This is a genomic window from Paenibacillus sp. RU5M, assembly GCF_900221055.1.
Taxonomy (GTDB): Bacteria; Bacillota; Bacilli; order Paenibacillales; family Paenibacillaceae; genus Paenibacillus; species Paenibacillus marchantiae.
In genome coordinates, this window is sequence record NZ_OBQM01000005.1 from 115,344 (window position 1) to 173,014 (window position 57,671).

At 48.3% G+C, this 57,671-nt stretch carries 57 protein-coding genes and 1 riboswitch (2 of these 58 cut by a window edge); of the genes, 18 read left to right on the plus strand and 39 right to left on the minus strand.

Annotated elements, in window-relative coordinates; genetic code table 11:
- Positions 1–236 carry the 3' portion of a metalloregulator ArsR/SmtB family transcription factor gene (locus CRO25_RS16620; RefSeq protein WP_072734867.1) on the plus strand. Its footprint begins 136 nt before the window's first position, so only the last 236 of its 372 coding nucleotides appear in the window; its start codon lies beyond the left edge, outside the window; the stop codon is at positions 234–236.
- A 139-nt stretch (positions 237–375) separates the two neighbouring features.
- Here the strand turns inward: CRO25_RS16620 and CRO25_RS16625 are convergent, their stop codons facing one another.
- The 8 genes from CRO25_RS16625 to CRO25_RS16660 form a co-directional block, all read right to left on the minus strand.
- Positions 376–1,536 carry an AI-2E family transporter gene (locus CRO25_RS16625; RefSeq protein ID WP_063567801.1) on the minus strand — a complete coding sequence of 387 codons (1,161 nt, stop codon included), beginning with the start codon at positions 1,534–1,536 and terminating at the stop codon, positions 376–378.
- A 316-nt stretch (positions 1,537–1,852) separates the two neighbouring features.
- Positions 1,853–2,887 (minus strand): LLM class flavin-dependent oxidoreductase, encoded by a 1,035-nt coding sequence (locus CRO25_RS16630; protein ID WP_063567800.1) that lies wholly within the window; start codon positions 2,885–2,887, stop codon positions 1,853–1,855.
- 164 nt (positions 2,888–3,051) lie between these two features.
- Complete coding sequence (locus CRO25_RS16635) at positions 3,052–3,363, minus strand: helix-turn-helix transcriptional regulator (protein ID WP_063567799.1); 312 nt, start codon at positions 3,361–3,363, stop codon at positions 3,052–3,054.
- A gap of 147 nt (positions 3,364–3,510) precedes the next feature.
- Positions 3,511–4,188 (minus strand): NAD(P)H-dependent oxidoreductase, encoded by a 678-nt coding sequence (locus CRO25_RS16640; RefSeq protein WP_072734868.1) that lies wholly within the window; start codon positions 4,186–4,188, stop codon positions 3,511–3,513.
- A 267-nt stretch (positions 4,189–4,455) separates the two neighbouring features.
- Positions 4,456–4,914: a DUF523 domain-containing protein gene (locus CRO25_RS16645; RefSeq protein WP_063567797.1), complete on the minus strand. Its 459-nt coding sequence runs from the start codon at positions 4,912–4,914 to the stop codon at positions 4,456–4,458.
- 58 nt (positions 4,915–4,972) lie between these two features.
- Entirely contained in the window at positions 4,973–6,232 is a 1,260-nt protein-coding gene (locus CRO25_RS16650; protein WP_079695756.1) for a hypothetical protein, read from the minus strand.
- Positions 6,229–6,807, minus strand: coding sequence for an RNA polymerase sigma factor (locus CRO25_RS16655; protein ID WP_079695757.1), 579 nt, complete (start codon positions 6,805–6,807; stop codon positions 6,229–6,231). Before CRO25_RS16655 ends, CRO25_RS16650 begins: the two co-directional genes overlap by 4 nt.
- Before the next feature lie 174 nt (positions 6,808–6,981).
- Positions 6,982–7,716 (minus strand): bifunctional 2-polyprenyl-6-hydroxyphenol methylase/3-demethylubiquinol 3-O-methyltransferase UbiG, encoded by a 735-nt coding sequence (locus CRO25_RS16660; protein ID WP_063567795.1) that lies wholly within the window; start codon positions 7,714–7,716, stop codon positions 6,982–6,984.
- A gap of 167 nt (positions 7,717–7,883) precedes the next feature.
- Here CRO25_RS16660 and CRO25_RS16665 point away from each other — a divergent pair, with 167 nt between their 5' ends.
- On the plus strand, positions 7,884–9,239 hold the full coding sequence (locus CRO25_RS16665; protein WP_079695758.1) for an MATE family efflux transporter: 1,356 nt from the start codon (positions 7,884–7,886) through the stop codon (positions 9,237–9,239).
- A gap of 149 nt (positions 9,240–9,388) precedes the next feature.
- On the opposite strand, the gene CRO25_RS16670 is transcribed toward CRO25_RS16665, so the two are convergent.
- Positions 9,389–9,745, minus strand: coding sequence for a FlxA-like family protein (locus CRO25_RS16670; protein WP_079695759.1), 357 nt, complete (start codon positions 9,743–9,745; stop codon positions 9,389–9,391).
- Positions 9,746–10,234: 489 nt separating this feature from the next.
- Here CRO25_RS16670 and CRO25_RS16675 point away from each other — a divergent pair, with 489 nt between their 5' ends.
- From CRO25_RS16675 to CRO25_RS16700, 6 genes are all read left to right on the plus strand, one after another.
- A complete protein-coding gene (locus tag CRO25_RS16675; protein WP_063567788.1) occupies positions 10,235–11,092 on the plus strand; it encodes a carbohydrate ABC transporter permease in 858 nt (285 codons plus the stop codon).
- Entirely contained in the window at positions 11,089–11,973 is an 885-nt protein-coding gene (locus CRO25_RS16680; RefSeq protein ID WP_079695760.1) for a carbohydrate ABC transporter permease, read from the plus strand. The genes CRO25_RS16675 and CRO25_RS16680 overlap by 4 nt, the downstream gene beginning before the upstream one ends.
- Before the next feature lie 53 nt (positions 11,974–12,026).
- Entirely contained in the window at positions 12,027–13,409 is a 1,383-nt protein-coding gene (locus tag CRO25_RS16685) for a sugar ABC transporter substrate-binding protein (protein ID WP_079695761.1), read from the plus strand.
- A gap of 131 nt (positions 13,410–13,540) precedes the next feature.
- Positions 13,541–14,548 (plus strand): LacI family DNA-binding transcriptional regulator, encoded by a 1,008-nt coding sequence (locus tag CRO25_RS16690; protein ID WP_079695762.1) that lies wholly within the window; start codon positions 13,541–13,543, stop codon positions 14,546–14,548.
- Positions 14,549–14,581: 33 nt separating this feature from the next.
- Positions 14,582–15,574 carry an N-acetylglucosamine kinase gene (locus tag CRO25_RS16695; RefSeq protein WP_079695763.1) on the plus strand — a complete coding sequence of 331 codons (993 nt, stop codon included), beginning with the start codon at positions 14,582–14,584 and terminating at the stop codon, positions 15,572–15,574.
- 54 nt (positions 15,575–15,628) lie between these two features.
- Positions 15,629–16,954: a 6-phospho-beta-glucosidase gene (locus CRO25_RS16700; RefSeq protein WP_079695764.1), complete on the plus strand. Its 1,326-nt coding sequence runs from the start codon at positions 15,629–15,631 to the stop codon at positions 16,952–16,954.
- Between the two features lie 254 nt (positions 16,955–17,208).
- Here the strand turns inward: CRO25_RS16700 and CRO25_RS16705 are convergent, their stop codons facing one another.
- From CRO25_RS16705 to CRO25_RS16735, 7 genes are all read right to left on the minus strand, one after another.
- Positions 17,209–18,438: a glycosyl hydrolase family 8 gene (locus tag CRO25_RS16705; RefSeq protein WP_079695765.1), complete on the minus strand. Its 1,230-nt coding sequence runs from the start codon at positions 18,436–18,438 to the stop codon at positions 17,209–17,211.
- Positions 18,439–18,881: 443 nt separating this feature from the next.
- Complete coding sequence (locus tag CRO25_RS16710) at positions 18,882–20,102, minus strand: TraB/GumN family protein (protein WP_079695766.1); 1,221 nt, start codon at positions 20,100–20,102, stop codon at positions 18,882–18,884.
- A gap of 197 nt (positions 20,103–20,299) precedes the next feature.
- A complete protein-coding gene (locus CRO25_RS16715) occupies positions 20,300–21,595 on the minus strand; it encodes an ABC transporter permease (protein WP_079695767.1) in 1,296 nt (431 codons plus the stop codon).
- Positions 21,588–22,490 (minus strand): ABC transporter ATP-binding protein, encoded by a 903-nt coding sequence (locus CRO25_RS16720; protein WP_079695915.1) that lies wholly within the window; start codon positions 22,488–22,490, stop codon positions 21,588–21,590. The genes CRO25_RS16715 and CRO25_RS16720 overlap by 8 nt, the downstream gene beginning before the upstream one ends.
- Before the next feature lie 20 nt (positions 22,491–22,510).
- A complete protein-coding gene (locus CRO25_RS16725) occupies positions 22,511–23,407 on the minus strand; it encodes an ABC transporter ATP-binding protein (protein ID WP_079695768.1) in 897 nt (298 codons plus the stop codon).
- Positions 23,408–23,422: 15 nt separating this feature from the next.
- Entirely contained in the window at positions 23,423–23,812 is a 390-nt protein-coding gene (locus CRO25_RS16730; RefSeq protein ID WP_079695916.1) for a GntR family transcriptional regulator, read from the minus strand.
- A gap of 92 nt (positions 23,813–23,904) precedes the next feature.
- The gene (locus CRO25_RS16735; protein ID WP_143813192.1) at positions 23,905–24,618 is read right to left on the minus strand and encodes a hypothetical protein; all 714 of its coding nucleotides are present in this window, start codon (positions 24,616–24,618) and stop codon (positions 23,905–23,907) included.
- Positions 24,619–24,752: 134 nt separating this feature from the next.
- Between CRO25_RS16735 and CRO25_RS16740 the strand changes: the two genes are divergently transcribed.
- Positions 24,753–25,043, plus strand: coding sequence for a hypothetical protein (locus CRO25_RS16740; protein ID WP_139295707.1), 291 nt, complete (start codon positions 24,753–24,755; stop codon positions 25,041–25,043).
- Positions 25,044–25,150: 107 nt separating this feature from the next.
- Here CRO25_RS16740 and CRO25_RS16745 read toward each other — a convergent pair whose 3' ends face one another.
- The 9 genes from CRO25_RS16745 to CRO25_RS16785 all read right to left on the minus strand — a co-directional run bounded on the left by CRO25_RS16745 (position 25,151) and on the right by CRO25_RS16785 (position 32,849).
- Positions 25,151–25,522 (minus strand): hypothetical protein, encoded by a 372-nt coding sequence (locus CRO25_RS16745; protein WP_079695771.1) that lies wholly within the window; start codon positions 25,520–25,522, stop codon positions 25,151–25,153.
- Between the two features lie 111 nt (positions 25,523–25,633).
- Positions 25,634–26,098: a DUF420 domain-containing protein gene (locus CRO25_RS16750; RefSeq protein WP_024632131.1), complete on the minus strand. Its 465-nt coding sequence runs from the start codon at positions 26,096–26,098 to the stop codon at positions 25,634–25,636.
- A 36-nt stretch (positions 26,099–26,134) separates the two neighbouring features.
- Entirely contained in the window at positions 26,135–27,058 is a 924-nt protein-coding gene (ctaG, locus tag CRO25_RS16755; RefSeq protein ID WP_063567900.1) for a cytochrome c oxidase assembly factor CtaG, read from the minus strand.
- 106 nt (positions 27,059–27,164) lie between these two features.
- On the minus strand, positions 27,165–27,485 hold the full coding sequence (locus tag CRO25_RS16760) for a cytochrome C oxidase subunit IV family protein (protein WP_063567899.1): 321 nt from the start codon (positions 27,483–27,485) through the stop codon (positions 27,165–27,167).
- Positions 27,486–27,488: 3 nt separating this feature from the next.
- The gene (locus CRO25_RS16765; RefSeq protein WP_063567898.1) at positions 27,489–28,115 is read right to left on the minus strand and encodes a cytochrome (ubi)quinol oxidase subunit III; all 627 of its coding nucleotides are present in this window, start codon (positions 28,113–28,115) and stop codon (positions 27,489–27,491) included.
- On the minus strand, positions 28,112–29,962 hold the full coding sequence (gene ctaD, locus CRO25_RS16770; protein ID WP_371121660.1) for a cytochrome c oxidase subunit I: 1,851 nt from the start codon (positions 29,960–29,962) through the stop codon (positions 28,112–28,114). The genes CRO25_RS16765 and ctaD overlap by 4 nt, the downstream gene beginning before the upstream one ends.
- A gap of 71 nt (positions 29,963–30,033) precedes the next feature.
- The gene (coxB, locus tag CRO25_RS16775) at positions 30,034–31,086 is read right to left on the minus strand and encodes a cytochrome c oxidase subunit II (protein WP_063567896.1); all 1,053 of its coding nucleotides are present in this window, start codon (positions 31,084–31,086) and stop codon (positions 30,034–30,036) included.
- A gap of 580 nt (positions 31,087–31,666) precedes the next feature.
- Positions 31,667–32,428 carry a type I methionyl aminopeptidase gene (gene map, locus CRO25_RS16780; protein WP_063567895.1) on the minus strand — a complete coding sequence of 254 codons (762 nt, stop codon included), beginning with the start codon at positions 32,426–32,428 and terminating at the stop codon, positions 31,667–31,669.
- A gap of 232 nt (positions 32,429–32,660) precedes the next feature.
- Positions 32,661–32,849: a hypothetical protein gene (locus CRO25_RS16785; RefSeq protein ID WP_017690840.1), complete on the minus strand. Its 189-nt coding sequence runs from the start codon at positions 32,847–32,849 to the stop codon at positions 32,661–32,663.
- A 397-nt stretch (positions 32,850–33,246) separates the two neighbouring features.
- Here CRO25_RS16785 and CRO25_RS16790 point away from each other — a divergent pair, with 397 nt between their 5' ends.
- Both CRO25_RS16790 and CRO25_RS16795 read left to right on the plus strand, forming a co-directional pair.
- On the plus strand, positions 33,247–33,528 hold the full coding sequence (locus CRO25_RS16790; RefSeq protein ID WP_053779714.1) for a hypothetical protein: 282 nt from the start codon (positions 33,247–33,249) through the stop codon (positions 33,526–33,528).
- Positions 33,529–33,681: 153 nt separating this feature from the next.
- Positions 33,682–34,020, plus strand: a complete 339-nt coding sequence (locus CRO25_RS16795; protein ID WP_063567894.1) for a DUF4870 domain-containing protein — start codon at positions 33,682–33,684, stop codon at positions 34,018–34,020.
- A gap of 315 nt (positions 34,021–34,335) precedes the next feature.
- On the opposite strand, the gene CRO25_RS16800 is transcribed toward CRO25_RS16795, so the two are convergent.
- Positions 34,336–35,697, minus strand: a complete 1,362-nt coding sequence (locus tag CRO25_RS16800) for a nucleobase:cation symporter-2 family protein (protein ID WP_076290553.1) — start codon at positions 35,695–35,697, stop codon at positions 34,336–34,338.
- Position 35,698: 1 nt separating this feature from the next.
- Positions 35,699–36,286, minus strand: coding sequence for a xanthine phosphoribosyltransferase (locus CRO25_RS16805; RefSeq protein ID WP_063567892.1), 588 nt, complete (start codon positions 36,284–36,286; stop codon positions 35,699–35,701).
- 299 nt (positions 36,287–36,585) lie between these two features.
- Positions 36,586–36,685: riboswitch (purine riboswitch) on the minus strand.
- Between the two features lie 270 nt (positions 36,686–36,955).
- On the opposite strand from CRO25_RS16805, the gene mscL reads away from it, so the two are divergent.
- Complete coding sequence (mscL, locus tag CRO25_RS16810; protein ID WP_072734882.1) at positions 36,956–37,450, plus strand: large conductance mechanosensitive channel protein MscL; 495 nt, start codon at positions 36,956–36,958, stop codon at positions 37,448–37,450.
- Between the two features lie 285 nt (positions 37,451–37,735).
- Here the strand turns inward: mscL and CRO25_RS16815 are convergent, their stop codons facing one another.
- A complete protein-coding gene (locus CRO25_RS16815) occupies positions 37,736–38,038 on the minus strand; it encodes a hypothetical protein (protein WP_063567890.1) in 303 nt (100 codons plus the stop codon).
- 79 nt (positions 38,039–38,117) lie between these two features.
- Between CRO25_RS16815 and CRO25_RS16820 the strand changes: the two genes are divergently transcribed.
- Positions 38,118–38,801 (plus strand): NUDIX domain-containing protein, encoded by a 684-nt coding sequence (locus CRO25_RS16820; RefSeq protein ID WP_079695772.1) that lies wholly within the window; start codon positions 38,118–38,120, stop codon positions 38,799–38,801.
- 188 nt (positions 38,802–38,989) lie between these two features.
- Here CRO25_RS16820 and CRO25_RS16825 read toward each other — a convergent pair whose 3' ends face one another.
- Together CRO25_RS16825 and CRO25_RS16830 are read right to left on the minus strand one after the other, a co-directional pair.
- Positions 38,990–39,787, minus strand: a complete 798-nt coding sequence (locus CRO25_RS16825; protein ID WP_079695773.1) for a TrmB family transcriptional regulator — start codon at positions 39,785–39,787, stop codon at positions 38,990–38,992.
- A 68-nt stretch (positions 39,788–39,855) separates the two neighbouring features.
- Positions 39,856–40,647, minus strand: coding sequence for a zinc ribbon domain-containing protein (locus tag CRO25_RS16830; protein WP_064642520.1), 792 nt, complete (start codon positions 40,645–40,647; stop codon positions 39,856–39,858).
- Between the two features lie 133 nt (positions 40,648–40,780).
- On the opposite strand from CRO25_RS16830, the gene CRO25_RS33685 reads away from it, so the two are divergent.
- From CRO25_RS33685 to CRO25_RS16845, 4 genes are all read left to right on the plus strand, one after another.
- Positions 40,781–40,918: a hypothetical protein gene (locus tag CRO25_RS33685; protein WP_179132198.1), complete on the plus strand. Its 138-nt coding sequence runs from the start codon at positions 40,781–40,783 to the stop codon at positions 40,916–40,918.
- 75 nt (positions 40,919–40,993) lie between these two features.
- Complete coding sequence (locus CRO25_RS16835; RefSeq protein ID WP_079695774.1) at positions 40,994–43,657, plus strand: UvrD-helicase domain-containing protein; 2,664 nt, start codon at positions 40,994–40,996, stop codon at positions 43,655–43,657.
- Positions 43,658–43,742: 85 nt separating this feature from the next.
- A complete protein-coding gene (locus CRO25_RS16840) occupies positions 43,743–44,111 on the plus strand; it encodes a hypothetical protein (protein WP_063568360.1) in 369 nt (122 codons plus the stop codon).
- 204 nt (positions 44,112–44,315) lie between these two features.
- Positions 44,316–45,356: a zinc-binding alcohol dehydrogenase family protein gene (locus CRO25_RS16845; RefSeq protein WP_097115785.1), complete on the plus strand. Its 1,041-nt coding sequence runs from the start codon at positions 44,316–44,318 to the stop codon at positions 45,354–45,356.
- 115 nt (positions 45,357–45,471) lie between these two features.
- Here the strand turns inward: CRO25_RS16845 and CRO25_RS16850 are convergent, their stop codons facing one another.
- A complete protein-coding gene (locus tag CRO25_RS16850) occupies positions 45,472–46,542 on the minus strand; it encodes a Gfo/Idh/MocA family protein (protein WP_079695775.1) in 1,071 nt (356 codons plus the stop codon).
- 38 nt (positions 46,543–46,580) lie between these two features.
- Complete coding sequence (locus tag CRO25_RS16855) at positions 46,581–47,057, minus strand: GNAT family N-acetyltransferase (protein ID WP_079695776.1); 477 nt, start codon at positions 47,055–47,057, stop codon at positions 46,581–46,583.
- Between the two features lie 294 nt (positions 47,058–47,351).
- Between CRO25_RS16855 and CRO25_RS16860 the strand changes: the two genes are divergently transcribed.
- Entirely contained in the window at positions 47,352–48,413 is a 1,062-nt protein-coding gene (locus CRO25_RS16860) for a copper amine oxidase N-terminal domain-containing protein (protein WP_179800941.1), read from the plus strand.
- A 164-nt stretch (positions 48,414–48,577) separates the two neighbouring features.
- Here CRO25_RS16860 and CRO25_RS16865 read toward each other — a convergent pair whose 3' ends face one another.
- The 7 genes from CRO25_RS16865 to CRO25_RS16895 form a co-directional block, all read right to left on the minus strand.
- Positions 48,578–49,000, minus strand: a complete 423-nt coding sequence (locus CRO25_RS16865) for a RidA family protein (RefSeq protein WP_063568364.1) — start codon at positions 48,998–49,000, stop codon at positions 48,578–48,580.
- A gap of 222 nt (positions 49,001–49,222) precedes the next feature.
- Positions 49,223–50,194: a D-alanyl-D-alanine carboxypeptidase family protein gene (locus CRO25_RS16870; protein ID WP_072734887.1), complete on the minus strand. Its 972-nt coding sequence runs from the start codon at positions 50,192–50,194 to the stop codon at positions 49,223–49,225.
- A 320-nt stretch (positions 50,195–50,514) separates the two neighbouring features.
- Positions 50,515–51,330, minus strand: a complete 816-nt coding sequence (locus tag CRO25_RS16875; RefSeq protein ID WP_079695778.1) for a hypothetical protein — start codon at positions 51,328–51,330, stop codon at positions 50,515–50,517.
- 284 nt (positions 51,331–51,614) lie between these two features.
- A complete protein-coding gene (locus CRO25_RS16880) occupies positions 51,615–54,818 on the minus strand; it encodes a DEAD/DEAH box helicase (RefSeq protein ID WP_079695779.1) in 3,204 nt (1,067 codons plus the stop codon).
- Positions 54,819–55,102: 284 nt separating this feature from the next.
- Positions 55,103–55,543 (minus strand): chemotaxis protein CheW, encoded by a 441-nt coding sequence (locus tag CRO25_RS16885; RefSeq protein WP_176854689.1) that lies wholly within the window; start codon positions 55,541–55,543, stop codon positions 55,103–55,105.
- A gap of 267 nt (positions 55,544–55,810) precedes the next feature.
- Positions 55,811–56,773, minus strand: a complete 963-nt coding sequence (locus CRO25_RS16890) for an ABC transporter ATP-binding protein (RefSeq protein ID WP_079695780.1) — start codon at positions 56,771–56,773, stop codon at positions 55,811–55,813.
- Positions 56,770–57,671: the 3' portion of an ABC transporter ATP-binding protein gene (locus tag CRO25_RS16895; RefSeq protein WP_072734891.1), read on the minus strand. It continues 76 nt past the right edge of the window; only the last 902 of its 978 coding nucleotides appear in the window; the start codon falls outside the window, past its right edge — the gene reads right to left on this strand; it ends in the stop codon at positions 56,770–56,772. Before CRO25_RS16895 ends, CRO25_RS16890 begins: the two co-directional genes overlap by 4 nt.

Sequence of the window (57,671 nt, forward strand, 5' to 3'; positions counted from 1 at the left end):
GTGACCCGACACGGCTTCGTATTATTGATGCACTGTTGCAGAAGGAATTATGTGTTCATGATCTGACGGTGCTGCTCGATATGGGACAGTCGGCCATTTCGCACCAGCTGCGATCACTCCGCAACATGCGGATTGTCAAGCGGCGCAAAGAAGGCAAGACCGTGTATTATTCTCTGGATGATACACACATTGAGCAGATTTTCCTGCAGACGCTTCAGCATATTAAACATGGCTAGGCATCAGCCAGCCTGTTCACACAACAGAACCCCCGCCTCTCGGCTGTTAGCCGATGGACGGGGGTTCTGTTGAATTAGGGCACCGTTTTGCCAGAAAAAGAAGTTTATCATGCTCTAGCTACGGGCTTGCCCACTTCGGTTACAGTAGATTGTTATTCTTCGGATCATACAGGCCGGATCGTTCCTTGAACCAGTTGAAGATATGCGACACACATACTTTCAGCACTGCGTATCCCGGAACAGCCAGCAGAATGCCCACTACACCGAACAGATTACCTGAAGTCAGAATGACAAAGATAATCGTGATGGGGTGAATTTTGAGCGTTTTGCCCATAATCTGAGGTGAGATGAATTTACCCTCAATTAATTGCACGATCGTCCACACCGCTACCATCTTCAGCAGCATCACGGGAGAAGTGACCAGAGCCACGATCAGCGCAGGCGTAATCGCAATTGCAGGTCCCAGGTACGGTACAACACTCGTAAACGATGCGATAATCGCAAGAATCAGCGCATAGTCCAGACCAATAATCATATAACCGATGTATAGCAGAATACCAATGCAGAAGCTAACGATAATCTGTCCACGAATGAACGAACTGATCTGGTGATTGATATCTTCCAGCACATGCATTGCACCTGTACGACTCTTGATTGGCAGGAAAGACAGAATTTTCGATGGAAGCTTCTTGCCGTCTTTCAGCAGATAGAACAGGATAAACGGAACCGTTACAATGGACAGCACCGTCTCGGTGAACGCTCCGAGGAATCCGCCCAATTTGTTCCAGGTTGAGTTCAGAATGTCAGTGGCTTTCTGGGAAATCGTGCCCCACCAGTCCTGAGAATTCAAATTGACTGTCTCCTGGAACTGACCGAACAGCTTGCTGCCCGTAAGCTGCTCAAACTGCTGTTTGACCGTCTCACTGTACGTTGGAAAATTTTCAATCAGACTCGTAATCTGGTTACGTACGACCGGAATGACAGCCAGTACCACGACTGTCAGGATGCCCCCGATAGCCAGATATAAGATCAGAATGGACCAGCCACGTTTGATTTTCCACTTTTCCATAACATCCACAATCGGATTCAGCAGGTAATAGAGAATACCCGACAGAATAATCGGCAGCACAATCGTCTTGATCAGCACCGCGAGCGGGTGCAAAACAAAGGATACTTTGGTAAGAACCATCACGTTCAGTCCTACCAGCAGCAGAATTAACAGAAAAAGGACAAACTTATTATTCAAAAAAAATCGCTTAAACCGATCCGGCCAAATGCGGGGTTGCTCGGGTTGCTCCATAGGCGTGTCTTCCTCTCTTATGTATCCTTTATCAAAAGCATAAGCTGTAAACCTGCATGTTTCTTGACTGCGCATAAAGTTGCTTGTACAAGCCAACATATGTATAACACATTGAGTTTATACGTATGGCGCTGTTTAACCGTTTCAAATTAGACCGGTAAGTTCATTTTACCCTAAAAAGAACCTTCTGCCCCATACAACTCCTTTGAATAATTTCCCTACCAAAAAACGGCTCGCCTCCGAAGAGACAAACCGTTAATATGTCAGCGGCATGCGAGCCTTTTGTTCACGTCCGCTGTTGAGTTTATGCTTTTGTTTATGCTTTTCCCGCCAGTTGAGCGATCAGCTCATACGAGTGCAGGCGTGCCTGATGATCATAGATCATCGACGTAATAATCAGCTCATCCGCCTGGGTCTGAGCAATAAATGATTCCAGTTGACCACGCACGGTCTCTGGAGAACCGTTCACAGCTGCTTTTAGCGTCTGCTCTACACCAGCTTTCTCACGATCTGTCCATTTGCCTTCCATATCGGCTGGTGGCTGCACCAATCCGGTTGTGCCACGAATAATATTCAAGAACTGCTGCTGCATCGTTGTGCCAAGCCATGCTGCTTCTTCGTCGGTATCCGCCACGACAGCATTTACACCCACAATAACATGGGGTTCCTTCAAGTAATCGGATGGTTGGAAGCTGCTCCGATACGTTTCAAGTGCAATCCGGGTGTAATCCGGTGAGAAGTGGCTGGCAAAAGCAAACGGCAATCCCAGCTGTCCGGCGAGACGAGCACTGAAATCACTGGAGCCGAGCAGGTAAATCGGGATATTCAACCCTTCACCGGGTACAGCGCGAACAGGCGCGTGATACGATGTAGCAGAAGCATCGAAGTATGCTCTAAGTTCAGCCAGCAATTCGGGGAAATCTTCACCACTGTTCAGGTCTTTACGCAAAGCAAGAGACGTACGTCGGTCACTTCCCGGTGCACGGCCCAGCCCAAGGTCAATACGGCCTGGATACAGTGACTCTAACGTGCCAAACTGTTCGGCAATGACGAGCGGCGCATGGTTAGGCAGCATGATTCCGCCTGATCCGAGACGAATGGTCTTCGTTCCACCTGCAAGGTAACCAATGACAACCGAGGTCGCGGAAGAAGCGATGCCCGGCATGTTGTGGTGTTCCGCTACCCAGTAACGGTGATATCCCCAACGCTCGGCGTGCTGAGCAAGATCCAGACTGTTGCGAAGCGCATCCGCAGGTGTGGCACCTACTACGACAGGAGCCAAATCCAGTATGGACAATTTAACGTCGTTAATAAGTTTTTTATGGGATGAAGCTGTGTTTTCGGTAGACATAATAGAAAGTTCTCCTCTTTGTTCATATTTTTATTTTTGTATATCCAGATATATAGATGTAAAAGCGCAAAAAAATGATGTCACAGAGCTGCTCCTCTAGCCGTTTACATCCGGACGGAATACCCGCCTGCACCTGCATTCTTGCTTCCGTCTCGGCGTCCGGCTTATAGCTCGTGCTGTACGTACTCGGCAAATTGACGAATGGTTTCTTCGTTGCGGCGATAATACGTCCACTGTCCCCTACGCTCGGAGATCAGCAACCCGGCTTTGAGCATGGTCAGCAGATAGCTGGATATGACGGATTGAGCCAGTCCGGCCTTCACCTGAATCGTTCCAACACATATGCCGCTCTTTCCTGCATCCGGATGCTGGGATAACTCCAGCGGTGGAAAGTGTTGCTCCGGGTTTTTGAGCCACAACAGAATCTGTCGACGTGTCTCGTTGGATAATGCTTTGAATATGAGTATAGGTTCCATGGGTAAGATTATACCGCCTTTCTTTCATTTTGCAAACCAAACAGACCGATTCAACGAACGAACCGGCCTGCCAATAAATACATGTGTATACGTTTAGAACTTGGTGCTGACCGTTTCTTTTACTTGTTCCAGCATGGACTGATAAGCTTAATCAATCCACTGCGTGATTTTATCCAAAGGCTGACGGGATTTCTCGCGTGGCGGATCTTCCGCCCGATAACCGAAGGCTGCCATGACGGAAACATCCCATTGTCCATCCTCAAGCAAACCTTCCTCTTCCAGAATACGATGTACGTCTTCATATCTAAACCCTTCTATTGGGCAGGAATCGATACCAATCAGCGCTGCCGCAGTCATCATATTACCGAGAGCGATGTAGGTCTGTTTGGACGCCCAGTCAAATAAAGTACGCGGGTTCTCAAGCATTCGTTGGTTCTTTTGAAATTTGCCATAAGCTTCACGGGTCAGCTCAAATACGTCATCCGGCATGCCCTTGATTTCTTTCAGCATATATTCCGCGTAAGGCGAGTTATAACTCGCCTCAGACCGCGCCAGAATGACAATAAAATGGCTTGCCTTCGCTAATTGTTTCTGAGCCCCGGAAGAAACTTCGGACAGACGCTTACGGAAGTCCGGGTTCTGCACAATCAGAAATTTCCATGGTTCCAAACCAATCGAGCTTGGCGACAACCGTCCCGTTTCTAGAATAAACTCAAAATCTTCAGCCGAAATGATACGTGAAGCATCAAACTGTTTGGTTGCATGCCGAAAATAGTAAGCGTTCAAGATGTTTTCTTTCGAAATGGCTTTTGCCGAGGCTTCCATATGATCTGCACATCCTTTTCTTGTTTATGTTCCTGTTTATGGTCTGAACTTGAATACCTGAGTATTATTTTAGAGTTTATAATCAAAATATAAAAGTACGCACAATAATGTTTCTTAGTATATAAAAGTAACTATTATTTCTAACAAGGTTTTTTCGATAATCAAGTGCATGCCCTGTTGTAACAAAAAAACAAGTCGCCATGGATCTGCTGCTCCCCAAGGCGACTTACCTGTAATTCGTATCAGAGATTATTGTGATTACGACAATTACAACTGTTCCATGAACTCATTTTCCGAGATAACCGTAAATCCCTCTTGCCGCAGCAAAGCAGAAGTAACCCCTTCGCCCACGACTTTGTGGTTGGCAAAGTTGCCATCGTAGATCATCTGTGTACCGCAGGAAGGACTGAATTCTTTAAGCACCACACAGGTGACATCCAGTTTTTGCGCCCATTCAAGTGTCTGATAGGCTCCTTTAATGTACAGATCCGTGACGTCATTGCCACTCTTCTCAATCACCTTGGCTGTACCTGCCAGCACATCCTTACCCGTACCGCCGATAATTTCAGCTGGCTCCCGCGGGGTAGAAAACCCTCCAAGCAGCTCCGGGCAGACCATCTTTGCCTGTTCCTGCTCCACAAGCTCCTGAATCTTTGCATCCAGACTCGCTGTTCCGTTGTAACGGCAGGCTACGCCAGCAAGACATGAACTCACCAAATATTTCATCGTTATGCTCCTTATGCTCCATCCATATATTAATTTAATTGTACCATATGTGTCAGGCCTAGAGGTCAATTCTTGTAATCATTGTGATCCGTGCATCGTCTTCATATCGAACCTTAAAAGTATTGTAGATCTTTGTCTCTGCTGAACTGAATGTGACCATTCCAAGCGTGTTAGGGTCTCTTTTTAGTTTATATTTATCAAGATCGATATTGAACATCTGTTTGATTATTGGTGCTGCATTCTGCCTGATTACACTTTCCTTCATGTTACGTAACTTCTCAAAGTAAAGCCCATACTCTTCCTCAGTTTCAAACTCTGGAATCCCCCTCTGGAAATCCATTACAGTGTATTCATTACTAAATCTCCCACCAATTTCTCTTACTAAGTACCGATCTCCAAAATATAGGTCCGTTGTATCTTCAAGCTTCTTGTCATTTTGTTTAAATATTATATCTTTCAAATCAGGTACGGGCTTACCAGACAAGGCTTCAATCGACATTCTGGCTTCTGTTATTAAATCTTGTGATACAGTATCTGAACTCACACTACCAGAAACGGATACTGCTTCATCCCTTGTCCATTCGATACTACCACTGCCCCTACTATTCTCCAAAAACAATGTAGTGAACCATACCGGTTTTTCCTGACCCTGCTTCATTTTCACATAACGTCTGGCTGAGATCGGTTTTAGCGTAGGGTCACTGTTTATGCCTTCAAGCAGTGACGGTACTTGACGCAAATAACGATGCTCCAGCTCATTAGCTGCCATCTCCCGTCTCATCTGTACCTCACGTAGATTGCCTGTTGCCGCATCAAGCCAGATCAACGCATATTCTGCATCGCCTTCTTTTCCAGCCTCGACGGAGACTCTTCCAGAGACAGGCAGGTCCTGCACTTTGGTTATACGTAATTGTTTGCCAAGATAGTCTCGCATCGTGACGGCTACATTCTTTTTCATCTTGTCAGTGAGCAGGCTCATGCCGGCATCATCGGTATATTGCAGCGCTGCTGTGGGATATACTTTTTCAATTACAGGCTCCACAATCTGTCCGTTCCAGAGAATGACCGCCGCTGCCACGGCTGCAATCGTCGTGCACGCCATAACAGCTCTGCGGGAGCGAAGACGGCGTCTGTGTTGATTGGGCAGGGTGTTTTGCTCGGCGGACTTATCCCCAACATCACTCATTTTCTGTGCAGATCCCGATTTGAGCCAGGCTACCTGACGAAGTACGTTCTGTTTATGCTCCTCGGTAAAAGGAGACGCCGCAAACGGCTCCTGTTTGACTACTTTTTCCCATTCGTCATCCATATGTTTCATTCACTTCGCTCCTCCCACTGTTTCCGTACTTTGGCCTTCGCTCTGGACAGTCGCGATTTGACCGTTCCCGCGCTGATGCCCAGCATTTCCGCAATTTCACTCGTCTTAAGCTCATACTTCAGATGCAGCAAAAGCAATTCCCGGAATTTGTCCGGCAGAGCCATGATGATGTCCCAGATTTCGTGAATGTGCTCCCTGCTGATCGCCTCGGCTTCGGCAGAGGGGTGAACCCATTTTTCAGGCTTCATCTCACCCATGCTCGTATTCACCTGTTCCGTGGGGATTGGCAGTGTCTCTCCCCATAAACTGCTGCGAAAAAATCTGGATTTCCGGTATGTAAATGTCGTGTTCCTAGTGATGGTCAGCAGCCATGTCTTCAATGAGCATTCTCCTCGAAAATGGGCGATCCCGGAATATGCCCGGATAAACACTTCCTGTGACAATTCATCCGCCTGCTCGGTACTTTTGGTCAGAAAGTACGCGTAGTTCCATACGTCGTTCCCGTACTCATCCATCATGCTGCTAAGTGTGTAATTGTCGATCGTCTGAGCGTGTGCCAGATATTGATAGTCCAACTGATATTCACCTCACTTAATAAGACTACGTCCATTCGGATTTGGTTCCCAAACGGTTTACTTCTTCTCCCTCTCCTACAAAATAAAATAAACCAGCAAAGTCCAGATGTACTGAACGCGCTGGTCTATCGAGTATAAAACCCATAAACTTCATTTTGATGCCGAAGCTGCTGCTCAAGCCTTAACCGCGGCAATCATCAGAAACATCGGCCGACGATTCTCGTCTCGCATACCGGGAACCTGCTCCATCATCTCAGGAGATGGCTTGGACTCGGCTACCTGTTGAATGACAAAACCAGCCTGAATCAATTCATTCAGATGAGTCGCCATCGTCCGATGATATTTCACCACGTCCTGATTCAGAAAGTTCGCTACCCGCTGCCCTTCCTCTTGATAATGATCCACAGGCCAATGCAGTATTTCACCCTGAGCTCCATAATGCCAGTCCTGCTCCGCCCGCGCCGTGAAGATGGGATGTTCCGCAGATAAGACAAATGTACCTCCTTGAACCAGACATGCATTGATTTTGGCGTATACCTGATCCAGACGCTCGATATAATGCAAAGCCAGTGAGCTGATCACCACATCAAATTGTCCGGGTGCAAAATCAATATCCTCAATCGCCATACGCTGGTACTCGATCTGAGGATCATCCGTCATCTCGCGTGCACGTTGCAACATATTTTCAGACAAATCCACGCCAACCACAGAACTAGCGTGTTGCTCACGTGCATATCGACAGTGCCAACCAAAGCCGCACCCCAGATCCAATACGTTCTTGCCCTTTAATTCAGGCAGCATCGTTTGCAGTTCATGCCATTCGCCAGCAGCCTCCAACCCTTGGGTAGATCGAGCCATCTGACTGTAATTGCCGAAAAACTCAGCTTCATCATATTTGTTTTGCTTCATAAAGAGATTCCCTCCCGTGTCATAAAAGATGCTCTATTAACTCTACCATATAAACGATCATCTTTTGGAAAAGTTGCCAACCAAATTCTCGGCATGTTATTATACAGAACGAACGTTCAGTATAATATAATATAGAACGAACATTCAGTATACTAACGGAGGTCATCATGAACACAAATTGGACGCATCCATTAGAAAGGCAATCTGTAGGTAAGGCATTTGTAAGCTACCTCGTGCCTTCCATATTAGGGATGCTCGTTATCGCTTTTAATTTTATTATCGACGGCATTATGGTTGGACACAAACTGGGTTCTACAGCGTTGGCGGGAATCGGGATTGCATCTCCTGTCTATACGCTTTTTGTAGCTATGTCGCTATGGATCGGAATGGGCGGGGCAACCTTGTATTCCACCTATATGGGTAAGAAGGACCCCACGACAGCGAAACAAATCTTCACCAAATCCATTACGATTATTTTGCTGATTACAATGGTTATCGGATATACGGCATATACTTTCAGAGATAAGCTTGTTTTGGCCCTTGGTGCCAATACTGAAACATTCCCGTTTGCTGCGGACTATATGAATATTATGCTGTTGTTCGGTTTTGTCTTCACCATTGAGAATGCACTTACTATTTTTGTTCGTAACGACGGCAATCCCAATACATCCATGTATGCTCAGATTACATTTGCGGTAGCTAATATTGTGCTTAACTATATAACGTTATACGTACTGGAATGGGGCGTTCGCGGCGTCGCGATTGGTACAATTGTATCGGCATCTCTGGCGCTTCTTGTGTTGCTGACTCACTTTTTCAGGAAAAATAATAATCTCAAATTCACTCGCTTCAAATGGAATACCAAACTGCTGGCTTCTATTGTACTCATTGGGTTTCCAAGCTTCCTTGCTGAACTAGGCATGTCCGTCTTCTCCATCTCTCACAACATCTCACTGGATCGGATTGCGGGCACGGATGGCGTGGCATCTTTTACAGTCTTGAACTATATTCATGGTGTTGTACTGCTCGCATTTCTCGGTCTAGCCTCCGCTGCCCAACCTTTGGTCAGTTATTATCACGGAGCCAAACAGATGGATCGGGAAAAACAGACCATTCGTTTAGCCTCCAGAACGGCTCTGGCATGTGGGGTCCTGCTGTTACTCGTTGTACAACTGGGCGCACCTTATTTTGTGCAAATCTTCGGGAACTTCAGTGCCAGCGTGACGGATAACGCCGTGTACGGTTTGCGAATATTTACTTTTGCATACTTGTTCATGGGTATTAACTTTGTCATGAGCACGTACTTTCAATCTGTCGGAAATGCCAAAATGGCCATCTGGATTACAGCTGCACGCGAGATGATTATTATGGTTGCATTGATTGTGATCCTCCCTTCATTCTTCGGTGTCACTGGCGTATGGCTTGCCGTTCCACTATCCGAGATGGTGGTTCTGGTGACTATCGGCATGTACTATAAAAAAAGAACCATCTCTGAACGGATAAACGGTTTAACGATTGAATAAAACATGTACATGTGAACAACCAAAAGACCTGCTTGATCTATAGAGATCAGGCAGGTCTTTTGGTTGAGCCAATCAGCTCCAACTTATCGATTAGCTCGTTGGTTTAAATTATTTTATATTCGGTTTTAAATTAAGTTCTGTATTCCTTCTTATACCCGAATATCAAATCGGCCATTGCTGTCCGTCGTTGCATTTGCAATTTGTTGCGGGGATGCTGCTTGCATGCCATTGGTTGGTGGTTTGGCCGGCGGCGATTCTTTGGTTCCGGTTGTCCCGCTGCTCTGGGAGCTTTGCTGCGAGATTTGAGCTTCGATTTGCTTGATTTGCTGCTGCAGCTGCTTCGTTTTGGTCTCCTTGGTTTTATCATCGTCCTTGCTGGATTGCACTTTCTCCAATTCGGCCTCAAGCTTCGTCTTTTGTTTTTCCAACTCACTTGTGCTGTTCGAACTGGATGAAGACGTGGATATGTAGGATGTCGTGGAACTTGGTGCTGAAGAAATATTCATTGTTGATCTCCTCCTCTTTCTTGGTTCCACTATATCCCATACAGACGATAGGAACGTTAAATTCAACTGAAAGGTTGCTGAATGATTGGCGCCGGCCATTTCTAGTTTTTCGAACAAAGTTACCCGATCCTTTCGCAAAAATTCCTTCCAAGAAGTTTCGTGAATTTTCGAGGGCTTGATTCCCCCCAAAAAGCCTTTCTAAATCAGCCTTTATCAGGCGTTTTGAAAGAACTTCCGAAGCACCAATGAAGGTAGCGCTTTCAACTATCCAAAAAAAGGGTTGATAATTGAGAAACCATCCACTATGATAATCTCATCAGTCCGGATAATAAAGTTAAAGCACTTTAACTTTCAATTACATAACATCACATGAAGCCTTTTTATTTCGGGGAAACTCAACTACGAAAGTTAAAGCGTTATAACTTTATATCAAATAGAAAGGTTGGTGTTTATGTGACCCATCGCGAAAGCCGGCGGCAGACACTTTACATGTACCTCTTCATCTCTCCATGGCTTATCGGTTTCTTCGTGTTTGCCTTGTATCCGATTCTGTCATCCCTTTATTACAGCTTCACGGACTATGACATTATCCACCCCCCGAAATATGTCGGACTCGCGAATTACAAAGAAATGTTTCAAAATGACCTGTTTTGGAAATCTGTTGTCGTAACGGTACGCTATACATTTATCAGTGTACCGATCCAGCTGCTGCTGGCACTGGGATTTGCTCTCCTGCTCAATGCGAAAATACCGTTTCGCGGATTTTTCCGCACGGCCATGTATTTTCCGAGCATGGTATCCGGCGTCGCCATGTCCTTGCTATGGTACTGGATTTTCAATCCATCGATCGGTCTGTTCAATTACGTGCTGTCCTGGTTCGGCATTAGCGGCCCAGCCTGGCTCATGAGCCCCGATTATGCGCTTTACGCTCTGATGATTATGTCCTTCTGGACGGTGGGCTCAGGCATGATTTTGTTCCTTGCGGGACTTCAGGGCGTTCCTTCAAGCCTCGTGGAAGCCGCCAAGCTTGACGGTGCGGGACGCTTCCGGATTTTCCTGAACGTAACGCTGCCCATGATTTCACCGGTACTTTTGTTCCAACTGATTATGGGCGTCATTGATTCCTTCCAAGTATTTACGCAGGCGTATGTAATGACCCAAGGGGGTCCAAACTACTCGACCTGGTTCTACGTTTACAACCTGTACACCAGCGCCTTCAAGGAATACAGAGCGGGCTACTCCTCGGCACTCGCTTGGGTACTGCTGATCGTCGTCATGGCGTTTACAGCGCTTATTATCAAACTCTCGAACCGTTATGTTCACTATGAAGGAGGCGGACGCAAATGAGTACGATTCCGACTGCCGGCCCAGGGGCTTCACCTTCTGTGAATAAACGCCGGCGCAAAATCGATGCGGTTAGCATTGCCAGCTTCATTGCCCTAGTGGTCACCACCTTTCTCATGCTCCTCCCTTTGTTTTTCATGGTCTCTACCTCATTGAAATCGAAGAAGGAACTGCTGACGTTTCCTCCGACCTTTCTGCCGGAGTCCTGGCAGTGGAGTAACTACAGAGAAATTTTCGACACGCTGAACTTCGGTCAAATGTATATGAACAGTCTCATTATCGGCATTTTGACTGTTGTCGGCACCCTGTTTTCGTCGGCGCTTGCAGGCTATGGCTTCGCCAGATATCGGGGCAAGGGCAGCAACTTGTGGTTCATGCTCATGCTCAGCACCATGATGCTTCCATATCCAGCGATTATGATCCCACAGTTCATTCTCTTTTCCAAGCTGAACTGGATCGATACCTTCCTGCCGCTGATTGTCCCTGCGTTTTTCGGTTCAGCATACAACATCTTTTTGCTGCGACAGTTCTTTACCACGCTGCCGGATGAGCTGTTTGACGCCGGACGTATCGATGGCTGCAGCGAGTTCCGGATGTGGCGACAGATTGCTTTGCCTCTGTCTGGTCCAGCACTTGCAACCGTTGCGATCTTTGCCTTCATCTACAGCTGGAATGACCTTTTGACACCTGTGCTCTATTTAAGCTCATCGGATAAGTTTACGCTTCCGGTCGGTATGTCTTCCTTCACATCTTCGCGTTTCCGAATTCCGCCGTGGCATCTGCTCATGGTCGCCTCTGTACTCGCCATGCTGCCGATCGTGACCCTGTTTGCGCTAGCCCAGAAGCGGTTTGTGGAAGGAATTGTACTTACAGGCATCAAGTAAAGACTCCGCCGCAGGGGCGGCAAAAAACTTGAATATATGGGGGACTGTAATTCATGAAAACGATAAGGATCAAAAAGTCTTTTACACTTTTGCTTGCGACCAGCATGCTCGTCGTATTGGCTTTGTCCGGCTGTAGCGGCGGCAAATCAGCGGGAGATGTCGTACCTGGTAACGATGGCGATAGCGCTAACTCAGGTGGGCAAGTAACCATAACGCACTACACCATCGATTCCGAGGATCGCACCTTTATCGAAAAGCTCGTTCCGGATTTTGAAGCCCAACATCCAAATATTAAGGTAAAAATCGAGAAAGCTCCTTACGAGCAGTTCGACAGTAAACTCCAAACACTGATTGCCGGGGGCAAATCGCCTGACGTCACAAGCCATTATGGATACGGCGGTTTTGCAGAGTATTACAACAAAGACATGCTGCTTGATATGAACGACATTATTAAGGAAGACGGATTTAAGGCGTCCGACTACAACATCCCGGATGATCTTATGAAAATCTACACCGTCAAAGACCAAGTCTACGGTATTCCGGTCAACATGTACGTCTCTCTGATGCTCTACAACAAAGACATGTTCGATGCTGCCAACGTTGCTTATCCTCCAAGCGATTACGAGGACAAGAGCTGGACGTTTGACAAAATGGTCGAAGACGCGAAGAAAATGACGCATGTATCCAATGATATTGCTAAAACTCAATATGGCGTTGACTTCACATGGTCCGAGCGCGATATGCGCCCGCTCTATTTCGGAGCTGAACCCTACTCCCAGGATACCTGGACGAACGGCGGCGTACCATCCGAGACTCATTTTGATTCGCCTGAAGTCATCGCAGCTTATAACAAGCTGTTCAACCTGATCTTAAAAGATAAAGTGTCTCCGACAACGGAATGGAGCAAAAGCGTAGCGGGGCAAAACGGCGATGCGTTCGTAACCGGCAAGGTGGGTATGACCGTCAGCGGCTCATGGAGCCTTGCGGGCTCCAATGACTTTCCTTTCAAGGTTGGCGTGGCTGCAGTGCCTGCCGGCGGCAATGACAAGGTCCGCAGCGTGCTGTTCGTCGATCCGCTCTTGATTCTGAAGGGCTCCAAACATCCGAAGGAAGCTTTTGAATGGATCAAATATCTCGTCAGCGACGAAATTCAGGAAAAATCCATCGACCTGAGCGGTGGTAACCCTCCAGTGAATACGAAGGCAGCCGAAACCTATTACAAGCATTTTGATGGCATCGATGCGGCAGATGTGAAGAAGGTTTACGAAGGCGCTGTGAAATACGGCTTTGAATCCTATAACCACCTGATCACCCACTATTCTCAGATCAACGACATGTTCATTAATGAGATGCAGCCGATCGATACCGGACACAACACCGTTGAAGAAGTGATGCCGACGATTCAGAAAAAGGTCATGGAAATTATCAAACGTTAACGCTAGACATTGTGCCGTCCTGCAAGGGGCGGTGCATCTATCAAATTAGCTTCGCGGCTAAGCCTCCGTACATGTATACTATTGTTAAGTCAATATAAAGTACGGAAAATCTGCCGCAAGGAGAATAAACAATGAAGGTTAGTATATTTGATGTTGCAAAGAAATCAGGGCTGTCCGTCGTAACGGTCTCACGCGTCTTAAACGGTGCCGAATCCGTGCGAGAGAAAAATAGGCAAAAGGTTCTGGAAGCCATCAAGGAGCTCGATTACCATCCCAACGCTGCTGCGCGGAGTTTAGCTCGCGGTAAGACAGGAATCGTCGGTTTGATCATGACCACTCTTCAGGATTCCTTCTTCGACACCGTCGTTAAAGAACTGAACGAAGTGCTTGCACTTCACGGCTATTTTCTGGCCGTTTCGGTCTCTACCGGCATTGGCTCCGATGAAACCCATTACCTGATCCAGGAGGACCGGGTAGACGGACTTATTCTGCTCTCGCCGATGGAAGAGGATAACTACATCGTGGAACTGAAGCGGCGCAATATTCCTTATGTCCTAATCGACAATCAGAAGCCGGAGAATGATACTTTTTCGGTAACGATCGATAACTACAAAGGTGGCTATGCCGCTACGAAGCATCTGCTTGATCTCGGCCATACCTCCATCGCGCACTTAAGCGGTCAAAACATGTTCCGCAGTACGAGAGAGCGTCGCAGCGGTTTCCTGCAGGCACTTAAGGAAAAAGATCTGGCTCCATTTGAAATGATCACGGGCGATTTCGAAATCGATTTTGGTTATGATATCTGCCGCAAATGGCTGCGTGAGGGACGCCTGCCTTCCGCGGTGTTCGCGGGCGATGACCATATCGCGCTTGGGGTCGTGAACGCCCTCATGGAAGAAGGCATCAAGGTGCCTGAACAGGTAGCTATCGTCGGCTATGACGATCAGTATATTTCATCCAAGCTGCACCCCCATCTGACAACGGTCCGGCAGCCTGCCGACCGCATTGGGGTCGCCGCTGCGGATATGCTGTTGAAACGCATGGACGGTACGATGAAACGCGGGGCTAATGTAAGGATCGATCCTGAACTCATCGTGAGAGAATCTACTGGATTACCAACAAAAGGTACGACCGGATAATAAATATAACCTTATATATAGGAGTGACGACCATTGGCTTACTACTTGGGAATCGATGGGGGAGGAACAAAAACATACGCCCTGCTGACCGATGACTTCGGCAATGTGCTTGGCAAAGGCGTGGGCGGCAACGGCAATCACCAGATTGACCGCGCCTTGGCCGCACAAAGCATACGGGAAGCTGCAGAAGGAGCTCTAAACGAAGCAGGACTGCGGATTCATGAAATCTCGCACACCTATTTCGGACTTGCGGGCGCAGATCGGGAGGTAGATTACCGAATCCTGCACCCTCTGGTTCAGGAAATCGGATTCACCCAGAATTACTCGATTAACTGTGACACGATGATCGGTCTGCGCGCAGGTACGAACCGGCCTTACGGGGTCGCGCTGATCTGCGGCACAGGCACCAACTCCGCAGGCCGCAATCCGGCAGGAGAACATGTACAGGTCGGTGGTTTTGATTATATGTACGGTGATTTCGGCGGTGGCGGTTCCCTCAATATTGAGGTGTTCCGCTCTGTCATCCGTTCTTGGGACGGCCGTGAGCAGCCAACGCTCCTGAGTCCCCTGCTGCTTAACTTCCTTGGATATGACAGTGTCAGCGATATGTTCGATGACTTTCAGGATCACGGCAAGCATGTGCCTGTCCATGTAGCAAAGCTGCTATTTGAAGCTGCCGCAGAGGACGATGCTGTAGCTCTGGAAATTCTGAACCGTCAAGGCGTAGAGCTTGGCAAATCAGCAGCTGCGGTTATCCATAAACTTGGAATGGAAAAGGACGCCTTTGACGTTATACTAGCGGGAAGTCTGCTAACAAGGGGAGATCGCGGCTGGATTCGCAGCAAAATTGAACAGACTGTTGCAACCATCGCTCCAAATGCGACCATCGTAACGTTGGCCACCGAGCCTGTTGTCGGTGCCTTATGGTCTGCTATGGATGCGGCCGGACATGCGGTAAGCCAGGATGTATATGACAAAATGAGGGCCTTCCGTGACTTCGAACATATTAAGCAAACAACAAGATAAACGTCTATAAACAATGTCATCATAAAAAATTCTTAAAAGACTGGAGTGTGCAAAATGGAATATGAACAAGGGCTAAAAATAGCGGTAATCGGCGGTGGATCTTCCTATACTCCGGAGCTCGTTGAGGGGTTCATCCTCCATCATGCCGAGCTTCCTGTACGAGAGCTGTGGTTGGTCGATATTGAGCCGGGAGAGCGCAAACTGAATATTGTCGGCAACTTAGCCAAACGCATGGTGGAGAAATCGGGTCTTCCGATTGAAGTTCATTTGACGTTCGACCGTCGCGAAGCCATCAAGGGTGCGGACTTCGTCAGCACTCAAATGCGTGTCGGCATGCTTGACGCCCGTGGCCGCGATGAATCCATTCCCCTGAAATACGGCGTGATCGGTCAGGAAACCACTGGTCCCGGAGGCATGATGAAGGCACTGCGGACGATTCCGGTCCTGCTTGATATCTGCCGTGATATTGAAGAACTCGCTCCTAATGCCTGGCTGCTGAACTTTACGAATCCGGCGGGTATGGTCACGGAAGCCATTCTGAAGTATTCCAACGTTAAAAGCATTGGTCTCTGTAATGCACCAATCGGCCTAATCAAGCAAACCTCAGCCAAATACGGCGTAGAAGCGGACCGCGTCTATGCCGAGTTTGTTGGCCTGAACCATCTCCACTGGATTACGCGTATTGATGTGAATGGAGAAGACAAACTGGATGACATGCTGTCCGATACGGCCGGTTACAGCGCGAAGAACGTGCCTGCACGGGAGTGGAATCCGGAATTCCTGCAATCCCTGCATGCCCTGCCTTCTTACTATTTGAAATATTTCTATATGACCGACGCCATGCTCGAAGAGCAGCTGGAATCCTTACAAAAAGGCGGCAACCGTGCGGAAGTGGTTAAACGCGTTGAAGAAGAACTTTTCGAGCTTTACAATGACCCGGACCTGAAAGATAAACCGAAACAGCTGGAACAGCGGGGCGGCGCCTTCTATTCCGAAGCTGCCGTGAACCTGATGCGCTCACTCTACAACGGAACGAATGACATTCAGACGTTGAACGTAGCCAATCAAGGTATCATTGATTTCCTGCCAGACGATGCCAGCATTGAAGTCAACTGCGTGGTCACCAAAACCGGTCCACTGCCCCTGCCGTTGACCAAGGTTCCTCCAATGGCAGTTGGACTGATCCATGCGGTTAAAACCTATGAGCGCCTCGCCATCGATGCTGCCGTGACCGGCGATCGTGGATTGGCCATACAGGCATTGGTCCATCATCCTTTGGTCCCTTCGGTCGAAGTGGCGATTCAGATGCTGGATGAAATGCTCGAAGCCAACAAGGAATATTTGCCGCAGTTCTTTACTGAATCTGCAGCTAAAGCATAATTCGGCTATCATCCATTCGTCCTGATACCATAAGAAAAACGTCTATCGACGTACTTTCACATTAAGAGAAACCGCCATATCCCAGAATTTCCTGAGATATGGCGGTTTGTTGTTTCTAGGCATTTGCTATCTATAAGGCTTTCTTAAATCAATCATTAAATACATTCTCCTAGCTCTCTATCCATAAAAAGAGCAGGCCCGGAGCTAATCTCGCGGCCTGCTTGCATATGAGCAATCATCGGATTATAAGTTGCTTAGTATGTCCACCAGTTGCCGGACATCACGATCATAGAGAACAGCTTGATGCTATCTTCATAGTAGCCTTCATTGGAGCTGCCGGCCGTTTTGGTCCAGACGGAATTCAGCCAGTTTTGGTTCACGGACGAGGTCATAGCGCTGACACCAAACGGTGCATAGAACGCGCCGCTGCCGCCGGAACCTGTAACCGTGCCGTTGAGTTTATAACCATCCTTTACGTTGTTAGGATTACCGCTTACTTTGGTTGAGATCCAGCTATTCATTTGATTGAGCTGACTGAGTGCCCGGCTGTCACCAGTCATCAGGTAATCCGTTGCGATCCGCCAAGGCGTACGACACGAATTGTAATCGTAGCTGCCGTCGTTCGCCCCTTCCAGAAAATCGGCTGAAGCTGGCTTGTACGTCGAGCCCGACAGAACGACGAAGTCTGGAAGCAATCCGGTTGATGAGCTGTACCCGTTGTATAAGGAGTTGACAATGGTATAGGTTTTGTCGATCACGTTCGCCCATTTGGCATCACCCGTTGCTGCCTGGAACGCCTTCAAGTGATTCAGCATAAAGTCCGATGGACGGGTAGCATTTTTGAACGTATTATCCGTTGCCCAGTCGCCAAGACGCAGCGTCCATTGGGACTGATTCACGTCACTTTGCATGATGGCATTGATGATGTCCTTGCCGGCCTGAAGGTAGTTGATACTGCCGCTGCTACCCCACTGCTTGTCCGCAAGCAGGAGCGAATAAGCAATGTCCATGTCTCCATCCGTGGCCGAGTCGGCGCCTTCAATGTTCTGGAAGCTGCTGTTTTGTTTCCATGCCATCAATTTCGAATTGTTGGCGCTAGGATGCGCTTTATAATATTGATAAAGTCCGTCGAAATAAGTCTGCGCATTACCGTCATAACCGGCCATTATAACCGTTGCCAGCATTCCGTACCCGTGTGCCTCAGATACGGTATCCCCGTTGGACTGATACTTCACATAATACTTGCCTGTGCCCGCCGTTTTCAGATAAGCCGATTTCCAGCTGTCCCATTTCGCTTTCACGGAGCTATCCATCGCACTTTGCGTAACATGGTTAGGCTTGATCGAGCCGCTGGTATATGTCGTGTGCTGCGGAAACGGCTTGTTTGGAGCGGCGAAAGCAAAGCTCGCCGGAATCAGAAGAAAAGCGAGACAACACATCATAACAGCCTTGCTGCTAACTGAAAATCCCCTATTTTTTCTCATAAATTTACGCTCCTTTTAGGTCCAAATGGGTTTTGATCCATGACATAACCTTTAAGCCTAAAATTCAATGCAGCATCTTGATGGAGAAACCATGATTCGATACTCGCGAGACACAATCACCTCCGCCTTAAAGTTAAAGCGCTTTAACTTTTAAAACGCTTACATTTATTTTAAATGATTTTCTAATATTTGTAAATAGAGATTTCTGAGATTGAATCTAAAGTCCTGATTCGACATTTTGGTAGAGATCACCCCTCTCTACCCTAATTAATTCAATATCAAGCCTTCATTCACTCACGTATGGATGACCACTCCTTTCTTCGCAGACATACAAAATCCCCTCAAGCTTCCAGTGCTTGAGGGGATTTTATTGATCTATTTTTTCACTGTTGTCTACCATGTGGGGAGAATACCAAGCTCCCATAAAAAGTGCTTTGATTCTTTTATTTTCGTACCACTGTATATCCTTTATCTTTCAGCAACTTCACAATCCCATGATCACCCAAGTAGTGCGCTGCACCAACCACGATGAAGTACTCTTCACCTTTGCCGTTTTTGAGGTAACCATCAATCTTATCAGCCATGCCGATATTACGGTCGATCAGCATTGCTTTGTTGTATTCTTCGTCATCAGAGAAGCTGTTCGTCAGTTCCAGTAGTTGCTCGTCATTCCCTGTCTTCCACATTTCGGCCATTTGATTCACGCTGTCATCCAACACATCAAAATTGTCCAAAGTCGCTTTCAATGTTTTCTCTTGCAGCTCCTTAGAGAAGTCATTGAACATTCCCAATTGAGATTCATAGGATTCCAACTCGATTACCGGAAGTTTGCGCTCAATTGCCTTCTGTATGAAGTATAGGTCAACCCCCGAAGAAGCTTCATAGCCCGCTTTCATGGATTTCAGGCTGGCCAGTGTGCTCTCCACTACCCAAGGCTTAAAGGTATCCAGTGCATTCGCTTCCAATCCATTCTTCTTCAAAATGTCTCCCACCTGAGCATACGTCTCCCTGGACATGTGATCTTTCAGTGTTGTGCCATCCTGATACGAGCCCAGATCCAGAACAATCTTCTGCTGCGCTTCGTCAGCCGCTTTGCTGATATCGATCTCTACGCCTAAGTAATCCGCTTCGGCAAAGGCTTCTTCAAACTCCTTACGCAATGGATAAAAGCTTTCATCCGCAATATGCATAGAACCTACCAGGTACACGGTGTTGCCGTTGCTTTCGACTTCCCACATGAAGCCACGTCCACCGGTTTGAACAGTTTCTGTTTCGCCACCTTTGGAAACCAGCAGCACTGTGCGTGCAGCAGCATCCCAACGGACCTCATAACCTGCCGCATCCCCTACAATTCGAATCGGCGCATATGTTACGCCATTAATACGTGTAAGCTTGCTCTTCAACGTAATCGTCTTGCCGTTAACGACGGCTGTAATTGTATCATCTGTTGCTGTCGTCAGCTTCACGTCCATTGCGTCCAGCGTGGAGCGCAGCGGCACAAGTGTTGTTCCTTTATCGTTGATCGGTGCACCCGCCGTGTATTCAACCGTTTCGTCATTCACCTTTACCGATGTCTCTTGCGGAGAGGCCATAGCCGGTACTGCCGATGCGAGCAAACCTACGGAGATCGTCAGGGACAAGAGCATGCGTTTCCAGTTTTTCATATTATGTATTCTCCTTTAAGCAATATAGTAATTTGAATAAAGATATTTGGATTATTATGAATTTAGCAGAGAAGATGCTCCTCTTTAAAGCATAGCACCTTCTCTGCTTTAATTACTCAAGCCAATTCCGTTCCAGATCATGAAGGTTCTATTGAACCACTAATTTAAAATTGAATACCCGTGTTCGTAAACTTGGATTAGATCTTATAAGCCTTCATCGCTTTGAACAATTCCTTGAACGTTGGGCGTTTACCATACATCAGCACACCTGTACGATAGATTTTCGCTGCGAGCCAGCCGAAGATCATTATAGATACCACGAGAATGGCCAGGGACGTCCAGATCTGCCAGGTTGGCGCAACGCCCGCCCCAATCCGTACCAGAATTGCCGTTGGCGATGTGAACGGAATGAAGCTTGCTACTTTCAACAACAGGATGTTCGGTGTAGCAATACTGAAAATTGCAATATAGAAGGAAACCAGGGACAACATCGTAATCGGCAGCACGGCCTGACCCAGTTCCTCTGTCCGACTCACCATGGAACCAATGGCCGCGAACATCACCGCATACAGGAAGTAACCCAGAATGTAGAAGATGAGTCCATATACAATGACTGCGACGTTCACATCACCCAGGTTCATGTTGAAATCACTCAATACATCGCGGTTATGCGGTAACAGCATATTACCAGCAACTACTGCACCGAAGATACCGATTTGCAACAGACCTACCATGAAAATACCGATGATTTTACCAAACATCTGACTGAGCGGAGATACACTCGTAATCAAAATCTCCATAATACGCGAGCTCTTCTCGGCTGTAATCTCGGAAGCAATCATATTACCTGTCATCATCGTTGATGTGAACAACAGGATAATCAGCAGATATACCACAATGTAGTTAATGCCACTCATGGTACCTTCCGACTCCGCTGCAGCTCCGCTTTGGCCAGAATCCAGGTTTTGCTCTGTCAGTTTTACTGGGGTACTGATGAGCTGTTTTTGTTCCGCCGTGAGTGTATCCTTCACCACGACATCCAGCTTCACAATTTGCAGTGCAGCTTCAATGGGTGCTATAACCTGCGGGGAGATATCTTCACTTGAGTACAAAACAGGTTGTGGGAAATCTTGCCCCGCAACAGGTTCAAACTTCAGGTACCCATCCAAAAGCTCCGACTCCACATCGGCTTTGAGTGCCGCTTCATCTTTACTCGCGTCGTTAACAAAACGATACGTCTGGTTACCTTGTGCGGAGGAGTATGTCTCCAGCTTCTCGGCTACCTCCGTTTGTCCTTTACTCAGCAGACCGATATTCACCGGATTCGTGCTCGAGCCTCCACCGATGGAACCGCCATTAAATAAGGTAATGAAATATGGAATATTGAGTCCAATCGTAATTAAAAGTGCAAGTACAATAGTCGTTACCATGAAAGACTTCGTTTTCACTTTGTTTTTGAACGTAAATCCGATAATTGTCCCCATTTTATTCATTCGACTCACCTACCTCACGAATAAAGATTTGGTTTAGCGTTGGTTCCTTGATTTCAAAATGTTCAACGGTCGTCTGAGCCATGGCTGCTCTCAGAATTTCCTGAGCTGCTTCCATCTGACCAATATGGATCAGGTATCCACGCTCATTTTGCTCTACCTTTTCCACACCCGGCAGCTGTTCCAGACCGCCCACATTACCCGTGGTGCTCAGGAATACATGCTCACGTGGATAACGGCTCTTGATCTCCTTAATCTCTCCCTGCACAACGGTGTTGGAGCGATGCAGGATTGTTATCTGACGACATAATTCTTCGACGTGCTCCATGCGGTGTGTTGAAAACAGAATGGCTGTACCTTCGTCACGCAACTCCTTCACCGTGGATTTCAGCAATTCCACGTTGACCGGATCAAGTCCGCTGAAGGCTTCATCCAGAATGAGAATTTGCGGTCTGTGAACCACTGCGGCAATAAAGCCCATCTTTTGCTGATTCCCTTTGGATAGTTCCTCAATCTTTTTGTCGTAATACTCCGGCACTTCGAATCGGTCCAACCAATACTTCAGGCTCTGATCCGCATCCTTTCCATTCATGCCGCGCAGACGGGCCAGATAGTTGATCTGTTCACTGACCTTTACCTTCGGGTACAAACCGCGCTCTTCCGGAAGATATCCCATAATCTGCTGCAATTCTTTGCTATAGGGTTTGCCGTTGTACTGGATACTTCCCCCGTCCGGGTGGATCAGCCCGAGCACCATACGCATCGTTGTTGTTTTACCAGCGCCGTTGGCTCCAAGTAGACCGTAAATCTCCCCTTCTTGTACATTAAGCGTCACACCATTAACTGCTGTTTTGTCTGCATATTGCTTGACTACCTGCTTCAATTCCAATCGGTTCATCATTTATCGTCTCCCTTCGGTTATTTCCACTGTACGGGTGCATACCCGGCAATCCAGAATGCCAAGACTTCATCCAATTCCAAGTTGCGGATTTTCAATACCCGGTTATTTGCCAGCTCCAGCCTTTCCTGCGCTTCACTGACCCGGGTTGTAATGACGCGAACCAGTCCTCTCTCTTCAGAAGAAGATTCCACAACCCCAGGGATGCTCTCTGGTCGTAAGTCTCCTTCATACCAGACTTCTTTCCACTGATCGAGCACCATATCTTTCTCGGCCATTCCCAGGGACTGACCACGGTGCATCAATACGATGTAATCGGCAAGCCTTTTGACTTCGTCCGCAATATGTGTGGCAATCAGAATCGTGGTGTCTCCCTCAGCCATGAAGGTACGGAACTGCTCGATCATCACTTTCCAGGCAAAGGGGTCCAATCCTGATGAAGGCTCATCCAAAAGCAATAGTCTTGGGCGAGCTGCGATTGCAGCAGCGATCTCGAATTTCCTCCGTTCACCCTTGGACATCTTGTTCAGCTTCACATCAACAGGTACTTCCATATCGTGAATCAGTTGGTTGAACAACTTCATATCCCAACGCGGGTACCAGTAGGCTCGAAAATCAGCTGCTTCCTGTGCAGTAATCCGGTTCTCTTCGAGCCCAGCGTTGTCAGCCACAAAACCGATCTGTTGTCTCAGTTCAATGGGAAGAGGCCCCTCATGTTCCTTCCCAAACCATATAATCTGCCCGGCATCTGGCAGTACCACTTGTTGTAGCATGTTAAGAAGTGTGCTTTTACCTGAACCGTTATGACCGAGAATAGCAACTACATACCCTTCCGGGATGGTCAGATCGATTGGGCCAATAACTCTGCGTTTTCGCATTTTGGATACGCCGTTCAACTGAACTGCTATGGGCTCCATGTATGAATCACTCCCTCACTTCGAGTAAACTGCCCTCAGGACTTCCCGGAACAGACTCTCCAGTTCTTCTTCCGTACATCCTACCGATTTTCCGGACTGCACCGCTGCCTGCATCGCTTCCTGCGCGGCCTTTAATCTATAATTTTCTCTGTCGCCGGCTTCTACCTGGGCCACAAATGTACCCGTCCCCTGCTTCGTACGAAGCAGCCCTTCATTCTCCAGATCCTGATAGACCCGTCTAACCGTTATAACACTGCAATTCAGTGATCCGGCGAATTCGCGAATGGACGGCAAATGTGTTCCCTCCCCCAACTGACCCGTAACAATTAACGATCTTAACTGATTTTCAATTTGGTGGTATAAAGGTTCAGCGCTATTTTCATTAATTTGAATGGGTATTTTCACATCTTGCACCTCGCCCTCCGGTACACTCCAGTCTGTTACCTGTCCGTGCCGGTTTCATCCTGTATTCATTTTTGCGTTCATCCTTCATACCGTTAACTCAAATCCCGAGTGGAAAGTTTCTTCAGCGTCAACCGACTGAAAAGCCATAATCCTGCTATGCCAGCCACCAAAGCAACCCACATAATCGGGGAAAGCAGCCCCCATGATTTACTCATATCAATTACAATCGAAAATCCGTAATTGCCCGACGTTCGGATCAGCAAGGATAGGATGATCGTAAGCGGCAAAAACAGTGAACTGAGAAGCAAATAATTTTTGCCACTGTGCAGAAACTCTCCGTAAATATATAAGCCTGTCATGAGAAGTCCGTAACCTGTACAAGTTATACCAAAGGCCAGGTACTGATCCCACCGGAACCCTTCCTCGTGCAACCCAACCACATACAGTGATCCATAGAAAAAGATACCATTATACGTAAACGCCATCAGAGCCTGCTGAAGTCTCGACCACATCACTGTCTCGTGTGGAATGGGAAGTCTGCGATAGTAGGCCAACATCTGTGTATAGGAATCCTCCTGTATGTAACGGAAGGAACGCCTGCTGAACACGAACCCCTGAAATGGCACCATGATCAAAAAGAAAGTATCAACAACAGGATTAATGAAATCTGTCTTCTGTTGTCCTAATAACATCACACCGCTCATGCTGCCCGTATATATCATAAAAATTGCGGTCCACAGCCATTGGAGCTTATCCTTTTTCATCTCACTGCGGGTCAACCACCACGCCTGCTTCCATGCGCTCATATCATTGCCTGCCTTTCCATCTCGACTGTGCTCACTGTATATATCAATATACACAGTATACAGACCACTCCCTATTCCCGTCAACTCCTTATTTTCCTGAATCAGGAAGAAAGGATGGGATTCACGTCAGAATCGTGGTCATCTGGCTCATTTTGCGGGATGAACCCAAGCGTCATGCTGCCAAAAAAGGCAGACATCGAGTTCGCCGTAACAACGGCTACACCGACTCTTCTCCGGCATACCCGGTCATTACCACCAATGATGACTCCTACACTCATCATTCCAAACATTCACACGATCACAAGCATCATGACAGTGATTCTTTTTCGGGATCTAATCACCATCACAGTAGCGATAGCGGAACCAGCAACGACAGTGGTGGAGATAGTGGCGGTGGGGACAGTGGCGGCGGTGGTGGAGATTAGGATAACTCCTCAAACCAAAAAAAGAGCTGTATCCTATATTGTGCGAACACAATTCGGAACAGCTCTTTCCTTTTTTTCGGCACCTGAATACTGAAGAGGTTTAATCCTTAAACGAGGTTGTAGCCACTTGGCAGGCTGCGATTACTGCGAATCGCACGAATTTCGTTCAAAGTAAGCCGTTGATTGGTGGAAATCAAAGATTCCACATCATTGCCACGAATCAGATCATCCAAATCTCTCAAGTTGGTGTTCCCACGAAAGACGCGGAATCCGCCTTGAAAGTTAGGTCTCGTAAACACAACCAACGTTGCATTCGAACTTGTCGAGAAGAAACGCAGGCTTTCTACCCCACCCAGGATGTTGTCCAGATTACGGAGACCTGTGTTACCACGGTATACCCTGCTTCTTCCACGATAATCCTCTTCTGAATACACCGTGAGACGTGGATACGTTTGACTTACATGGACTGTTTTTTTCATTTGTTTTCCCCCTCTCGAACTCATTCTATGAATGAATGCGAGAGGAAGCTTGGACCAATCCACGGGTGGATACATCCATTTTCATATTTTCAAAGAATTCAATTCATTGCATTAAACACCCAAAATGACTTCCCATACCGGACGAGTGTGTCCACCAGGATACAGCAGGTACAACAAAACGTATACAATAACGCCTGTGATAGCACTGCTAAACCAGATCATGGATGTAAATCTCCCCCAACGGCGATGTGTCTTGAATTTCTTTTTGAACCCAAGCACCAAAGTGGAAATCCCGAAGACCGCTGCCACCGTGGCAAGGATAATATGAAAGATCAGAAATATTCGATAGAAGATCTCCATTTCCGGGTCCCCACCCCAAGCCGTATTCCCGACAAAGATGGTACGAGACATATAAATGACAAAGAACAGAAGGGCAGCAATGGCCCCTGCAATCATCGCGGTTTGGTGCGCCTCCCGTTTGCCACGGATAATTAGCACCCAGCCAATTCCAACCAGCACTGCGCTAATCACAATGAAAGAAGTACTGATCGTGGGTAGCAGAAAATACATATCCATCGTGTGTTTCCCCCTCTTGTCCAAACAAAACTTGTGTTATTTCGCTGCAGGATTGAGCGGTCCTCCCGTATTCTCTACAGGGTACGGATCATCATCATCTTCCCGTTTTTCCTTGCGGTACCATTGGAAAAAGACATACGCCAGCATGGAGACGAAGATGCCTTCCTGTATGAATTTCATCAAAATACCGCCCACCTGCTGATCCTCCTTGGCAGAGGACAGAAAGTTGAAGAACGCCGGTCCACCGAACGATCGCAGCAATGCCGTAGAATCCCCGGATACACAATACCGCATCGCCTCAGCCCATACGGCAGGATTGCTGTAGGTCGCATACAAGGGTTCGGAAGCAAAAATAATCAGTCCACAAGCTGGTGTCAGAAGCACCATGTTCAGAAAAATAAAACCAATCTTAGACAGCCCCGACGCTTGTCTCCCTTCCGGCAACGGATTGAGCAGCGTCCACCACATCAGCATGGAAGTAATGAAAAGTACAATGTAATACAAACGGTGAACCGTAAAATTTAACATCACGTAATCATGTACCACGGGTAGATGATATAACGAGAACAACCCGTTAAACAGCACAGCCGCCACGATCGGATGAGCCAAAAAAGATAACTGCCGTGTCGGCAGCCACCGGATGATGCCGCGCCATACCCAGAGGGGTAATCCCTTCATCAATAGCGGTGGCGCTACCAGATAGGACAGAGCCATACTCACCATATGGAAGCTGAACATCACATGACCCAGCAGATTGAATGGCCCCGCTTGTGCAAGATACAACACGGTAAGCCCAGTAATAAACATCATTTTCTGTGCGACCGTAGCCTGATCTGCCCCCTTGATCCGCTCACTGAACGGACCAACGAGCACTAGATAAGCTGCAGCAATGAGCAGAAACAATGCCATAATAAGTGGACTCCATAAATCGTTGAAACTAAAATATTGCAACCCGAGCATACGGGAAACCTCCCCGTGACCTGATTTGGTTGTTGCCTGAATCCATTGACTGATTGATCCGCCTAAAAGGGGAAAAGACGGCGACACTGCGCCGCCGCCATCTCTTTTACCACCAAACCCAATAGAGTGCCATAATGATGCACGTAAAAGCTACGAAAAATCCGAAGCTCATGAACAGGATCGGCATCAAATGCCCTTTATCCTTCAAGTGCATCCAGTAACCGAGCTGTACAAACACCTGAAGGATCGCCATAACCACCAATATAATAATGGTAAAGGTCGTATTGACTCCTCCCGCGGCAGCAGCCGCGAACGCAATTAGCGTCAGGACAATTGAGAAAATAAAAACAACGACGTGTTTCTGTGGCCCTTCCGCCCGGTGACGATGCTTCACAGGCTGCTGATCACTCTTATCCTGTACCGACATGTGTTACCCCACCTTTCCGAGCAGGTACACGACCGTAAAGATAAACACCCAGACCACGTCAATAAAGTGCCAGTACATTGCGGAGACGTATACTTTAGGTGCAGTTACGACCGTTAATCCTTTTCTGAACAGTTGCCCGATAATGAGCCCGATCCACATAATACCGAATGCAACGTGAGCTCCGTGGAACCCAACCAGCGTGTAGAACGCTGAACTGAATGCACTTGTAGTCATGCCGAACTCTTTATGTTTCACATATTCATAGAACTCGTAGATTTCCAGACCGAGGAATCCAAGACCCAGTACAACGGTAATGCCAAGCCAGAGAGCAAGAGCATTGCGCTTCCCCTTATGCATAGCCTGGATGGCAAATACACTTGTCAAACTGCTGACTAAGAGAATAAAGGTTGCTGCAGCCACGAGTGGCAGATGAAACAATTCATTCGCCGTCGGTCCGTCATTCGTTTGGCCACGGAGGGCCAAAAAGGTTGCGAAGAGGGTTCCGAACAATACGGTCTCGCCGCCAAGGAACAACCAGAAGCCGACAAGCTTGTTGCGTCCTTCCAGCGTTGCTTTCTCCGGCTCATGCGGCAATTTGCCGTTTACCGGTTCGGCATGTGGAGTTGTCATGTTCTAACCCCCTTCTCATCCTGATCCTCCGGTTCAATATGCCAGCCATGATCATCATAGAGTGACCGCAGCGCCATCGCACCAAATGTAATCAGAAGGCCAATAATGACTACAATGTAATTGTTAAACAATCCGTTCATAAACGCATTGCCAAAATCATCTTTGCTGAACATGAGACCAAGTCCGGCAATGAATATACCGACAGACATAACAAACGGCAGTGGAGTCGCTGATGGCATATGAATCGAACCAACAGGTTCGGCCGGTGTCATCTCCGTATGTCCTGCCATCTTTTCCTTCCAATACGCATCGATTCCACGTACCAGAGGAGTCTGCTTAAAGTTGTATTCCGGTGGCGGAGATGGGATTGACCATTCCAACGTACGACCATCTTCCCACGGATCATTCGGCGCATCAACTGGTTTTCTCGTTGTAATTACGATGTTCACGAGGAACATGATAACCCCAACACCCATTAGGAATGCACCAACGGAACTGACCAGGTTAAGCAGGTCAAAATCCTGATTCGGCAAGTATGTAACGATCCGGCGCTGCATCCCCATTAAACCAAGGAAATGCTGTACGAAGAACGTTAATTGGAAACCGATCATGAATGTCCAGAAGGTCCACTTTCCGAGCGTTTCGCTCAGGACGCGACCGAACATCTTCGGCCACCAGTAATGTAATCCAGAGAACAAACCTAGCACCAATCCACCAACGATAACGTAATGGAAGTGAGCCACAACAAAGTACGTATCATGGAACTGGAAATCCGCAGGCGCTGAGGCCAGCATGACACCAGTAACCCCGCCCATAACGAAGGTTGGAACGAATCCAACAGCAAACAGGTTTGCTGCCGTAAAACGAATCTGTCCGCCCCACATCGTAAAGAGCCAGTTAAATATTTTAATCCCTGTTGGTACAGCAATCAACATGGTTGAGATCGAGAACAATGCATTGGCGACTGTTCCCAGACCTGTCGTAAACATGTGATGCGCCCAGACCATGAATCCTAAGAAGGCGATCAGGATAGTTGCAAACACCATGGAGCTGTAACCGAATAATCTTTTACGTGCAAAGGTTGGAATAACCTCCGAGATAATACCAAAAGCCGGCAAGATGAGAATGTATACTTCCGGGTGCCCGAAGATCCAGAAGATATGCTGCCAGAGTACCGGGTTACCGCCACCTGCAACATCGAAGAAATTCGCCCCAAGTATACGGTCAAACGTTAACAGTACAAGTCCTACCGTAATGGCAGGGAATGCAAAAAGAATGATGGCTGATGTAATAAATGTGGTCCAGGTAAACATCGGCATCCGCATATAGGACATTCCCGGCGCACGCATCGTAATGATGGTCGCGAGAAAGTTAATGCCCCCGATGAGTGTCCCTAGACCGGCGATCTGGAGACCTATCGTGTAGAAATCCACACCGTGCGTCCCACTGTACTCGCTGCCAGAGAGTGGCGTATACGAAGTCCAGCCGGCATCCGGTGCCCCTCCCATCAACCAGCTCAGGTTCAAGAGCAGTCCGCCAAACAGGAACGTCCAGAAACCAAGCGCGTTAACAAAAGGGAAAGCAACGTCCCGTGCCCCAATTTGCAAAGGTACAACGGCATTCATAAGTGCAAAAATAATAGGCATAACACCAAGGAAAATCATCGTTGTTCCGTGCATCGTAATCAATTCGTTGAAGACCTGTGCCGACACAAAATCATTCATCGGTTTCATTAACTGAATCCGAATCAAAATGGCTTCAATGCCGCCGATTCCGAAGAAAAATCCACCCGCAATCAAATAGAGAACGGCGATTTTTTTGTGATCGACGGTGGTGATCCAATCCATCAAGCCCCTATACCGCTTGACGCTATGAGCATGAGCCAAGGTTGTGTACCCCCTTCTTCGTCCTTGCTGTTCTATTCATAGTCCAATTTGTAGTTGGCCAGATATTCGGCAATTCCGTCGATTTCTTCATCTGTGAGTCCAAGGTCTTTCGGATTAGGCATCGTATTGCCCGGCTTCACGGATTGTGGATCATGGAGCCATTCTTTCATGTTGTCCAGCACCGGATTACCGTCTTCCTGGCCTTCGCCCTGATTCAGCAGAATACCTGCCACGGATTGCTTGCCGCCGATACCTGTAAGGTTAGGCGCAACGGGCCCGCCCTGATCCCCAACTGCATGGCAAGAAAGGCAGTTCGTTTTGAACTTCTCAGCCAATTGGGTATCTTCCGGAAGTACCGCCGGGGCTTTCATTTCGTTAACCCATTTGTCAAAGGATTCCTGACTGACCGCTTTTACCTTGAATTCCATGAAGGCATGCGACCTGCCGCATAATTCAGCACATTTGCCTCGGTAAACGCCTTCATTTGGCGCCGAGAAGCTGAACTTGTTAAGCGTTCCATCCGGGTTTGTGTCCATTTTACCCGCAAGTGACGGCACCCAGAAGGAGTGAAGCACGTCAGCGGTTTTCAATTCGAATGCGATTTTCTTTCCGGTCGGGATGATGAGATCTTGAGCGGTGGTTACGTCATATTGAGGATAAGTGAATTCCCACCAGTACTGATGCGAGGTGACTTTGACCTGAATTGCATTTTTGTCGTTGGACAGATCTTCGCCTTGGGCAAAAATCGTTTTTACCGTCGGTACTGCCAGAACAATTACGAGCAGCAACGGAATGGCTGTCCATATTACTTCCAGCTTGAAATTACCTTCAACCTGTTCGGGCATTTCATTCTGCCCGGCTCGTCTGCGAAACCGGATCAACACATACGCAGCAATAGCAAATACAATGATGAGCACCACGATCATAATCGCAATGGACAGCTTCATCAGATCATATTGGCCTTGCGCCACAGGACCCTGAGGTTTCATTACCGACAAGTCTTCCCGCCCGCATGCGGATAGCAGCAAAGAGAACACCGCCAGCAAGGGGAGAATTCGCTTTGCAACCTGCCACTGTTTCATCATTGATCTACCCCACTTTTTTAACATTTTCGTAGATTGCCGTTGTCGCCCAAAATAAACTTAATTCAGTTCATTTCAGCACGATACACGTAATCCTGTCCGACATACAGAACGCTTACAAAAATAACGCTTCCACCACTCCCGTCATTTCCTGCTAAGGGCATGTCTGCGCATTCTTCCAATTCATTCTATATGGTTCAATCACTTATTAAATATAAGTTGAGGGTATGATTTTGTCAATCTTTGGACACATGTTCACAAATTGTTCACTATATGTAAAAAACCGCACCACAACTTGATTTGTAACCGATTTCAGTTAAAAATATTACTCTCTACTTTTGAAAATTTTTGCCAAATTTCGGTGATGAAATTGATTTTTTTGCCGATTTTTCTCACATTGAAAACATGCAGTATTATGCAAAACAGAAAAGCCTGCATCAGCTTGTTTCTCTTACAACTACTGGAAGCCGCAGTAAAGCTCCATACCGCTCCCTTATAGAACCAAACGGCATGGAGCCTGAACCTATTGTGTATCCCTTACACCGTATGCAGCACCCTTACCAGCTTGCCATAGATACAGCGTCTAAGTCCCGTCAGTTAGTATAAGAGGACCATCACTTGTTATGGCTACCGTATGCTCATACTGGACGCCCCAGCTTCCATCCACTGTTCTCACCGTCCAGCCATCCTCATCCCATACAACTGCTCCAGAGCTGCCTTTCGTAAATATAGGCTCAATCGTAATGACCATGCCCTCTGTCAGCATCATGCCCGTCCTGCGTTTCCCGTAAGGGAGGACATTCGGGGGTTCATGGATGTATTGACCGATCCCATGACCAATAAGAGGCTTCACAATCCCGTAACGATACAGCCTCGCTGTCCGTTCAATCGCGTTACCGATATCCCCCAGCGTATTTCCTGGCACTGCCTGTGCTATCGCCTTATGAAGCGCCCTTTCCGTTCGATTCATTAGTTTGCGTATGGACCTGCGTTGTTCACCGATCCCATACGTCCATGCAGAATCGGCAAGCCAGCCGTCTTTGTTCACCACCATATCAATGGTCACCACATCGCCTTCGACCAGTTTCCGGTCATTAGGGAAGCCGTGGCAAACCACTTCATTAACTGAAGCGCATGTAGCGTAAGGATAACCTTTGTACCCCTTTTGCTCAGGTGTAGCTCCTCTTTCAGCCAAAAAAACCTCCACCCGTTCGTCAATATCTCCTGTCGTTACACCGGGGGCCAACCACTTTTCAATATGCTCGTGACAGCTTCGCAGGATTCGTCCTGCTTCCCGCATGTAGCCAATCTCTTCTTTCGTTTTCAAAATAGGGTCCACATGCATTCATCCTTCCTGCCATATGTGTACTTCCATGTATATGCAGCAGGAACGGAACAAAGCCCCCAAAAGTGGAGCGAAGCTCTACAGCTAATTCTGTTTTCTTTTAGATGAAAGGTTTACACGTTGGAAATATGTACATATCATTTTTCAATCAAAAAAAACCGTCTGCCGGAGCTTAACGCCCGGGAGACGGTTCTATTCATATCGGAACAGTATAATCAGAGTTGTGTGTGTTTCAGGACACGGAAGAATCCATCTTGACAAGCTCATGCTCAACCACAGAAGTCAATTCTTCCTCGTATCCACCCGTAATCCGGTATTTTCTCACGTACTCCTTCACGAATTTTTTTGGATCTTTAGGACGGAAAATCCGAGTCATTTCCCTCAAACTTTCTTTGACCTCATTGTGACCTTTCGTTGCCATTGTAATTCCCTCCCAAAACGTTGAAAGTGAATGCTCCGTTTAGAGAATGCCGAATAAGTCTTAAATGCCATCCATGAAGTTGTGTGCGCGGCTCAAAGCAAGCTTTAGGTCGGGAACCCTTGCTTAAGCAAGTACCTGACACTATAAATACCCGATATGATTCGGTGTGAATCATAATCTTATTGTAGCATATTCGGAAGTATCTGACGACTTGACGATTTTACCTAATATTTATAACGGTTTTTATGCCCAAAAAGTTTAATTCCGAATCATATGTTATAAATACGATACTTCTATACGGAATTAATATATCCAGCATAACACTGAACTATTCGGGGGATATTATCACGGACAACCCATACAGTTAAAATACTGGGATCTAAGGAGGCGTTGTTTTATGGATCAGAAAGATAAAGAAATGCTGCCCCTTTCGCATGAAAAGGTGGAAGTGGACGGAATATATACCAACGAAGCCGGACAAGAAGAACATCTGCATCGCGGACAACAATTCCCGGCCGATCCCGTTCTCGGCAAGACGGAATGGGAACTGACGGAATTCGCTTTTGACAACCATCACGAAGGTCGTACCGACGAGCGTTTGGTTCCTAAAGAGAATGATACCGATAAGATTGGCAAGACCACACATCCACGCAGACATTTCCAGCGGGGTGACCGTTAAGTTATATAATGAGGCAAGGAAAGGGGCATGTTCCAGGGCAGTATTAGGAACATGTCCCTTTTAAGCTAGCAAAGATACATTTCGTCCCATTCGGTTCAGTTCTGTCCACCTCCTTCATAACCTAGTTAAAAAGGACAAAGGAGGCTGGACCGAATGTCCCCCATGAAATCATCAAGCGGTCTGGATGAAAATATTGCCGGCATGCTCTGTTATCTGTTCACTTTTGTAGGTGGAATCGTCTTTCTGGCTGTAGAAAAACGAAGCCGATTCGTTCTGTTTCATGCACTTCAATCCGTTACAGTATTTGGCCTCATTATGGTCGGTCATGTGTTGTGTGCATTTCTCCCACTGTTTGGGCCACTGCTGGCATCACTGTTGTCCCTGCTTGGTGTGGTGGTCTGGCTTCTCATGGTGGTGACCAGTCTGCAAGGCAAATGGCTTAAGCTGCCGTGGGTCGGAGACTTTGCAGAGAAACAGATGCGGCATCTGTAAGATGTAACGTGACTATCGGCTTCATCTCAAAGTAATTCATCCCGTGAGTCTACATAATAATCCATCTTGTTTTCGGCAAAAAAAAGAAAAAACACCGGATCTCCTGCTCTCTAACGAGCAAGGTCTCCGGTGTTCCGTTTATTATGCCTTCAATAACGATTAACAGGATAGATGATTCATCCCCTGAATAGTTCAGGCCGTTTAACTATTTTATTCACAACATTTATTATTCAACCCATGAGGAATTAAAAGTTAACATAATATACATGTTGAAGGCGTCGGGTAATGGCAACGACGATTTCAGCTCTTTACTTTTTACGCCGACTTGCCGTTATCTCCAAGAATCACATCCGCTTGACGTTCAGCCATTTTGGCAGCCGTTGCTTCAGTACCCAGACCATTAAAGAGTAAATTCATGAAAATGGCCGTAAAGCTACCTGCAATAATTCCGTTACCGAGCATAATCTGTGCCCAGTCCGGCGCACCTGCGAACAATTGAGGCACAACCGTCACACCCAGACCCATGCCTACAGAGCAGGCGATGATGAACAGGTTCTCATGACGGTTCAAATCAACCTGGCTGCCCAGAATACGAATACCTGACGATACCACCATACCGAACAATGCAACCATGGCCCCGCCAAGAACAGAACCTGGAACTAGCTGCGCCAATGCAGCAATCTTCGGTACAAAGCCGATAACCACAAGCAGCCCACCCGCTACAACGATAACATCGCGCGTTTTGACTCGAGTCATCTGTACAAGCCCTACGTTTTGTGAATAGGTCGTGTAAGGGAATGAGTTGAAGATACCACCCAGCACAATCGCCAAACCTTCTGCACGGTAGCCACGAGCCAGATCTTTGGAGGACAGGTCTTTATCCAAAATTTTGCCAAGAGCCATGAATACACCAGTAGATTCAGCTACGCTGACAATCGCCACTAGAATCATGGTCAGAATCGGTACAATCTCAAATGTCGGCGTACCAAAGTAGAACGGCTGCACGACATGGAACCAGCTTGCTTCACGAATTGGCGCAAAGTTCACTTCACCCATAAGCCCTGCTGCCACTGTGCCCACGAGAAGGCCGATCAGCACCGAGATGGAACGAACGAATCCTGTCGTGAACCGTGTCATCAGAATGATGAACACCAATACGCCGAATCCGAGCAGAAGATGAACCCCACTGCCAAAGTCCTCTGCACCCTGACCGCCGCCGAGATCGTTGAACGCAACCGGAATCAGGGTCAGACCAATAATGGTTACTACTGATCCAGTGACGACTGGCGGAAAGAGTCGTATCAATTTGCCAAAAATGCCCGAGAACAATACAACGAATATCCCTGAAGCAATGATCGCACCATAAATGGCAGACACACCGCTCTTCATCCCAATTAAAATCATCGGTGATACAGCCTGGAATGCACAGCCAAGCATGACGGGCAGCCCCACTCCGAAGAAACGATTGCCCCATACCTGAAGCAGTGTTGCCACACCACAGGCGAGCAGGTCAATCGCAATCAGATAGGTCAACTGCTCCGTAGTAAAACCAAGGGCCTTGCTGACAATAATCGGTACAACGACAGCTCCTGCATACATCGCCAGCACGTGCTGGAGACCTAGCGAGAACGTTTTGATCGGATGCCGATGCCGCTGAAAAATACGTTCGCGTGCCATATTAGATCGTGACCTCCTCGTCCGCAAACGTAACTTTCCCGTCTGACAACGCCCCAATGCGAACCAGTGATTCCACACGGTATCCTGCTTCTTTCAGCAAGCGGCCTCCTGGTTGGAACGCCTTTTCAATCACGATGCCAATACCAACCACTTCAGCACCTACTTGCTCCACAATGCGTGCCAAACCAAATGCTGCCTCGCCATTGGCCAGAAAATCATCGATGATCAGTACACGGTCACCAGGCTGCATGAACTTCTTCGCAACTGTAATTTCATTGGTCTCCTGCTTGGTAAAGGAGTACACCTTCTCAACCAGAATGTCTTCCGTGAGTGTAAGTGACTTCTGCTTCCGTGCAAAAATAAGCGGAACGTTGAGTTCCAGCGCAGTCATGATGCCTGGTGCGATCCCTGAGGATTCAATCGTCAGGACACGTGTAATGTTCTCCCCTTCAAAACGGCGGATGAACTCCTTACCGACTTCCTTCATCAAAACCGGGTCCATCTGGTGGTTCAGGAATGAATCCACTTTGAGTACCTGCTCGGACAGGACAATGCCTTCCTGTATTACCTTGTCTTTTAACAATTGCATCGTAATTCTTCCCCCTGTGCGCCCTCCCGTACAGAAGCCTGCATGACCTCGATCCCCTCTGTAAAAAAACAAAAAGCCCGCCTTTTTACACGCTGCGGAAAAACCGGAGACGGGAAAAGACGGACTTGTACATATGTGGACAAGCCGCATGGATACTGCAAGTGTAGTGTAATGGAAGAGCATGATAACAGGATAACTCAGAGCAAACCTCACTCCCTATTCAAGAAGGGATATGAAGCTACTTGAACATCCTTTTTCAGACATACTGCCCGATAATCATCTCTCTCCATACCTTAACAACGTTGCAGGATCTTTCCCGTAGTCCGATCATTCCGGTGATCGGGTAGAAACATGCAGGCCTATTCCTGCACATATACGAGTCGGCATATTAAATTTTTAGAGCTCCATGATTCGTTACAATGTATGATCGCGAACCTGAATGTAAAAGTATGAACGGAACTGATAATGTTAGAAGTATACCGAATCGGCGCTGTGAAATAAAGAAGTATTTTCATGGAAGTTGCGGAAACTTGTCTTAATTTGCATTGAAGGGATGATTGCTGCGGTTTTTTTATGTACAATATGAGAACGGAAGCGCGTGTCCGAACGGAGAATCGATGGAAACGCCGCCTGTATTATGAATATATTTGGTAAAGGAGATTTGCAGACATGAAAGGCGTACTAAAGGAATTTAAAGAATTTGCTGTACGTGGCAACGTCATCGATTTGGCAGTAGGTGTCATAATCGGGGCTGCTTTTGGTAAAATTGTCACGTCCCTCGTGAATGATATTATCATGCCACCGGTAGGTAAACTGCTTGGGGGTGTTGATTTCAGTCAGAAAATCATTAATCTGGATTGGGATATGAAAACTGCCAGTGGACAGGAGATCACAACTCTCGCTCAAGCCAATGAGGCTGGCGCTACGGTGATTGCATATGGGCAGTTCATCAACGTGATGATTGATTTTCTCATCGTCGCTTTCTGTATTTTCATGCTGGTGAAGGGTATCAATTACATCAAAAGCAAAGAACACAAAAAGCCCGAGCCGCAAAAAACGACCAAGGCTTGCAAATATTGTCTGTCCGAAATTCCGGCTGCGGCTACTCGCTGTTCGCACTGTACTTCAGAGCTGGAAGCTGAAGGTAACGGCGCAACGGCTTAATCGTTTCCATGCTTGAAGTGCATCAGAATTTACAGTGTACCCAAACTCTCTATAGAGAACAGTAGTGGATAATTGTTAATATATAAAGGCTTATGTAAAAAAACTCCTGCTTGATCTGTCCGTCATGCTTCTTCATCCGTGTTGTTGCAATCCCGCACGGAGCGGGTGGAATCAAATCGGCAACCACATGAAAGGTCTCACCGTAAAGGTGGGGCCTTTCTTTATCTCACAAGCAGGTATGTTGCTCTAATGTCATTATTATCTTACGCTCACCATGCTTACAAACTAGAATCGACGCGGCAACAAGTGCTCCAAAATCGACTTCAAATCCCGATCTTCCTTATAAACCTCTTCCCCGGTATCGAGCTCTGTTACCCGGATATAATCAAAATTCATCGACGCATCCACAGGTTTAAACAACAATTGGCTCTCGTCTTCCAGACGTACGTTGAATCCCATATCCTTAAACATCGTTGTTAGCTGGCTATTCGCCGGTTCCTGACCTTGCCCTACCATAATCAATCCTCTAAGACTTTTACGTTCCTGAGGTTGCGGATAAATGACCTGAAAGTGTACAATGCATTCCATAAGATGGTTCCCCTTTCGTTTAAAACATACTTTGTGAAATTTTGAACTTTAAAACTTGCTATATAAGGAGATACGTATCATGACCCCAGAACGTTTCGATATTTACGACGATCAGCAAAATTGGATAGGTACAGAGCTGCGCAGCGTGGTTCATGCCAAGGGATTCTGGCACCGTTCATTCCACTGCTGGATCGTGCGGGACGAAGGCTCACAGCGGTTGGTTCTATTTCAGCGAAGACGGGATATCAAGGATACCTTCCCCGGATGTTACGACATTACCGCAGCAGGGCATCTCACAGCAGGCGAACAGCTGCATGAAGCCAGTCGTGAGCTGGAGGAAGAACTGGGCGTGCAAGCACCTTTTGAAACGCTGACCTACCTGTTGACAGCAAGACAGCAACTTGAAGGGCAGGTTCGCGGTGTACCTTTTATTGATCGGGAATTCAGCTCTGTCTTTGGACTGTGCTTAAACCAGCCTCTCGAAGCCTATACCTTGCAGGCAAGTGAAGTCGACAGCTTATACGAAGTACCTTTGGATGACTTGATTGCCTTGTTCCGTGGCGAAACCCATGTGATTCAAGCCGCAGGAGTGCAAGCCGTGCAGTCAGCGTCCGACCAGGCGGATCAGGCAAATAGTAACTCTGTTCCTCTTCACGTTCAAACACGTCACATGCGCGAGATTAGAGCAGCCGAGTTCGTGCCACACGGTACGGAATATTATATCGATGTACTTGAAGCGTTAGTTCACGTGCCCAAAAACTAACCAATTTTGCCTATGATAAAGTTACGTTCATAGCTTCATTTTCTCAAAAATAGCATGAATTCATACCCTATTACATTAGCTCAACAGGGAACATTTGCTGTGATGAACATCACTGCTTCTGTTAACTAGCAAGAAGAGGCGTCTGCCTCATGGCAACGCCTGCTTCCTTTAAGCATGTATTTTGGAGTTCATAGGATATCTGAAGGTACTGACCAATAACGCGCTGAGAGGTTTTGGTATCGAGGCCCGTATCGAGACTCCAGTTCCTCCCCCATGTCCTGCTCCAGTTCATACAACACCAATTCCTGAGCAAAATGATTCAACAGCAGTCCGGTCATGACCGGATGTTCTGTCACCATCGCTTGAGTGGCGCAAGATTCCCCGCGCATCCCTAACATACACCAACGACGATCGACCACTAAAGAGAACTTCCGGCCATTCCCTGCTCCGTATGAAGGCAAACCAGGCCAAGGAGCGGGCTGATCCATAATACCCTCTCCACCATCACATGACCATAACAGGCGCACGCCTCGGTCTTCGGCACGCTGCAAGTCGGCACGCAACAACTCCGCTTCCTCACGCCACACGTCCACCACAATCTCATGTTTAGCCTCAGCAAGTTCACGGCTTAGATTCTCAAATACATTTTTGTCGCCTTCAATATTGTAAAAGACCGGCTTCTCAGGTTCATGCTGCGGCATACTGCTCTGCACATATTCAAGGGATGCACGCATCTGACCGGAAATCATGCTTGTCATCTCCTCAGGCTTCAAGACACTGTATTTCGCGGGCTCGCCTGCGCTGCAACGCAGGAATCCCCGCTGTTCCAGCCGTTGCAGGGTGGCATATACATTGGAACGGGACACACCCAGCCTTTTCGCAACCTCATATCCCGAGGCTGAGCCTTGGCGAGCGAGTTCCACCATAATTTTAGATTCCATCTCGGTAAACCCCAGATGACGCAAATGATGCAGCAGTTGGTCCATATTCCCGTCCCCCCATGCTGTAAGCAACCAGCGCTGCCACACATTGATTCGGCAGCGCTTCTACTGCATCAAATCTGTTCTGCTCCGCAGCGTGGGCACCATTTCGAACCTTTGGGCAGCTCTGCTGTACAAATCTGACAATTTACCATTTCGCGTGGCACTTCCGTCTGTACGTCCACCGTGTTCACGATCGGATTATTTTCTTTCCAGTACCGAATGCGCTCATCCAGCTCCTGCTGGCGCTCGCGCTCCCGTTGCATTTCTTCATCCCGACGGCGTTCCCACTCGGCATCGAACGCTTCCTTTTCCTCTTGGGTAAATTCCGTACTGTTATATTCGGATTCGGTCTCCAGGTCCGCAATGGACGGAATTACCGTGTGATACGGCTCAGCTTCCTCCAGTTCCTCTTCAGCTGGCGCATCATAGATTGGTCCCTCCGGGCTTTGGGCCACAGCTGCTTCCTGTCTCGCAGGGTTTGTCGCCCCTACAGATGCTGCTGCGGGTTTGAATTCACCCAACTTGCGTCCGCATTTCGGACAGAAGTTGGCATCCAGTGAAGCGACGTGTCCACACTCGCATAAGCGCTCATTTTTGAGTTGTGCAATCTTGTTGCGCAGACCATCGATCTCATCCTGCAATTCATCGCACAGCCCCGATAGATCCACCATCTCTTTTTCGGCACGCGTCATGTCCTGTGCGCGATAACCTTCATAGAAGATACGACCCATATCTGTAAAATGGACTTCCTGTTCCTGCTGCAAGCCCACAATCTGATTATTTATTTTTCCGATTTCAACGGCGTGCTGGGCACGCTCTGTTGCTTTGTTTGCTCCGTTCTTAATTCGCTGAAGCAGTTTCATGACTTCTCCTCCTCTGTCCCGTCAGAGTTGAACCTTTTGATTCAACATCAATTGTTCCAAAACCCATTTTCATTTGATTTTTTTATAGTATATAACTTATACGATATCATGCCAAAAAGTTGCGAAATCTGGCGTGAATGCCCGTTTTCTGCCGATGCTGGATGAATTCGGGGGCTTTCGTCAGGACCATACGTTCGGGTATAATGAAGCTTTGGCCCTGCTGATCCGCCTACTTGGGCGGTTATCCCTATCATACCAATTTACAATGTGATTGTGAAAAGGGCAAATGAATTACTTTTAAGCCGGGATAGTCCTATCCCTGAATGCATATAGAGGTGGATGAATGATGTTAAGTCCGAACTCAACGTTTTACCCCCGTCCGCTCGGGGTTACCCCCGCGGCATCCCTGCCCCAATCCCCTTCGGCTCCGCTGGAGACCAGTAGGCAACTCGTGGCAAGCGATGAACGGGATGCGCCTTATTTCCGCTCTCTGGAAGAGGTAGGCATCCGTCTGAACGGACCCCAAATCTCAGCGGTTCGCCACGGCAAAGGACCCCTGCTGACTCTCGCAGGAGCTGGCTGCGGCAAAACAACCGTACTGGCTGCACGAGCTGGCTACCTGATGGAGGTTAGTGGTGCTCACGCGGGAAGCATCCTGCTGGTGACGTTCACGAACAAAGCTGCCACTGAGATGAAAGACCGCATCGCATCGCTGCCTGGCATTCGTCCCGCAGCCGCACGAGCGGTGCAGGCCCGTACATTTCACTCGTTCGCTCTGACGCTGCTGCGTCATTACGGCGTGCAGGAGGAGATTTTTGGAGAGTCCCGTGCGCAGCATACGGTACTCAAGATGCTTCTGCGCCAGAATGGCATGAGTGAGGCGTTTCAGCCTGAGAGTCTGCTGGCTATGCTGTCCGCTTGGAAGATGCAGGGCTCAGAAACAAGCGATCTTCCCGAAAAATCACAGGAGGAACGAGATGCCAAACGTGTTCTCCTTGGTTATGAAGCCTGGAAGCGGGATCGCAACAAAATGGATTTTGATGATATTTTGCTGCGAGCTGCCGCTCTGCTTCGTGATCCTGCTGTACTGGGGCCGCTTCAGCAGCGTTTTCAGTACATCATGGTCGATGAGTTCCAGGATACGAATAGTCTCCAATATGAAATTGTACAAAAACTGGCTGCCGCCCACCGCAACCTGATGGTTGTGGGAGACGATGACCAGACGATCTATACGTTTAATGGGGCACGGCAGGAATCCATTTTGGAATTCGATAAAGTTTACCCCGGTGCACGCATCGTGACGCTGGATATCAATTACCGTAGCGATGCGCGTATTCTGGGACTGGGCAGCGAATTGGTTGCCCGGAACAAACGAAGACGTGACAAGCGGCTGCGCGCAGCCGGGCATCGTGGAGATGCGCCTCGGTTTGCCACCCCCTCCAATACCGAGGAAGAAGCAGCTTGGGTTGTTAACCAGTTGTGTCAGCAAGTTGAGGAAGGTCTGCATACCTATCGGGATATCGCGATCCTGCACCGGACAGCCAGCAGCAGTCGGGCTATATTTGAGCAGCTTGTGTTGAAAGATGTGCCATTTGTACAACATGGTGCTTCCCCGGTCTTCTATGACCAGTCACTGATTCGACCGTTAATGGATCATATGCGCTTGTCACTGAACCCACGCGCTGTAGATGCTCTGCCAAGTGCGCTGGGGCCTCTCTATGTATCCCGCGATGCCGGATTGGAGTGGATTCAGCGCAGTGAAGAGCAGCAAGCGAAGAAATATCCGCTCATTCATCTGGCCAAATGGGACAAGCTGAAGCCTTTTCAGCAGGAACAGGTCAAGGAGCGCATCAAGCTGATCAAATCACTGACGAAGCTGAAACCAGTGATCGCGATCCAAGAGATGCGCCGCCAGTTTTACGACAAGTATATGGAAAGCGGTGATCCAAGCATCTTTACTCATTATAAGGAAACGATGCTGGAGACACTGGACGAATTCGAAGCTGCAGCCAAAAAATTCGAAACCGTTGAAGAGTTCATCCAATTCGCCGATGAACTGTCCCGCAGACACCGCGAGATGGAATCACTGCGCCGTTCACAGGACAGCGATGCAGTCCAACTGATGACGATTCACCGGGCCAAGGGACTTGAATTCCCATGTGTATACTGGATCGGTGCCAGCGAAGGAATCGTACCTCACAGCACGGCACTGCGGCAGGATATCCCTGAAGACCAGAAGGCTGCTCTTACCGTACAGCAGACCGATGCCGAACTGGACATGGCTCTGGAAGAGGAGCGACGACTCGCCTATGTCGCAATCACACGGGCCAAACAGTATTTATACATCACTTCTCCCGCCAGTCATCACGGAAAACCGGCGGACGTTTCCCGCTTTCTGCTGGAGGCCTTCGGCATGGAGGTACCAGACAAACGCAAAAAACGCGAGGAAAGCCAGACTGGCAATCACGCGTCATACGGCAGCGTTAGCAGCAACTGGAAGGGAAACGGGAACACGAATGGTAAAGCTAACAGTAATGAGAGTAGAACTAGAAATGGAAATGCAGCATACGCCCGTTCAGGTTCGCGGCTACAGGGACGCGATGCGGTGAGTCCAGTTCAGCGTGGTGCAGATCAGCGCAGCGCGATCCGTCAAAGTGATCGGCGTGATTTTGAAGTACTCGATGAACGAGACGAGGATCGTCTCAGTGAGCGGCGCGGCAGCGGGGTGATTCGCAATCACACGGCGTTCAGCACCACGGGTGTGAATCAGGCAGCTTCGTCCTCCAACAGTTCGGGGTCTCAATCTTCAGGTACAGAACGTACAGAAACCGTAGCGATCTGGAAGTGCAGTTCTTCCACCTGCAAAGCATGGCTGCGCCAGAAACCGGATGGTCCTTCAGCCAAGGTATCCAAAAAGGCGGCGTCCGGCCCCCCGGCTTGTCCGCTATGTTCAGGCACAATGGAAGCCGGTACCCGTAAGGTTCCCGTAACTGGGCGGTTCGGAAGATGAACAATTGCCATTCGTTTCAGGATGCTTCCTGCTGTTTATTAACAGTAGAAGCGTCTTTTTTCCATTTTAGAATGGAGGTTGGATTATGCAGGACGGCAAAAAGCATTACTATGTATCGGTAACCCATAATCTTATTGAACAGACCAAGAACGAATCAACACCGTTTGAAATCATGGTGGACGATGAACAGCTAAACCGGCTGAAAGACCTGATGAAAGTGCTGGAGGATGAAGATGCCTATACATTGCAACGGGCCCCGGTACCCTACAAATCGGCGGATCATGACGAAGCAACAGAACAATTCTCCGATGGCATGACATTGCTGTACACGTTTCTTTACGACCATGGCACTTCGGATACCCGGCAGGCGATTGAGAGCATGAATGTACTTTCACGGCTGCAAGATACGGATTATGATGATCCGGGGTATGAGAACTCACCGCTGAATAAATGAACTCTTATCACAAAGACTTCCACTCCGATGAATTCAGGCCAATGACCTGCTTCAGGAGTAACGGGAGTCTTTATTTTTTTACAGCTCGGTCCCAATAGTATGATTATTGATACTATAAACCAAAAATGATACTACTATTCATTTTAGATATTAAACTATATATTTTATATATAACTTATTTCTGCGAGGAGGATAATTATAGCGATGGGAAATCCAATCATGATGAAAGCGTTCGGATATTACGAGCCTGGACTAGAGACCGATATACCCCCATTTCAGGAGGTGGAAGTTGAGAAACCAAAACCTACAGGAAAGGATTTACTCGTTGAGGTGAAGGCGGTGTCTATCAATCCGACGGATTGGAGATCACATCTTTCCAAACATCCGGACGATTTATCCCTGACCGTGCCTGGTCGTGATTTAGCGGGAATAGTAGTGGACATCGGCTCCGATTGCAATTTGTTCAACGTTGGTGACGAAGTGTATTATGCGGGGAGCAATATGCGCCCAGGCGGACACAGTGAGTTTCATTTAGTAGATGAACGAATTGTCGGCAGAAAGCCGAAAAATCTGGATTTCGCCCAGGCGGCAGCTTTACCTCTGACAAGCCTTACGGCAGGAGAAGCTTTTTTTGAACGCTTGGGCATTTCCAGAAATGCATCGGATAATGAGGGTAACAGTATGCTTATTATCGGGGCAGCGGGAGGCGTCGGATCGATCGCTACTCAATTAGCCAAGTTGGCTGGACTTAAAGTTATAGCAACTGCCTCTCGTCCCGAATCAGTCTCTTGGGTAAAATCAAACGCAGCAGACCACGTGATCAACCATCATCAACCATTTGGACCACAACTTAAAGATCTCGGACTCGCTGGTGTACAATATAGTTTCGTGCTAAATCATATAGATGAGCATATGGATGAGATGGCAGAAGTTATTTTACCGCAGGGGAAAATTTGCTCCATTCTACCCTTCGAAAAACCAGCCGAACTTCAAAAGTTATTCTCAAAAAGCGTAACACTCGTTTGGGAAATGATGTTCACCCGTCCGATGTTCCAGACAGATGATATGATTGAACAACATCTTCTACTTAATGAAATTGCAGATCTAGTGGATGCTGGCAAGATTCATACAACGATGGCCGAGCGGATTAAACCTATTAATGCAGCTAACCTGCTGGAAGCCTACAGAAAGAGCAAATCGGGCACTGCAATTGGCAAAATCGTGTTGGAAGGGTTTGAAAAGTAAACATACATCCATTTTGTCTGATCATGATCAATAAATTAACCAAAGGGTGTTGTCTCTCCATTGAAAAGATAGAGAAACAACACCCTTTAATATCACGTTAGATTTAATCTCTATATCAGTCCAGACGAATCTCTTGACCTTTTTCGGCTGACTCATAAATTCCGCTCAGCATCCGAGTCGAAGCCACACCATCCGCAATGGGACTGATGGGCTCGGTACCATTCAGACAACAATCCACAAAGTGATCAATCTGATTCTGGAAGGCACCGTGAATATCGAGACCTTTATAGTCTGTCTGAGGTTCAATGTTCAGGATCGTATTGTGTTTCTCGGTGACGATTAGCGTCTCCGGCTCCAGCTCAATTCCACCACGCTCACCGTACAATCGGACTGAAGATTCTTCCCCACGTGCATGCAGGGTAAAGCTCACATCTACCGCCAAAGAAGCCCCATTCTCGAAGCGAATCAGCGCATTCGCCATATCCTCCACATTGTTGACAGCGGAACTGTAATCTGCGGCTTTGTAAAAAGAAAGATGCTCGATATGGGCACGATTGCCCAGTTTTCGATACGTATTGCCACTCACCGAAACAGGTTTCGGTTTGCCCATCAGATACCAGCATTGGTCGATAATATGTACGCCAAGATCAATCAGCGGGCCACCGCCGGAACGGTTTTTGTCCGCAAACCATCCTCCGGGATTTCCCAAGCGACGCAGGATAGAAGCTTTGGTATAATACAATTCGCCAAACTCACCCGCATCAATGAAACTGCGCATCATCTGCATATTGTTATCATAACGACGCACAAATCCCACGACAAAAGTACATCCGCTTTTCTTCACAGCCTCTTCGATCCGCAGCGCATCTTCCACATTGGTGGCTACCGGTTTTTCAAGCAGCACATGTTTACCTGCCTCCAGGGCAGCGATGGCAAATTCGGCATGCGTATTATTCCACGTACAGATACTAACGGCATCCACATGCGGATCCTTCAGCATCTCGCGATAATCAGTGTACACGGATTGTGCATCATACTTCTCAGCAGCCGCGGCTGCACGCTGTTCGTTCAGGTCACAGATGGCGTAAATGACGGCATTCTCGTTCTTGGCATAACACCTCATATGAAGATCCGAGATGGAGCCTGTGCCAATCATGCCGATATGCAACATTTTGCTAGTACTCATCTTCTTCCTCCCTTCCTTTTCCAGAACATGAATATCGTCTAGTCTGCCCGGAGCATGCCTTTGTAAATCCCTGGTGTTGAATTTTCGATCTTCACGGCCCCCAAGGTCTGAGCATAGAAATCAACGGGTCCCGCCGATCCAATAATCGCGTAAGCGTAACCATCTGTCTTCATGGCGTGCATACAGGCCAACAGCAGCGCTGTACCGACACCTTTGCCCCGTGCCTCCTGACCAACACCTGTTGGACCAAAGAAATTACGACACGTTGCTTCATAACAAGCGAAGCCGATCATTTTCCCATGCTCAAGCGCAATATAACAAGTCACGGGTTGACGTGCAAAAGCTACATTACATTCATCCACCCAGGGCTGGCTAAAATGGGATCTCACCCAATCCAGCACAACCTGCTTCTCTGGTGCGATGGCTCTTCGGATGACAATGGAGGACTCCTCCAACTTCTTAAGTCCACTCTCTTGCTCTGGCAAATGGTAAAGCGCAACCAACATATCACTCATATGATTGCCCCCCTCCTCATATTTGGATGCTCCACAACCCCATGTAATCCTAGGTTAATTCAAAATCTGAATCACACGTCTTCCACTTATTGATCCTTAACCGCATCCCGCTTCTTATAACCGGCTATTGGTCTGTTTTTCAAATAATAGACTAACATGCTGCTCACATTAATTACCTCAAAGTGCAACACTGGACGAAGTTGTCCCGTCTATAAGGTTGGAACGTGGCCTTAATAGGAGTTTACCGCGTCATAACCAAGATGAGAAGGGATGAAATCAACGATGAACAACAACATGAAAAAAGTTAGTGCCCTGATGGTCCTGTCCTTGGCCCTGGGCGGGGGAGCCGCATACGCTGCAAACCTGGACAGCACTCAGCCCATCAATTCAACTTCCGTATCAGCCGACAGCAAAGGAACTGAAGCCGTAAAAGTATCTGTGAACGGAGCACCGATGGCTGACGGCTATTGGAACAAAGATGGTCAAGAACCCATGATCGCGCTGCGTGATCTCACAGAAGCACTTGGCATTGAACTGAAATGGAACAAAGAAAACAAATCTGCTGAGCTGACAAAAGGTACCCTCTGGACACTCGTCACCACAGGCAAAGACCAGTATTCAGTTAATAAAATGCTGCTTAAGCTGGGAACAGCACCTGAAATCACAAATGGTACATTGTTTGTACCCGCTTCTTTTGCAGATAAAGTACTGCACGCACAAGTGAATACAAAAGGTAACCAAGTAACCATCTCCAGTGAAGAGGAAGTGAAAACTGTTACTGAGCGTGGGGTCATTACGGGAATTAACAGTGAAGGCAAATATCAATCCATCCATATCGGCGGTGCAGGTACAGATGGTATCGTCCTTAATGTTGGTGAAGATACCGTGTTCAAATCCGCAGATGGCAAAGATATCAAGCTTACTGATCTTACCATTGGCATGAACGTTGAAGCTGAGCATTCTGAGATTGCAACCCTCAGTTTACCGCCGCAAACACCTACTTACAAAGTCACTGTACTGGATACTGCTGCTTCGGAATCCGAAGCACAACCAAAAGAAGTTCTGGGTACAGCAGGTACGATTGAAAATGTAAAAACAACAGAAGATAATGATACTCAGATCGAGATCTCCGGCTCCCGTCTGACAGAGACAGCACCTGACCATGTTATTCTTAACATTAGCAAAGATACAGAACTGGTGAATCATCAAGGGGAAACGATCAAACCAGAGGAACTGACCAAAGGGGCCAAAGTGATTGGTTTCTATAGCCCGGTCCTGACTCGCAGCCTGCCTCCAATCGGAACGGCTTGGAAAGTAGTAATCGAAACACCAGCCGATCAACCTGAAGCGAAATAAGCTGCCAGAAAAGAAGGCTAGCCTTCTTTATGCGTAGAGCACAGCAGATCTAGACCACACTATATTAATGCAGAAATAACCTTATCCCACGATTCCTCCTTCATGGAGGTTGGGGTAAGGTTATTTCTCGATCCTGCATTTATATATATATGTACGTAATAGCTCTATTCCGTTATTGTTATTTCGGCATCAACTTCAGCTTCTGCTTCAACAATCGCTTCTGCCTCAATCTCCACCATCAGCAAAGGGTCAATGAGTGCACTAACCTCTACCATCGTGGCGACAGGCTGGATCTGACCAAAAAATTCACCATGAGCCTTGCCCACTTCTTCCCACCGGGAAATGTCGGTAACAAACATGCGGGTTCTCACGACATGAGACATGTCTGCTCCCAATTCTTTCAGTGCATTTTCGATGGTCTGCAAAATAAATCTCGTCTGTGCATATGGATCACCTGCTCCAACCACAACACCGTCCTGCATGGCTGTAGTACCCGCAACCTCAATTCGGTTGCCAACACGAATGGCACGGCAATATCCTACAAGCGGCTCCCATGGAGAACCGGTAAACACCTGCTGTCTGTTCATTCTGCTTTCCCTCGCTTTACATGTGATTTGAACTCCTGATTAAACATGAATTATATCAGCCTGCCGACCTGCTGAACAAGCAAATAAAATAGGATATAACTGAATTTAGCTCAAACCAAAAAGCCCCTGAAGTGATCTTCCGTGCCTTGGACAAGGGTGAATCATTCAGGGGCTCTATGAAATTGAGATCCTAGTCTTCAATCAAAAGATGAAGCACCAGGCTTACAGCTTGATATTAGCCTCATCAAAGTATTCTTCAAGTGTCAGTCCACTTTTCACAACATCAGGAGCCAGATCAGTGCCGACATAGCGAATATGCCATGGCTCGTACACATAACCGGTTATCCCTTCCTCACCTTTTGGATAACGGATGATGAACCCATATTCTGCTGCATGCTCAGCCAACCACTGGCCTTCTTTCGATGTGCCAAACACCTCTTCTATGGCATTGCCTACACTTGGACTGGAAACGTCAATCGCTAGTCCGGTCTGATGTTCGCTGTGGCCTGGCACAGAGCTTACACGATCCGTGTATTCTTTACCTTTGGTTTTGACATTGTTGTTATAGATTGAAACCTGACGCTGATAAGAACGATATCCAGATACCGCACGAAGCTCAATGTCGTCCGCTTTGGCACCGGCGAACAGCTTCTCCAACGCCTCAGCAGCTTCCTTGCGCATATGGCGCTTTTCATGCGGACCGTCAAAGGAAAACGGTACGTTAGGCTCAACCAGATCATCCGGCTCATATCCTTCTGGCAAGCTGCGCTGTTTGTTAACGATCACTGTCATCGCTTCTGAATTGGTCACTACCGCTTGTGCATCAATCGTCGTTTGCAGCGCGCTAATGCTGCGTTTCTCCATCAAGGGATCCTCTGCTGTGGCTCCATTGCCTGCGTCAGAAGAACCTTCTCCCCCAGTTGAAGCATTGCCGGAACCACTATCTGTACCTTCATTGTTATTGTCCGAAGATGAGCTGTCATCCCCACCTGTGTTATTGCCATCCTTGCCAGTATCCTCAGTCAAATGAACCGTGGTACCGTCCGACTCTTGCTGTGCGCTTCCTGCTGCGTTCAGATTCTGGTTCTCCTCTGAGCCCGAACCGTCCTGGCAAGCGGATAACAAAGCTCCGCATATCATAAGTGAGGACAGCATAACCGCAACTTGGCGCTGTCGTCCTGTACGTAATTTCATGTAAAAACTCCTATCGCATATTGTAATAATGATTGCAGTATTCGTGCATGTGGGCTTGTCTTCCCCTGCGACAGTATACCTTAAATTGCAGCGAAGCTCCACCGGTAAAGACCTCCTTGAGAGGAGGTCACCCTAAAGATATGCCGGGTGTACAGCTTGTACGGTCGTTTTTTGGACTTTTAGAGCCCTATCCCAAGGTTCAACGCCATAGAAGCGAATTAGAAATGTATATATCCATTTTGGATAAAAAGGATTATGCCGATGCACATCACAAACAAGCGGGGGATGATCTAAGATCTCCCCCCGCTCTGAATGATGCATCATTTGGTTGCCGGGCTGTCCTTCTTCTTCTTTTGGACAGCCTCCCACATCCGCGCAGCTACGCGCTCGCGGATCAATGCCAGCCCTGCGGTGGCAGGCACGCCTGGCAGCAGCGCCGCCAGTTCCGGCGTTGCCGGGGGTTTCCCCGGCTGCGCCAGCCGCACCTTCACGGCGCCGAAACCAGGCCCCGGCTGGTGCATGGCGCCGTCCGCGGCTGCCTCGGCGATCCACTCGCCGACGGCTGCGCCGCCTTCGCCGCCCCGCGCCTGCGGGCGGCCGGCCGTTTCGGCTGCGCGGCCGGGGCCGCTGGGATCATGGGCGAGTTCTTCCGCCCATGATCCCAGCACGCCGGCGAGCAGTGCTTCGCGCGGCAGGCCGGCGTGCGCCAGCTGCAGCAGCGGCTCGGCCGCGAAGCGCGTTGCAACGGCGCGCTCAGCGGCCGCGGCATGCGCGCAGCCCGGGCGGCCGCAGGTGCACGTCGCTGCGCCGCCAGCGCTAAGCGAGCCGCCAGCGGCTGTGCCAAGCTCAGCCTCGCTTGGCGCAGCGGGCAGCAGCCCGGCGAGCTCCGCCGGGGCAGGGCCGCCGCGCAGCAGCGCGTACAGCGCCAGCGGACGCTTGCGCAGCTGTGCCAGCACAGCCTCGCGTTCAGCTTCACTGAACTGCTGCAGCGTGCCTGTTACCGTGAACAAGCCTTCGGCTGATTCAGTCTTGCCCGCGGCGGCTAATACCTCTTTGCTTGCATCAGACGCCGCACTTACTTCTGCTGTCCATCCACCGGGGGACATATGCAGCTCTAGATTCCATTTTTCGCTCACAACAATCCCCCTTCCTATCATTACACTCTGCATGTATGTGAGTGTGTATCTATATATGTTTAACTAAACATTTACACAATAACGGAGAGGACAGAAATAACCTGAAGAAGCAAAGCGTTCGCCTAAAAGCTTTCTGAAAGAAAGCTACATCGGAAGCATACGCTATCCCCGGATTTCCCCTTTTATAAAGGAATTAAAGAAATCTGGGGATAACAGCGATCGGAAGGTTGTTCTGTCATCGGAGTGCCAGTGTAAATATTCATTAGTTGAACTTATATAGCAACTTACAGCCATGTCTCGCCCTGAAGCGAGATCAGACCGCGCAGTTCATCATCCGACATCTCGGTCAACCAGTTCTCACCAGAACCGACCACTTGCTCAGAAAGTGCCTTTTTACTCTCAATCAGCTCATCAATCCGTTCCTCCAGGGTACCCTGACAGATCAGCTTATGCACCTGTACGTTTCGATTCTGCCCAATTCGGAATACCCGGTCTGTCGCCTGATTCTCCACCGCAGGATTCCACCAGCGATCGTAATGAACGACATGACTGGCACGCGTCAGATTCAGGCCTACACCCCCGGCACGAAGAGACAGGACAAACAAGGATGGGCCCTCCCCTTTTTGGAAGGTTTCCACCATATCATCCCTTTGCGATTTCGAAACACCGCCATGCAGGAAATACGGTTCTTCCTCATACCTTTGTGTAAGCCGGGATACGAGCAGTTCCCCCATCGCCACATACTGAGTGAAAATCAGCGCCGACTCCCCGTTGTCACGGATCGCATCCACCAATTCCAGAAGACGTTCCATTTTGCCGGATGCCTCAGCCTTGCCATGTTCCTTCCGGCTGCTGTCCGCCAGCACCGGATGATCACAGATTTGCTTCAGCTTGGTCAGGGATGACAAAACAATTCCCTTACGGGCGATACCGTTTCGTCCATCCAATCCGCCCATTAGATCATCCACCACCCGCTGATACAGAACGGTCTGCTCTGGTGTCAGGGAACAATAGGATTTCAGTTCCAGCTTCTCCGGTAGATCTTTGCGGATATCCGGATCACTTTTCAGCCTGCGCAGCATAAAAGGCGATACAAGCCGATGAAGTTCACGCAAAGAAGCTGCATTTTCTTCGGATGGGCCCAGTCCGGTATAGCGCTGGCGGAATGAAGAAGCCGTACCCAGATACCCCGGATTGAGGAATTGGAAAATGGACCACAGTTCGCTTAGTCGATTCTCCACTGGCGTACCCGTCATCGCTATGCGATGCGGCGTAGACAGACGCATGACGCTTTGCGCTTGCTTTGTACGATAATTTTTAATATATTGCGCCTCATCCAGCACAACGGTAGACCAGTGCAACGAAGCCAGATCCGGGCCATCCCGGCCAGCCAGATGATAGGTCGTCAGCACAATATCATGGGACTGCGCTTCTGCCTGGAAGGCATTGCCGTGCAACCGTTGTCCGCCATGGTGAATATATAACGACAGATTCGGGGCAAACCGCTTCAGCTCACGCTGCCAGTTCCCAAGCAGCGAGGTAGGGCACACAATAAGTGCAGGCAGATGCGCATCATGCACGTGCGGCTGTTCAACGTTCGCGGATTCTTCTTCCATCCCCATAAACGCTTCGTGCTCACGTGCTTCCTCCGCCGCGGCTTGCTGTTCCTCATGTTTCAAGTCCAGCAGGCAGGTAATAACCTGAATCGTTTTCCCCAGTCCCATATCATCGGCAAGACATACTCCGAACCCAAGCTCACGCATGGCGGATAACCATTGGTACCCGCGCTCTTGATAAGGTCTCAACTCGCCATGCAGCTCTGCCGGAACCTGCCGAGGCTCAATACTGCGGAGCACCTGTCCGTCGAGCAAAAAGGATAGCAGCCCCTCGGATTCCGCACCAAAGACGGAAAGCCCCTTCCATGCCGTATCTTCGCCTTCTTCCGCTGCCAGATGCAGCCATTCGGAGAGTGGCATATATTGTTCTTCTTCTTTTTTCATATAACGCAGAACCTGACGAATCTCTTTTGTATCCACTTCAATCCATTCGCCGCGGAACATCACATAAGGTACCGTTGCTTCTGCAAGGGCAGCCAGCTCCTCCGCCGTAACAGGTTTTCCGTCCAGCATCGGTTCTGCCTTAAAGGCAACCAGCTGCTCCATACCCAGTGCAGACGGGGCCCCAACCGGTCTTTCTATTCCACGATTGAGCATTTGCAGACGTAGTCCAGCGCGGCGTTTCCCTGCACGGCTCCAGCGGGAAGGCATTAACACGGTTACTCCCGCCTTCTGCAGACGAGGCACAGCGTAGGTCAAAAATTCAAAAAAGGCTTGCTGTTCCAGCTTCATTCCTTCCGGTCGTGCATGAAGAAGCGCCGTTTCCAGCTCCGGTGCCAGTTCTGATGCATGCCCCAGCGCCATCAGGAGCTGTTCTGCAGCTGAAATATAACGTACTTTGCCTCGGTCCAGATCTCGTTCCGGATGTGCCCAGATCGTACGTGCAGGCAATCTCAGGCCAGATTCCTGCACACTGTCTGCCCAGAAGGTAATCCCCCACAATGATTCATGATCACCAAGGGGCGGTTCCAGCCGCAGTACCAGCTTCAGCTCACCTTCCGTAGGAGCCGTTTCTTCACTGCCTACCACGGGTTTCGCTGTACCGCCAGCTTCTTGCAGCGTTACAATGAGTTCTGCCATTTCCTCCGTAGGTCCCTGCACCGTCACCGGGCGGAACATCGAGATCAGACTATTCCACCACAGCTCTGCTACCGGAGAGGACCCACGCCGGAATGGCGTGCGGTAACGAGACAGCTCACTGTCCATGCTTTCCATCTCACCCGTGACAACCGCATGAATCATCCCGCTCATAAATGAAAATAATACGGCCGCTCCCGCTTCCTCCCGTGATTCCGGTTCAGAAGATGCGTATGCTCCGGGAGCAGACAATCCGATCGGCGGCATAGATTCCGCCAACTCCCGGAATCGTTCTACATCCGCTTCCTGCAACAGACGTGGACGCCATACACCTGTCAGCGTTTCCTGTCCGGTGCGACGACGCGCCCCCGTCTTGGCCGCAAACTCAGCGGACGGAGCAAATTCTCCGCGCAGCAGCAGTTCCTGTGTAAACTGTGCTGCTTTTACCCAGTAGCGAATCTCTTCTCCGGCCTGAATTCCTGCCGCATTCAATATACTGTCGTCCCAATGGAGCAGCAGCTTGAATGTATCTTTGGGCGAGATTGCGAGCCCTTCCAACGTCCGTCCGAGCAATTGACGTCGCTTCGTACCCTTCGCTTCCGCGGCATTACGCATCGGATTGGGCCAACGAAGCTCCGCAAGACGCAGAGCGGCAGGCTGAAACAGACGACCCCCGTCGCCAAAATTCAGCTTCCGTACCACGTGGCTCCACGCATCCACACGTGGTTCCGATGTTTCACCGGAAAAACAAAAAAATACGTCACCAAGCCATACTCCATACAGCGATTGCATCATTACAGTCTCCCGTCATCCCTTCGCATTGTTACTCTCCATCATATACGAAAATGCTCGGATTTAAAAACTTTTACGGATAAAAAGTGCTACATTACTTCAAAAAACCATCTTCAAACCACTTCATACTATATTATGTATGCCTGTTAAAAGGTGAAACACACCGCGTCATTGCATTAAGGATAAGGTGATCACAATAAAAAATGCCCCTCATCCCCACAAAGGGGTAAGGAGCATTATTATAATCAAGCGGTTATGTGCTTTGTATATAACATTTCAGAGTGCGTTTACTGCGATTTGGTTAAATTACCGAGCAATACATCCAAATTAAGAATACCGGCTTCATGATCGTCATTGTGTGCGATTTCCTTAAATATTCCCGTTGTGTAACGACGATATTCTTCTGTAGGCTCTTCAAACCGATCATACATCACCACGGAATCCACGGAATCGACGACGAGCGGTACATAATCGTCGTGGTACGGCACAACAATGATACGAGTGGAAGGTGTAGTCTCCTCGTCAGGCAAGCCGAGCAGGACGCGTACACTTACAACAGAGACCACTTTGCCGTACAAGGGCGTGAAACCCTTAATCTCAGGACTGCCAAAAGGAACGGTGGTTACTGGGAGCATTTTGATAATTTCATGAACTTCATCAATACGAAGCGCACAAATCTGATTTCCGACCGAGAAATTAATGTATTGAATTTGAACTTCCTCATCCATAGATGTTTTCATACCCTTCTTGTCTTCAGTTTCAATAGAAGCTTTTTTATAGTCATCTTGATCGTGAATAATTACATTTCATGTTGCATTCTCTGTGTTTATATCGGTTGAAGGGAGAAAAATTTTTACCCATTTCTTAATATGTAGATGCTACCGTCAGAAATAAAGACAGCAGAGAAGATAAAAAAAGAAAAACGCAAACAGAACCCAAGTAAACTGGAGTTTGTTTGCATTTTCTGATCGTATTTTTCAGTTCAAATAATCACTCTAATACAAATGACATGCCACCTGACGTCCTGGTGAAATCTCCCGCAGCTCCGGAATAACGGAGCGGCATTCGTCCTTCACATACGGACAACGAGTATGAAACGTGCAGCCGGACGGTGGATTTTCCGGATTGGGCACATCGCCACCCAGGACGATCCGTTCCTTTTGCACATTCGGATCAGGAACCGGAACAGCGGACATCAATGCTTTGGTATATGGATGCAGCGCCTCGGTGAACAGTTCGGAGGTGGGGGCAAGCTCGACCACTTTGCCCAGATACATGACAGCCACACGATCACTGATGAACTTAACAACGGACAGGTCATGAGAGATGAACATATACGTCAGTCCGAATTGTTCCTGTAGATCCTGCATCAGATTCAGCACCTGTGCCTGAATCGACACATCCAGCGCTGACACGGGCTCGTCACACACAATGAACTTGGGATTCAAAGCGAGAGCACGGGCAATCCCGATCCGTTGGCGTTGTCCACCCGAGAACTCGTGCGGAAAGCGGTGTGCCTGATAGGGGGATAATCCGACCACTTCCATCAGTTCTTCGATTCGGCTTTTCAACTCGTTTTTTTTTAGATTATGGTGGGTGAGCAGCGGCTCCTCCAGTGTGCGCTGTACCGTCCAGCGCGGATCCAGTGAAGCGTATGGGTCCTGGAACACCATCTGCATATCCGTACGGAAACGGCGCAGCTCTTCTGGCGGAAGCTTCCGTACATCCTTGCCTTCGAAGAACACCTCGCCATCCGTCGGCTCAATCAGACGCAAGATGGCACGTCCCATGGTGGATTTTCCGCAACCGGACTCTCCAACCACAGCGAGTGTTTCCCCGCGCTCCACAGACAGCGTTACACCATCGACGGCTTTGACGGCACCGACCTGTTTGGAGAACAGGCCCTTGCGGATAGGATAATGCTTCTTGAGGTTTCTGACTTCCAATATCGCACTCATATAATCCCCTCCTGTTGCAGCAGACAGCGACAGCTATGACTTGGTGCTGTCTCCAGTAATTCAGGTTGTATTGTCTCGCACCGTGCTTCCTTCACCGGACAACGAGGAGCAAAGCGACAGCCGGACGGCATATGGGCGGGGTTCGGTACCTGACCTGGAATAGATTGAAGACGATCCTGATCACCCGCAAGCTGCGGCAGCGAAGCCAAAAGACCGCGAGTATATGGATGCTTGGGATCGGCAAAAAGGGTTTTGACATCCGTCTCTTCCACCACTTGCCCGGCATACATCACCATGACGCGATCACACATCTCAGCTACAACACCAAGATCATGAGTGATCATCATGATTGCCATATTCTCCGTCCGCTGGAGGTCACGCATCAAGTCCAGAATCTGTGCCTGGATGGTCACATCCAGGGCTGTTGTTGGTTCATCTGCGATGAGCAGCTGCGGGCTGCATACCATCGCCATGGCGATCATCACCCGTTGGCGCATGCCACCTGAGAGCTGGTGCGGGTATTGTTCTGCAATTTTGTCAGGACGGGGAATGCCGACTTTGCGAAGCATATCAACCGACCGTGCCCAAGCCTCTTTTTTGCCCAGCTTCAGATGGTATCGTGCCGCTTCCGAGATTTGTTTGCCGATTTTGAATACCGGATTGAGTGAGGTCATCGGCTCCTGAAAAATCATAGCCATTCGGTTACCCCGAATTCGGCGAATTTCACGCCCAGACAGCTTAAGCATGTCTTTCCCCTGGAAACGGACTTCCCCTGACGCCACGCGGCCGATCTTTTTGGGGAGCAGCTGCATGATCGATAACGATGTAATACTTTTCCCGCATCCCGATTCTCCGACAATACCCAGCGTTTCACCCTGCCGTATGGAAAGACTGATCC

Bases quoted from the DNA above. Each gene is read 5' to 3' on its own strand.
- CRO25_RS16625 (WP_063567801.1), bottom strand. From the start codon at position 1,536: ATGGAGCAACCCGAGCAACCCCGCATTTGGCCGGATCGGTTTAAGCGA.
- CRO25_RS16630 (WP_063567800.1), bottom strand. From the start codon at position 2,887: ATGTCTACCGAAAACACAGCTTCATCCCATAAAAAACTTATTAACGAC.
- CRO25_RS16635 (WP_063567799.1), bottom strand. From the start codon at position 3,363: ATGGAACCTATACTCATATTCAAAGCATTATCCAACGAGACACGTCGA.
- CRO25_RS16640 (WP_072734868.1), bottom strand. From the start codon at position 4,188: ATGGAAGCCTCGGCAAAAGCCATTTCGAAAGAAAACATCTTGAACGCT.
- CRO25_RS16645 (WP_063567797.1), bottom strand. From the start codon at position 4,914: ATGAAATATTTGGTGAGTTCATGTCTTGCTGGCGTAGCCTGCCGTTAC.
- CRO25_RS16650 (WP_079695756.1), bottom strand. From the start codon at position 6,232: ATGAAACATATGGATGACGAATGGGAAAAAGTAGTCAAACAGGAGCCG.
- CRO25_RS16660 (WP_063567795.1), bottom strand. From the start codon at position 7,716: ATGAAGCAAAACAAATATGATGAAGCTGAGTTTTTCGGCAATTACAGT.
- CRO25_RS16665 (WP_079695758.1), top strand. From the start codon at position 7,884: ATGAACACAAATTGGACGCATCCATTAGAAAGGCAATCTGTAGGTAAG.
- CRO25_RS16670 (WP_079695759.1), bottom strand. From the start codon at position 9,745: ATGAATATTTCTTCAGCACCAAGTTCCACGACATCCTACATATCCACG.
- CRO25_RS16675 (WP_063567788.1), top strand. From the start codon at position 10,235: ATGTACCTCTTCATCTCTCCATGGCTTATCGGTTTCTTCGTGTTTGCC.
- CRO25_RS16680 (WP_079695760.1), top strand. From the start codon at position 11,089: ATGAGTACGATTCCGACTGCCGGCCCAGGGGCTTCACCTTCTGTGAAT.
- CRO25_RS16685 (WP_079695761.1), top strand. From the start codon at position 12,027: ATGAAAACGATAAGGATCAAAAAGTCTTTTACACTTTTGCTTGCGACC.
- CRO25_RS16690 (WP_079695762.1), top strand. From the start codon at position 13,541: ATGAAGGTTAGTATATTTGATGTTGCAAAGAAATCAGGGCTGTCCGTC.
- CRO25_RS16700 (WP_079695764.1), top strand. From the start codon at position 15,629: ATGGAATATGAACAAGGGCTAAAAATAGCGGTAATCGGCGGTGGATCT.
- CRO25_RS16705 (WP_079695765.1), bottom strand. From the start codon at position 18,438: ATGAGAAAAAATAGGGGATTTTCAGTTAGCAGCAAGGCTGTTATGATG.
- CRO25_RS16710 (WP_079695766.1), bottom strand. From the start codon at position 20,102: ATGAAAAACTGGAAACGCATGCTCTTGTCCCTGACGATCTCCGTAGGT.
- CRO25_RS16715 (WP_079695767.1), bottom strand. From the start codon at position 21,595: ATGAATAAAATGGGGACAATTATCGGATTTACGTTCAAAAACAAAGTG.
- CRO25_RS16720 (WP_079695915.1), bottom strand. From the start codon at position 22,490: ATGAACCGATTGGAATTGAAGCAGGTAGTCAAGCAATATGCAGACAAA.
- CRO25_RS16725 (WP_079695768.1), bottom strand. From the start codon at position 23,407: ATGGAGCCCATAGCAGTTCAGTTGAACGGCGTATCCAAAATGCGAAAA.
- CRO25_RS16735 (WP_143813192.1), bottom strand. From the start codon at position 24,618: ATGAGCGCATGGAAGCAGGCGTGGTGGTTGACCCGCAGTGAGATGAAA.
- CRO25_RS16745 (WP_079695771.1), bottom strand. From the start codon at position 25,522: ATGAAAAAAACAGTCCATGTAAGTCAAACGTATCCACGTCTCACGGTG.
- CRO25_RS16750 (WP_024632131.1), bottom strand. From the start codon at position 26,098: ATGGATATGTATTTTCTGCTACCCACGATCAGTACTTCTTTCATTGTG.
- ctaG (WP_063567900.1), bottom strand. From the start codon at position 27,058: ATGCTCGGGTTGCAATATTTTAGTTTCAACGATTTATGGAGTCCACTT.
- CRO25_RS16760 (WP_063567899.1), bottom strand. From the start codon at position 27,485: ATGTCGGTACAGGATAAGAGTGATCAGCAGCCTGTGAAGCATCGTCAC.
- CRO25_RS16765 (WP_063567898.1), bottom strand. From the start codon at position 28,115: ATGACAACTCCACATGCCGAACCGGTAAACGGCAAATTGCCGCATGAG.
- ctaD (WP_371121660.1), bottom strand. From the start codon at position 29,962: ATGGATTGGATCACCACCGTCGATCACAAAAAAATCGCCGTTCTCTAT.
- coxB (WP_063567896.1), bottom strand. From the start codon at position 31,086: ATGATGAAACAGTGGCAGGTTGCAAAGCGAATTCTCCCCTTGCTGGCG.
- map (WP_063567895.1), bottom strand. From the start codon at position 32,428: ATGCATGTGGACCCTATTTTGAAAACGAAAGAAGAGATTGGCTACATG.
- CRO25_RS16785 (WP_017690840.1), bottom strand. From the start codon at position 32,849: ATGGCAACGAAAGGTCACAATGAGGTCAAAGAAAGTTTGAGGGAAATG.
- CRO25_RS16790 (WP_053779714.1), top strand. From the start codon at position 33,247: ATGGATCAGAAAGATAAAGAAATGCTGCCCCTTTCGCATGAAAAGGTG.
- CRO25_RS16795 (WP_063567894.1), top strand. From the start codon at position 33,682: ATGTCCCCCATGAAATCATCAAGCGGTCTGGATGAAAATATTGCCGGC.
- CRO25_RS16800 (WP_076290553.1), bottom strand. From the start codon at position 35,697: ATGGCACGCGAACGTATTTTTCAGCGGCATCGGCATCCGATCAAAACG.
- CRO25_RS16805 (WP_063567892.1), bottom strand. From the start codon at position 36,286: ATGCAATTGTTAAAAGACAAGGTAATACAGGAAGGCATTGTCCTGTCC.
- mscL (WP_072734882.1), top strand. From the start codon at position 36,956: ATGAAAGGCGTACTAAAGGAATTTAAAGAATTTGCTGTACGTGGCAAC.
- CRO25_RS16815 (WP_063567890.1), bottom strand. From the start codon at position 38,038: ATGGAATGCATTGTACACTTTCAGGTCATTTATCCGCAACCTCAGGAA.
- CRO25_RS16820 (WP_079695772.1), top strand. From the start codon at position 38,118: ATGACCCCAGAACGTTTCGATATTTACGACGATCAGCAAAATTGGATA.
- CRO25_RS16825 (WP_079695773.1), bottom strand. From the start codon at position 39,787: ATGGACCAACTGCTGCATCATTTGCGTCATCTGGGGTTTACCGAGATG.
- CRO25_RS16830 (WP_064642520.1), bottom strand. From the start codon at position 40,647: ATGAAACTGCTTCAGCGAATTAAGAACGGAGCAAACAAAGCAACAGAG.
- CRO25_RS16835 (WP_079695774.1), top strand. From the start codon at position 40,994: ATGTTAAGTCCGAACTCAACGTTTTACCCCCGTCCGCTCGGGGTTACC.
- CRO25_RS16840 (WP_063568360.1), top strand. From the start codon at position 43,743: ATGCAGGACGGCAAAAAGCATTACTATGTATCGGTAACCCATAATCTT.
- CRO25_RS16845 (WP_097115785.1), top strand. From the start codon at position 44,316: ATGGGAAATCCAATCATGATGAAAGCGTTCGGATATTACGAGCCTGGA.
- CRO25_RS16850 (WP_079695775.1), bottom strand. From the start codon at position 46,542: ATGAGTACTAGCAAAATGTTGCATATCGGCATGATTGGCACAGGCTCC.
- CRO25_RS16855 (WP_079695776.1), bottom strand. From the start codon at position 47,057: ATGAGTGATATGTTGGTTGCGCTTTACCATTTGCCAGAGCAAGAGAGT.
- CRO25_RS16860 (WP_179800941.1), top strand. From the start codon at position 47,352: ATGAAAAAAGTTAGTGCCCTGATGGTCCTGTCCTTGGCCCTGGGCGGG.
- CRO25_RS16865 (WP_063568364.1), bottom strand. From the start codon at position 49,000: ATGAACAGACAGCAGGTGTTTACCGGTTCTCCATGGGAGCCGCTTGTA.
- CRO25_RS16870 (WP_072734887.1), bottom strand. From the start codon at position 50,194: ATGAAATTACGTACAGGACGACAGCGCCAAGTTGCGGTTATGCTGTCC.
- CRO25_RS16880 (WP_079695779.1), bottom strand. From the start codon at position 54,818: ATGATGCAATCGCTGTATGGAGTATGGCTTGGTGACGTATTTTTTTGT.
- CRO25_RS16885 (WP_176854689.1), bottom strand. From the start codon at position 55,543: ATGGATGAGGAAGTTCAAATTCAATACATTAATTTCTCGGTCGGAAAT.
- CRO25_RS16890 (WP_079695780.1), bottom strand. From the start codon at position 56,773: ATGAGTGCGATATTGGAAGTCAGAAACCTCAAGAAGCATTATCCTATC.